At 70.3% G+C, this 55868-nt stretch carries 54 protein-coding genes and 1 pseudogene (1 of these 55 running past the window's edge); 25 read left to right on the forward strand and 30 right to left on the reverse strand.

Translation table 11 applies throughout. The features are described from left to right. The 3 genes from KAH28_RS05510 to KAH28_RS05520 form a co-directional block, all read left to right on the forward strand. On the forward strand, window positions 1-561 hold a 561-nt coding region (locus tag KAH28_RS05510), incomplete at its 5' end, for a peptidoglycan DD-metalloendopeptidase family protein (RefSeq protein WP_290574964.1). Window positions 562-627: 66 nt separating this feature from the next. Next, the gene (locus KAH28_RS05515) at window positions 628-2034 is read left to right on the forward strand and encodes a S41 family peptidase (protein ID WP_290574966.1); all 1407 of its coding nucleotides are present in this window, start codon (window positions 628-630) and stop codon (window positions 2032-2034) included. A 19-nt stretch (window positions 2035-2053) separates the two neighbouring features. Continuing rightward, a complete protein-coding gene (locus tag KAH28_RS05520) occupies window positions 2054-2860 on the forward strand; it encodes a divergent polysaccharide deacetylase family protein (protein WP_290574968.1) in 807 nt (268 codons plus the stop codon). On the opposite strand, the gene ubiB is transcribed toward KAH28_RS05520, so the two are convergent. Genes ubiB through ubiE form a run of 3 tightly spaced genes read right to left on the reverse strand, consistent with a single transcriptional unit; the run spans window position 2817 to window position 5784 of the window. Beyond that, entirely contained in the window at window positions 2817-4406 is a 1590-nt protein-coding gene (ubiB, locus tag KAH28_RS05525) for a ubiquinone biosynthesis regulatory protein kinase UbiB (RefSeq protein ID WP_290574970.1), read from the reverse strand. The two genes, KAH28_RS05520 and ubiB, sit on opposite strands and share 44 nt — an antisense overlap. Further along, window positions 4403-5029, reverse strand: a complete 627-nt coding sequence (locus KAH28_RS05530) for an SCP2 sterol-binding domain-containing protein (protein WP_290574972.1) — start codon at window positions 5027-5029, stop codon at window positions 4403-4405. The genes ubiB and KAH28_RS05530 overlap by 4 nt, the downstream gene beginning before the upstream one ends. Next, the gene (gene ubiE, locus KAH28_RS05535) at window positions 5026-5784 is read right to left on the reverse strand and encodes a bifunctional demethylmenaquinone methyltransferase/2-methoxy-6-polyprenyl-1,4-benzoquinol methylase UbiE (RefSeq protein WP_290574974.1); all 759 of its coding nucleotides are present in this window, start codon (window positions 5782-5784) and stop codon (window positions 5026-5028) included. The genes KAH28_RS05530 and ubiE overlap by 4 nt, the downstream gene beginning before the upstream one ends. A gap of 99 nt (window positions 5785-5883) precedes the next feature. On the opposite strand from ubiE, the gene KAH28_RS05540 reads away from it, so the two are divergent. The 7 genes from KAH28_RS05540 to KAH28_RS05570 all read left to right on the forward strand — a co-directional run bounded on the left by KAH28_RS05540 (window position 5884) and on the right by KAH28_RS05570 (window position 12751). Next, window positions 5884-6543, forward strand: a complete 660-nt coding sequence (locus tag KAH28_RS05540; protein WP_290574976.1) for a TetR/AcrR family transcriptional regulator — start codon at window positions 5884-5886, stop codon at window positions 6541-6543. Continuing rightward, a complete protein-coding gene (locus KAH28_RS05545) occupies window positions 6540-7055 on the forward strand; it encodes a TlpA disulfide reductase family protein (protein ID WP_290574978.1) in 516 nt (171 codons plus the stop codon). Before KAH28_RS05540 ends, KAH28_RS05545 begins: the two co-directional genes overlap by 4 nt. Continuing rightward, window positions 7052-7282 carry a DUF4266 domain-containing protein gene (locus tag KAH28_RS05550; protein WP_290574979.1) on the forward strand — a complete coding sequence of 77 codons (231 nt, stop codon included), beginning with the start codon at window positions 7052-7054 and terminating at the stop codon, window positions 7280-7282. Before KAH28_RS05545 ends, KAH28_RS05550 begins: the two co-directional genes overlap by 4 nt. Before the next feature lie 113 nt (window positions 7283-7395). Continuing rightward, complete coding sequence (locus KAH28_RS05555; RefSeq protein WP_290574981.1) at window positions 7396-8589, forward strand: DUF3570 domain-containing protein; 1194 nt, start codon at window positions 7396-7398, stop codon at window positions 8587-8589. After that, window positions 8589-9497 carry an FAD:protein FMN transferase gene (locus KAH28_RS05560; protein WP_290574983.1) on the forward strand — a complete coding sequence of 303 codons (909 nt, stop codon included), beginning with the start codon at window positions 8589-8591 and terminating at the stop codon, window positions 9495-9497. The genes KAH28_RS05555 and KAH28_RS05560 overlap by 1 nt, the downstream gene beginning before the upstream one ends. 73 nt (window positions 9498-9570) lie before the next feature. Further along, window positions 9571-12030, forward strand: coding sequence for a hypothetical protein (locus tag KAH28_RS05565; RefSeq protein WP_290574984.1), 2460 nt, complete (start codon window positions 9571-9573; stop codon window positions 12028-12030). Window positions 12031-12148: 118 nt separating this feature from the next. Then, window positions 12149-12751, forward strand: coding sequence for a DUF2239 family protein (locus KAH28_RS05570; protein ID WP_366918134.1), 603 nt, complete (start codon window positions 12149-12151; stop codon window positions 12749-12751). Here the strand turns inward: KAH28_RS05570 and KAH28_RS05575 are convergent. Continuing rightward, the gene (locus tag KAH28_RS05575) at window positions 12748-13263 is read right to left on the reverse strand and encodes an N-acetyltransferase (protein ID WP_290574987.1); all 516 of its coding nucleotides are present in this window, start codon (window positions 13261-13263) and stop codon (window positions 12748-12750) included. The genes KAH28_RS05570 and KAH28_RS05575 overlap by 4 nt on opposite strands. 124 nt (window positions 13264-13387) lie before the next feature. Then, window positions 13388-13936 carry a class IV adenylate cyclase gene (locus tag KAH28_RS05580; protein ID WP_366918132.1) on the reverse strand — a complete coding sequence of 183 codons (549 nt, stop codon included), beginning with the start codon at window positions 13934-13936 and terminating at the stop codon, window positions 13388-13390. Window positions 13937-14338: 402 nt separating this feature from the next. Here KAH28_RS05580 and KAH28_RS05585 point away from each other — a divergent pair, with 402 nt between their 5' ends. Next, window positions 14339-15448, forward strand: a complete 1110-nt coding sequence (locus KAH28_RS05585) for a cation:proton antiporter (protein ID WP_290574989.1) — start codon at window positions 14339-14341, stop codon at window positions 15446-15448. Window positions 15449-15454: 6 nt separating this feature from the next. Here KAH28_RS05585 and KAH28_RS05590 read toward each other — a convergent pair whose 3' ends face one another. From KAH28_RS05590 to KAH28_RS05620, 7 genes are read right to left on the reverse strand one after another with little or no spacing between them, the layout of a single operon-like run. Continuing rightward, a complete protein-coding gene (locus KAH28_RS05590; RefSeq protein WP_290574990.1) occupies window positions 15455-15844 on the reverse strand; it encodes a DUF971 domain-containing protein in 390 nt (129 codons plus the stop codon). 7 nt (window positions 15845-15851) lie between these two features. Further along, a complete protein-coding gene (gene hslU / locus KAH28_RS05595) occupies window positions 15852-17183 on the reverse strand; it encodes an ATP-dependent protease ATPase subunit HslU (RefSeq protein ID WP_366918135.1) in 1332 nt (443 codons plus the stop codon). 50 nt (window positions 17184-17233) lie between these two features. After that, the gene (hslV, locus tag KAH28_RS05600; protein WP_290574992.1) at window positions 17234-17785 is read right to left on the reverse strand and encodes an ATP-dependent protease subunit HslV; all 552 of its coding nucleotides are present in this window, start codon (window positions 17783-17785) and stop codon (window positions 17234-17236) included. Window positions 17786-17840: 55 nt separating this feature from the next. Beyond that, window positions 17841-18761 (reverse strand): tyrosine recombinase XerC, encoded by a 921-nt coding sequence (locus KAH28_RS05605; RefSeq protein ID WP_290574993.1) that lies wholly within the window; start codon window positions 18759-18761, stop codon window positions 17841-17843. A gap of 2 nt (window positions 18762-18763) precedes the next feature. Then, window positions 18764-19468, reverse strand: coding sequence for a DUF484 family protein (locus KAH28_RS05610; protein ID WP_290574994.1), 705 nt, complete (start codon window positions 19466-19468; stop codon window positions 18764-18766). Beyond that, on the reverse strand, window positions 19453-20322 hold the full coding sequence (gene dapF / locus KAH28_RS05615) for a diaminopimelate epimerase (protein WP_366918133.1): 870 nt from the start codon (window positions 20320-20322) through the stop codon (window positions 19453-19455). The genes KAH28_RS05610 and dapF overlap by 16 nt, the downstream gene beginning before the upstream one ends. Beyond that, window positions 20319-21230 carry a haloalkane dehalogenase gene (locus KAH28_RS05620; protein WP_290574995.1) on the reverse strand — a complete coding sequence of 304 codons (912 nt, stop codon included), beginning with the start codon at window positions 21228-21230 and terminating at the stop codon, window positions 20319-20321. Before KAH28_RS05620 ends, dapF begins: the two co-directional genes overlap by 4 nt. A gap of 96 nt (window positions 21231-21326) precedes the next feature. Here KAH28_RS05620 and KAH28_RS05625 point away from each other — a divergent pair, with 96 nt between their 5' ends. Further along, entirely contained in the window at window positions 21327-22382 is a 1056-nt protein-coding gene (locus KAH28_RS05625; RefSeq protein WP_290574996.1) for a ParM/StbA family protein, read from the forward strand. A gap of 6 nt (window positions 22383-22388) precedes the next feature. On the opposite strand, the gene KAH28_RS05630 is transcribed toward KAH28_RS05625, so the two are convergent. The 4 genes from KAH28_RS05630 to KAH28_RS05645 form a co-directional block, all read right to left on the reverse strand. After that, window positions 22389-23597: an ATP-binding protein gene (locus KAH28_RS05630; RefSeq protein ID WP_290574997.1), complete on the reverse strand. Its 1209-nt coding sequence runs from the start codon at window positions 23595-23597 to the stop codon at window positions 22389-22391. Window positions 23598-23609: 12 nt separating this feature from the next. After that, window positions 23610-24629 (reverse strand): GGDEF domain-containing response regulator, encoded by a 1020-nt coding sequence (locus KAH28_RS05635; RefSeq protein ID WP_290574998.1) that lies wholly within the window; start codon window positions 24627-24629, stop codon window positions 23610-23612. Window positions 24630-24842: 213 nt separating this feature from the next. Further along, window positions 24843-26303: an amidohydrolase family protein gene (locus tag KAH28_RS05640; RefSeq protein ID WP_290574999.1), complete on the reverse strand. Its 1461-nt coding sequence runs from the start codon at window positions 26301-26303 to the stop codon at window positions 24843-24845. 108 nt (window positions 26304-26411) lie between these two features. Then, window positions 26412-27791, reverse strand: coding sequence for a wax ester/triacylglycerol synthase family O-acyltransferase (locus KAH28_RS05645; RefSeq protein ID WP_290575000.1), 1380 nt, complete (start codon window positions 27789-27791; stop codon window positions 26412-26414). 144 nt (window positions 27792-27935) lie between these two features. On the opposite strand from KAH28_RS05645, the gene KAH28_RS05650 reads away from it, so the two are divergent. The 4 genes and pseudogenes from KAH28_RS05650 (at window position 27936) to KAH28_RS05665 (ending at window position 33126) form a co-directional block, all read left to right on the forward strand. After that, window positions 27936-29387, forward strand: coding sequence for an aldehyde dehydrogenase family protein (locus KAH28_RS05650; RefSeq protein WP_290575001.1), 1452 nt, complete (start codon window positions 27936-27938; stop codon window positions 29385-29387). A 212-nt stretch (window positions 29388-29599) separates the two neighbouring features. After that, window positions 29600-30093, forward strand: a pseudogene (locus KAH28_RS05655) (helix-turn-helix domain-containing protein). After that, a complete protein-coding gene (locus tag KAH28_RS05660) occupies window positions 30090-30905 on the forward strand; it encodes a thioesterase family protein (protein WP_290575003.1) in 816 nt (271 codons plus the stop codon). Before KAH28_RS05655 ends, KAH28_RS05660 begins: the two are co-directional and overlap by 4 nt. A 55-nt stretch (window positions 30906-30960) precedes the next feature. Further along, window positions 30961-33126, forward strand: coding sequence for a prolyl oligopeptidase family serine peptidase (locus KAH28_RS05665; protein ID WP_290575004.1), 2166 nt, complete (start codon window positions 30961-30963; stop codon window positions 33124-33126). A gap of 12 nt (window positions 33127-33138) precedes the next feature. On the opposite strand, the gene KAH28_RS05670 is transcribed toward KAH28_RS05665, so the two are convergent. From KAH28_RS05670 to KAH28_RS05685, 4 genes are all read right to left on the reverse strand, one after another. Next, complete coding sequence (locus tag KAH28_RS05670; RefSeq protein WP_290575005.1) at window positions 33139-35352, reverse strand: vWA domain-containing protein; 2214 nt, start codon at window positions 35350-35352, stop codon at window positions 33139-33141. Window positions 35353-35460: 108 nt separating this feature from the next. Further along, window positions 35461-35919 (reverse strand): N-acetyltransferase, encoded by a 459-nt coding sequence (locus tag KAH28_RS05675; protein ID WP_290575006.1) that lies wholly within the window; start codon window positions 35917-35919, stop codon window positions 35461-35463. Next, window positions 35916-37382 (reverse strand): RimK family protein, encoded by a 1467-nt coding sequence (locus KAH28_RS05680; protein ID WP_290575007.1) that lies wholly within the window; start codon window positions 37380-37382, stop codon window positions 35916-35918. The genes KAH28_RS05675 and KAH28_RS05680 overlap by 4 nt, the downstream gene beginning before the upstream one ends. After that, on the reverse strand, window positions 37379-38107 hold the full coding sequence (locus tag KAH28_RS05685; RefSeq protein WP_290575008.1) for a C39 family peptidase: 729 nt from the start codon (window positions 38105-38107) through the stop codon (window positions 37379-37381). The genes KAH28_RS05680 and KAH28_RS05685 overlap by 4 nt, the downstream gene beginning before the upstream one ends. Before the next feature lie 74 nt (window positions 38108-38181). Between KAH28_RS05685 and KAH28_RS05690 the strand changes: the two genes are divergently transcribed. Beyond that, entirely contained in the window at window positions 38182-39147 is a 966-nt protein-coding gene (locus KAH28_RS05690; RefSeq protein WP_290575009.1) for an SPOR domain-containing protein, read from the forward strand. Between the two features lie 71 nt (window positions 39148-39218). Next, window positions 39219-40013: a hypothetical protein gene (locus KAH28_RS05695; RefSeq protein ID WP_290575010.1), complete on the forward strand. Its 795-nt coding sequence runs from the start codon at window positions 39219-39221 to the stop codon at window positions 40011-40013. Window positions 40014-40017: 4 nt separating this feature from the next. On the opposite strand, the gene KAH28_RS05700 is transcribed toward KAH28_RS05695, so the two are convergent. The 3 genes from KAH28_RS05700 to KAH28_RS05710 form a co-directional block, all read right to left on the reverse strand. Beyond that, on the reverse strand, window positions 40018-40518 hold the full coding sequence (locus tag KAH28_RS05700) for a hypothetical protein (protein ID WP_290575011.1): 501 nt from the start codon (window positions 40516-40518) through the stop codon (window positions 40018-40020). Between the two features lie 66 nt (window positions 40519-40584). Then, window positions 40585-42414, reverse strand: coding sequence for a translational GTPase TypA (gene typA / locus KAH28_RS05705; RefSeq protein WP_290575012.1), 1830 nt, complete (start codon window positions 42412-42414; stop codon window positions 40585-40587). Between the two features lie 94 nt (window positions 42415-42508). Continuing rightward, window positions 42509-43360 carry a tetratricopeptide repeat protein gene (locus KAH28_RS05710; RefSeq protein WP_290575013.1) on the reverse strand — a complete coding sequence of 284 codons (852 nt, stop codon included), beginning with the start codon at window positions 43358-43360 and terminating at the stop codon, window positions 42509-42511. Between the two features lie 92 nt (window positions 43361-43452). Here KAH28_RS05710 and KAH28_RS05715 point away from each other — a divergent pair, with 92 nt between their 5' ends. Continuing rightward, window positions 43453-43953, forward strand: a complete 501-nt coding sequence (locus KAH28_RS05715) for a DUF2062 domain-containing protein (protein ID WP_290575014.1) — start codon at window positions 43453-43455, stop codon at window positions 43951-43953. Here the strand turns inward: KAH28_RS05715 and KAH28_RS05720 are convergent. Both KAH28_RS05720 and arfB read right to left on the reverse strand, forming a co-directional pair. Continuing rightward, a complete protein-coding gene (locus KAH28_RS05720; RefSeq protein ID WP_290575151.1) occupies window positions 43950-44966 on the reverse strand; it encodes a 2-dehydropantoate 2-reductase in 1017 nt (338 codons plus the stop codon). The genes KAH28_RS05715 and KAH28_RS05720 overlap by 4 nt on opposite strands. Continuing rightward, window positions 44966-45394 carry an alternative ribosome rescue aminoacyl-tRNA hydrolase ArfB gene (gene arfB / locus KAH28_RS05725; RefSeq protein WP_290575015.1) on the reverse strand — a complete coding sequence of 143 codons (429 nt, stop codon included), beginning with the start codon at window positions 45392-45394 and terminating at the stop codon, window positions 44966-44968. Before arfB ends, KAH28_RS05720 begins: the two co-directional genes overlap by 1 nt. Window positions 45395-45450: 56 nt before the next feature. On the opposite strand from arfB, the gene KAH28_RS05730 reads away from it, so the two are divergent. Genes KAH28_RS05730 through KAH28_RS05740 form a run of 3 tightly spaced genes read left to right on the forward strand, consistent with a single transcriptional unit; the run spans window position 45451 to window position 48265 of the window. Further along, window positions 45451-46662 (forward strand): hypothetical protein, encoded by a 1212-nt coding sequence (locus KAH28_RS05730; RefSeq protein WP_290575016.1) that lies wholly within the window; start codon window positions 45451-45453, stop codon window positions 46660-46662. Beyond that, window positions 46659-47801 (forward strand): HupE/UreJ family protein, encoded by a 1143-nt coding sequence (locus tag KAH28_RS05735; protein ID WP_290575017.1) that lies wholly within the window; start codon window positions 46659-46661, stop codon window positions 47799-47801. Before KAH28_RS05730 ends, KAH28_RS05735 begins: the two co-directional genes overlap by 4 nt. 8 nt (window positions 47802-47809) lie before the next feature. Further along, a complete protein-coding gene (locus KAH28_RS05740; protein WP_290575018.1) occupies window positions 47810-48265 on the forward strand; it encodes a hypothetical protein in 456 nt (151 codons plus the stop codon). A gap of 21 nt (window positions 48266-48286) precedes the next feature. Here KAH28_RS05740 and KAH28_RS05745 read toward each other — a convergent pair whose 3' ends face one another. Next, window positions 48287-48538 (reverse strand): hypothetical protein, encoded by a 252-nt coding sequence (locus KAH28_RS05745; protein ID WP_290575019.1) that lies wholly within the window; start codon window positions 48536-48538, stop codon window positions 48287-48289. A gap of 18 nt (window positions 48539-48556) precedes the next feature. Next, window positions 48557-50125 carry a DUF4331 domain-containing protein gene (locus KAH28_RS05750; RefSeq protein WP_290575020.1) on the reverse strand — a complete coding sequence of 523 codons (1569 nt, stop codon included), beginning with the start codon at window positions 50123-50125 and terminating at the stop codon, window positions 48557-48559. 309 nt (window positions 50126-50434) lie between these two features. On the opposite strand from KAH28_RS05750, the gene KAH28_RS05755 reads away from it, so the two are divergent. Then, a complete protein-coding gene (locus KAH28_RS05755) occupies window positions 50435-50647 on the forward strand; it encodes a cold-shock protein (RefSeq protein ID WP_290575021.1) in 213 nt (70 codons plus the stop codon). Window positions 50648-50888: 241 nt separating this feature from the next. Here the strand turns inward: KAH28_RS05755 and KAH28_RS05760 are convergent, their stop codons facing one another. From KAH28_RS05760 to KAH28_RS05770, 3 genes are all read right to left on the reverse strand, one after another. Further along, entirely contained in the window at window positions 50889-52217 is a 1329-nt protein-coding gene (locus KAH28_RS05760) for a hypothetical protein (protein WP_290575022.1), read from the reverse strand. Between the two features lie 47 nt (window positions 52218-52264). Next, entirely contained in the window at window positions 52265-54364 is a 2100-nt protein-coding gene (locus KAH28_RS05765; RefSeq protein ID WP_290575023.1) for a TonB-dependent receptor, read from the reverse strand. A gap of 272 nt (window positions 54365-54636) precedes the next feature. Next, the gene (locus KAH28_RS05770; protein ID WP_290575024.1) at window positions 54637-55005 is read right to left on the reverse strand and encodes a VOC family protein; all 369 of its coding nucleotides are present in this window, start codon (window positions 55003-55005) and stop codon (window positions 54637-54639) included. Window positions 55006-55154: 149 nt separating this feature from the next. Between KAH28_RS05770 and KAH28_RS05775 the strand changes: the two genes are divergently transcribed. After that, window positions 55155-55568, forward strand: coding sequence for a hypothetical protein (locus tag KAH28_RS05775; RefSeq protein ID WP_290575025.1), 414 nt, complete (start codon window positions 55155-55157; stop codon window positions 55566-55568). Window positions 55569-55611: 43 nt separating this feature from the next. Further along, window positions 55612-55868, forward strand: the start of a protein-coding gene (gene djlA / locus KAH28_RS05780; protein WP_290575026.1) for a co-chaperone DjlA. The gene runs 529 nt beyond the window's last position; the window shows 257 of its 786 coding nt (coding positions 1-257); the start codon lies at window positions 55612-55614; the stop codon falls past the right edge of the window.

Genomic DNA, 55868 nt, shown 5'->3' on the forward strand with positions numbered 1-55868 from the left:
CGCGCGCAGCGCGACCGCACCATGGCCGCCCTGCAGAAGCGCATGGCGGCGGACGCATCGGCGCTGGAAACCGCGCGGCGGGACGCGCGCGAGCTCGAGGCGCTGCTCGAGGAGCTCCGCGCCACGCTCGCCGACATCCCCGCCGATGCCGGCAGCGACGAGCCGCTCGGCGAACGGCGCGGCGCCCTGCCCTGGCCGCTGCGCGGGCCGGTGCTGGCGGCCTTCGGGCAGGAGCGCGCCAGCGGCCTGCCTTGGAAGGGCATCTGGATCGCCGCCGAGTCGGGCACGCCGGCGCGCGCGGTCGCCAACGGCCGGGTCGCCTGGGCCGGGTGGATGCATCGCTACGGCCTGGTGGTGATCCTGGAGCATGCCGGCGGCTACTACAGCCTCTACGGGCATGCCGAGCGCAGCCTGCGCCGCGTCGGCGAATGGGTGGAGGCGGGCGCCACCGTGGTCACCGCCGGCGACTCGGGCGGTCAGCCGCGCAGCGGGGTCTATCTGGAGCTGCGCAGCGGCGCCGATGCCCTCGACCCCATCGCGTGGCTGCAGCCACGCGACTAGGCCCCGGTCGGCCCACGACGCTGTGCTAGGCTGCGGTGTCGTTCCATCGTCAGCAAGCGCCTGCCCATGTCGTCCAATCCCACCCTGCGCACGTTCGCGGCCATCGCGTTCGGCACGCTGTTCGGCGTCTCCATCGCCGTCACCCACGGCGTCTTCGCCGAGCGCGAGCAGGTCGAGGACGCGGCGGTCGCCTCGGGCCTTCCGGTCGAGGATCTCCAGACCTTCGTCGAGGTCCTCACCCGCGTGCAGGACGGCTACGTCGAGGACGTCACCGATGCCGAGCTGCTCGAGAACGCCATCCGCGGGATGCTCAGCGGCCTCGATCCGCACTCGGCCTATCTCGACGCGCAGGAATTCGAGGACATCACCGCATCCACGCAGGGCCAGTTCGGCGGTCTCGGCATCGAGGTGCAGATGCAGGACGGCCTGGTGCGCGTGGTCGCGCCCATCGACGACACCCCGGCCGCACGCGCCGGCATCCAGCCCGGCGACCTGGTGGTCAAGATCGACGACACCAACGTCAAGGGCATGACGCTGACCGAGGCCGTGCGGCGCATGCGCGGCGAGCCGGGCACGATGATCGAGCTCACCATCGCCCGCGAGGGCGAGCCGCAGCCGGTGATGGTCGACATCGAGCGCGCCATCATCAAGGTATCGAGCGTGCGCTCGCGCGTCCTCACCAACGACATCGGCTACGTGCGCGTCAGCACCTTCACCAACAACACCGGCAAGAACCTGACCGACGAGATCGAGGGGCTGCGCGAGAAGCTCGGCGACAAGATGCGCGGCATCGTGCTCGACCTGCGCAACAACCCCGGCGGCGTGCTCAACGCCGCGGTGGACGTCACCGACGCCTTCCTCGAGAGCGGCAACGTGGTCTCCATCCGCGGACGCGAGGAGAACCAGAAGCGCAACTTCGACGCCGGCCCCGGCGACGTGCTGGGCGGAATGCCCATCGTCGTGCTGGTCAACGGCGGCTCCGCCTCGGCCTCGGAGATCGTGGCCGGCGCGCTCCAGGACCACAAGCGCGCCGTGGTCGTGGGCAGCAAGACCTTCGGCAAGGGCTCGGTGCAGACCATCCTGCCGCTGTCCAACGACGGTGCCGTCAAGCTGACCACCGCGCGCTACTACACCCCGGACGGCCGCAGCATCCAGGCCGAGGGCATCAACCCGGACATCGAGCTGCAGTCCTACCGCCTGGAACCGGTCGCCAAGGGCATCTCGATGCGCGAGGCCGACCTCGAGGGCCGCCTCAGCAACGGCAACGAGGGTGACGCCGACGACGATTCCGGCAATGCGGAACGGCAGAAGAAGGCCGTGCGCAAGGCCGAGGGAGAGGACGGCGAGGACGACAGCGACGACCGCGACAAGCCCAAGTCGCTCGACGAGATCGCGAAGGAGGACTTCGCCCTCTACGAGGCGGTGGTGGTCCTGCGCGGGCTGATCGTCTCCGAACGCTTCACCGCCAACTGATCGCGCGGCGTCCGGCGGCGTGCGCATCTCCGTGACCCGGGCGTTGCGCGCACCGCTGGCGCTGCTGCTGGCGGCGCTCGCGACGGCGCCGGCGGCGAACGCCGGGCCGGCACCGCGCGTGGCGCTGATCGTCGACGACCTCGGCGAGCAGCACGAGGCCGGCGAGCGCGCGCTGCGCCTGCCGCCGGCCGTGGCGCTGTCCTTTCTCCCGCAGGCGCGCCATGCCGCCGAGCAGGCCGAGCGCGCGCATGCCGCGGGTCACGAGGTCATGCTGCACATGCCCATGGAGCCCTTCGACGGGCGGCAGGCCGATGCCCGGGCACTGCCGGTGGGCAGCCCCGCGGAGACGGTGCGCAGGCGGCTGGACGCCGCGCTCGCGGCATTGCCGCGGGCAACCGGCGTGAACAACCACCAGGGCAGCCGCTACACCGCCGACGCCGCCTCCATCGACACCTTCATGCGGGCGCTGGCCGCACAGCCGCGTCCGTACTTCTTCGTCGACAGCCGCACCACCGCGGCCACGCGCGCGTATCGCAGCGCCCTCGATCACGGCATCGCCGCGGCCGAGCGTCATGTCTTCATCGACGCCCAGCGCGGGCGCAGCGCCGTGCGCGCGGGCTGGCAGCGGTGGCTGGCACACGCGCGCCGCACCGGCAACGCGGTGGCCATCGTCCACCCCTATCCGGAATCGCTGGCCCTGCTGGAGGCCGAGCTGCCGCGCCTGCGCGCGCTCGGCTTCGAGCTGGTGCCGCCGTCGGCGCTGCTGGACGAACCGCGCCGGCTCAGCGTGCGCGCCACCAGCACCACAGGCCGGCAAGCGCGCTGAGCGCCACGGTCGCGGCCTCGCCCGGCACGGCGAGTCCCTGTGCGCGCATCCAGCCGGTGGCGACGGCCACGCCGACCAGGGTGGCGCCGATGACGGTGAGGCGGGTGCGCCGCTGCCCGTCGGCCATGCGACGCTCCAGCAGGGCCAGGCGTGCAGCGGTACCGCGCGCGTCCGGCTTCTCGGCCTCGACCAGCATGCGCTCGGCCAGCCGCGGCAGGGCCTCGATCACCAGCGGCGCCTGACGGCGCAGCGCCCCGGAGAGCCGGGCCGGCGAGAGACGATCGCGCATCCAGTCCTCCATGATCGGCTTCGCCGTCTTCCAGAGGTCGAGGTCGGGATCGAGCTGGCGGCCCAGGCCCTCGACCTGCAGCAGGGTCTTCTGCAACAGCACGAGCTGTGGCTGCACCTCGTACTGGAAGCGGCGCGCGATCTGGAACAGGCGCAGCAGGAAGAAGCCGAAGGAGATGTCCTTGATGGGCTTGCCGAAGATCGGCTCGCACACCGTGCGGATGGCGGACTCGAAGTCCTCCACGCGCGTGTCGGCCGGGATCCAGCCGCTGTTCACGTGCAGCTCGGCGACGCGCCGGTAGTCCTGGTTGAAGAAGGCCAGGAAATTCTCGGCGAGATAGCGCTGATCGTCCGGCGTCAGGCTGCCGACGATGCCGAAGTCGACCGCCAGATAGCCCGGCGCGGCCGGGTCGGTGCTGTCGACGATGATGTTGCCGGGGTGCATGTCGGCGTGGAAGAAGTTGTCGCGGAAGACCTGCTTGAAGAAGATCTCCACGCCGCGCTCGGAGAGCACCTTGAAGTCCACGCCGGCGGCGCGCAGCGCGTCGAGGTCGCGGATCGAGGTCCCGAACACGCGCTCCTGGGTGAGCACTTCGGGCCGCGTGGCCTCCCACACCACCATCGGGTGGTAGATCAACTCGGACCCCAGCCAGTTGCGGCGCAGCTGCGCGCAGTTGGCACCCTCGCGCATGAGATCGAGCTCGTCGAAGAGGACGCGCTCGAACTCCGCCACCACCGCCACCGGACGCAGCCGCTCGCCTTCCGGGTGCAGACGCTGGACCCAGCGCGCGATGAGATACATCAGTCCGACATCGCGCGCGATGGCCTCGCGCATGCCGGGCCGCAGCACCTTCACCACCACCGCCATGCCCGCGGAGCCGTCCGCCTCGCGCAGGCGGGCGCCGTGGACCTGGGCGATGGAGGCGGACGCGATGGGCGCGTCCTCGAACTCGGCGTAGACCGCATCGATGGACCGGCCCAGCGCGCGCTCGATGGCATCCCGAGCGACCGCGCCGTCGATCGGCGGCACGCGGTCCTGCAGGCGCGCCAGCTCGGTGGCGATCGCGGGCGGCAGCAGATCCGGGCGCGTCGACAGCGCCTGCCCGAACTTCACGAAGACCGGCCCCAGTTCCTCGAGGGCCAGACGCAGGCGCTCGCCCTTGCCGGCGGCGTCGTCGACCAGATCGCCGCGCAGCAGCTCGCGCAGCCGGTAGCGACGCGCGATGCGCAGGATGCGCCCCAGCCGCGCGATGCTCATGCGCCGCTCCGCTCGCTACGCCGCCGCTCCAGTCGGTCGACGCGCGCGTGCGCGCGCGCCGCGCGGTCGCGCAGGCGATCCACTTCGTCGATGAAGTCGTCGACGGACTGCCGGTCGGCCAGATCGCCCGACTCGTACTGCAGATAGTCCGCCGTCTGCCGGCTGACGCTGTCGAAGGTCTGGCGCGCCCAGGCGAACAGGTCGACCGCGGCACTGGCCACGCGCTGCGCGGCGATGTCACCGAGCCACGGCTCGAGCACTTCGGCGAGATCGAAACCCACCGCCATGAGGATGGCCTGGAAGCGCTGCAGCAGCTCCGGATCGCCCTCGACCCGCAGCCCGCGGGGCAGCGCGCTGCCGCGGGAGAGCTGTTCCCGGAAGAGGCGGGCGAAGACCGAAGGCGCCCCGCTGACCACGGCATCGGGCGGGGTTTCGGGCGTCGGCGCGACGCGCACGCGGGTGCCGATGAAGTCGAACACCAGCCACCAGCCCGGCGGCTCGAAGGCGAAGGCCAGCGAGCGGTCCTGCAGCTCGCGCAGTCCGTCCAGGGCACCCGCGTCGAGCGACAGGTAGCGATTGAGCGCGACCTCCACGGCCGCGCACAGCGGCGCCGGCGTGCTCACAGCCGGTAGCCGCGATGCAGCGCCACCACGCCGCCGGTGAGATTGTAGACCTGCACCCGCGCGAAGCCGGCGCCTTCCATCATGCCCTTGAGCGTGTCCTGGTCGGGGTGCCGCCGGATCGACTCGGCGAGATAGCGATAGGCGGCCTCGTCGCGAGCGACGAAGCGGCCCAGCAACGGCAGCACGCTGAACGAATAGGTGTCGTAGGCGCGCGAGAACGCCGGGTTCACGGGCTTCGAGAACTCCAGCACGAGCAGCCGACCGCCCGGCTTGAGGCAGCGGTACATGGACGCGAGCGCGGCGTCCTTGTCGGTGACGTTCCGCAGTCCGAAGGCCATGGTGATGCAGTCGACGCTGCCCGGCGCCAGCGGCAGGCACTCGGCATTGGCCTGCAGGTAGTCGATGCCCGACACCACGCCGTCATCCTCGAGCCGGCGCCGCCCTTCCACCAGCATGGCGGCATTGATGTCGCCCAGCAGCACCCGGCCGTCGTCGCCGACCCGCGCCGCGAAGGCGCGCGCCAGGTCGCCGGTGCCGCCGGCCAGATCGAGCACGGTCTCGCCCGGACGGACGTCGGCGAGGTCGATGGCGAAGCGCTTCCACACGCGATGGACGCCCATCGACATGAGGTCGTTCATGACGTCGTAGTTGCGCGCCACCGACGTGAACACCGCGCCGACGCGCCGTGCCTTCTCGCCGGTGGGGACTTCCTGGTACCCGAAGTGGGTGGTGCCGCCGGGCTCGCGTTCGCTCATGGTCCCAGTGTATCCGAGGGCAGCGCGCCCTCGCGCCGGCGTCCGGCACGGGGCATGATGGCGTCCTGGCCGGCCCGCAACGCGGCCCGTTCTTGACACTTGTCGCTTTTCGCGACCCTGCGCTACCATGCCGTGATGGAAGGCAACGTCGATCCGCGCCTGCTGGCCCGGCAACCCCAGCAGGCACGCTCCCGCCGCCGCTTCGAGCGCATCCTCGACGGTGCGCGCGAACTGCTGCTGGAAAGCGGGCTGAGCGCCTTCTCGATTCCGGCGCTGGCGGAGCGGCTGGGCTTCATCCGCGCCACCATCTACCAGTACTTCCCGACCCCGTACGCCATCCTCAACGAGCTCATGCAGCGCGAGCTCGGCGAGCTGGAGGCGCTGCTGGAGGCACAGGCACCGCAGACGCGCAAGCTGGACTGGGAAGAGGCACTGGTGCACATCGTCAATCTCGCCAGCGAGTTCCACAACACGCACCCCATAGGCCGCATGCTGATCCTCGGCGGGCCGGTCAGCGACGAGGGGCATCTGGCGCAGAGCCTGACCATCCGGCATCTCGGGTCGCTGACCCGGAGCCTGCTCGAGGCGCGGGGCTTCAATCTGCCCGCCGAACCGGACGTGCCGGTACTGGCGGTCGACATCGGCACCACCTGCTTCCGGGTGTCCTTCCATCTGCACGGCACGATCACCGAGGCGTACCGCCAGGAAGCCGTACGCGCGATGGCAGCGTATCTGCGTCTCTACGAGCCGGCGTCATGAGGCTCCCAGGCCGAGCCGCCGCCTTCCTGCTCGCCGCCGCGGCGGTCCAGGGCTGGCCGTTGACGGCCGCGGCCGTCGAGGTCGGCGAGCCCGCCCCGCCGATCACGGGGCCGCGCGCCGACGGCAGCAGCTTTGAGCTGTCGGAACTGAGCGGCGACATCGTCTACGTCGACTTCTGGGCATCCTGGTGCGCGCCCTGTCGCGCGGCCATGCCGCGGCTGGACGAGCTGCACGCCTCGCTCGGTGCCCGCGGCTTCTCGGTGGTCGGCGTCAATGTCGACCGCAAGCGCCGGAGCGCAGAGCGCATGCTCGAACAGGTGCCGGTCGACTTTCCCGTGGTCTTCGACCCCGAAGGCCAGTGGGCCGAGCGCTACGCCCTGCCCGGCATGCCCAGCGGCTACCTGATCGACGGCGACGGCGTCGTGCGCTACCGGCACACCGGCTACCGCGAGGGCGACCTGCCCAAGCTCGCGAACGAGATAGAAAAACTCTTGGAGGAGAACCAGCCATGAAGACCGTCATCCGGCTCGTCGCCGGCCTTGCCACCGTCGGAGCGCTCAGCGGCTGCGCCCTGACCATGGAGGAAGTCCAGCCCTGGCAGATGGACAACCTCGCACGCTCGGAGATGGCGCTGCAGATCGATCCGCAGATGGCGGCCTATCGCAGCCACATCGCCTTCAGCAAGGAAGCCGCCACCGGCGGTGCCTCGGTGAGCGGCGGCGGCTGCGGCTGCAACTGACGCGCCACCGCTTCACCACACGATATCCGCAACAGCGGAAGCAGACCGCGACAACCAGGGGGGACACACCAGATGATCACGACGACGCCTGCGCCCGTCGGGAGCGCGCCGCGATGAGCGCGCATTTCCGCAAACCGTCACTCGGCGCGCTGACCACCGCCGCGCTCGCGCTGCCCGGACTCGGGGCCGCGCCCGCCGCGGCCCAGACCGGCGACGACTGGCAGACCGACTACCTCTACAGCTTCTACAAGGAAGGCGACATAGGCGGCGGCAAGACGTCGAGCGGCAGCAGCGTCGAGCGCTACGAGATCCAGACGCACAGCCTGCGGGCGGTCAAGCCCATCGGCGAGCGCAGCGTCGGTGTCGACTTCCTCTACGAGACGCTGAGCGGCGCTTCACCGTGGTACGTGCAGCCGGATACCGATGGTCGGCCCGAGCAGGTGATGAGCAGGCCGACGATCAACGAGGAGCGCTTCGACCTGCAGCTGTCCGGCAGCACTCCGCTGAACGCCCAGCTCGCGCTCAACATGTCGGCGGGCGTCTCGGACGAGGACGACTACCAGGCGCGCTACGGCACCGCCGAGCTCAGCTACGAGCTGGCGGGACTGCCGATGACCGTGACCGGCAGCCTGAGCTATTCCGACGACGAGCTGGACCCGACTCAGGGCACCTACGACACGGACCCCGCCGCCGACAGCAAATCGACGCTGCGCGGCACCGCCAGCGCCAGCTACGTCCTCAACCGCAACACGCTGGTACAGGCGGCCGCCGGCTTCCTGCGGCACTCGGGCTATCTGAGCGATCCGTACAAGCGCTTCTTCGTGCGCGGCGGCTCGCTGCCGTTCGACGCACGCCCGGACGGACGGCGCGGCTTCCACCTGATCGGCAAGCTCCGCCATTTCGTCGAACGCTTCAATGGTGCGGCGCACGTCGACTACCGCTACTACCAGGACGACTGGGAGATCCACTCCCACACCCTGGAACTGACCTGGCACCAGAGCCTGGCGCAGACGTGGCGCATCTCTCCGGGTCTGCGCTGGTACAGCCAGAGCCAGGCCTTCTTCTACGCGCCCTTCTTCGACCAGGTCCGCGAGGACGGCTTCGGTTCCTCCGACTACCGGCTTTCGCCCTACGGCGCCATCAGCGCGCGCCTGGACGTGACCAAGTCGTGGAACCAGCTCGCGGCCGGTTTCGGTGTCGAGTACTACGAAGCCGACGGCAGCTACGCCACCGGCTCGGTCGATGTCGAATCGCCCGGGCTGGTCGACTACACCGTGTTCACCGCGAGACTGGCCTACAGCTTCTGATGGAGCTGTTCCGGCAGCGCTTCACGGCGATGGCCAGCCCCTGCGAGCTGCGCTGCTACGCCGACGAAGCGACCGCCGCGCAGGGAGCGCTCGATGCGGCGGAGGCGGAAGTCCGCCGCATCGAGACCAAGTACTCGCGCTACCGCGAGGACAGCATCGTCTCGCGCATCAACGCCGCCGCCGGAAGCGGGAATGCGATCGCGGTCGACGACGAGACCGCGGCGCTGCTCGACTACTCGGCCACCGTGTTCGAGCAGAGCGACGGCCGCTTCGACATCACCTCGGGCGTGCTGCGGCGGGCGTGGGACTTCCGCAGGCAGCGCGTGCCGGCACAGAGCGAGGTCGACGCGCTGCTGCCGCTGATCGGCTGGCAGCGGGTCGAGTGGGCGTCGCCGCACATCCATCTTTCGCGCGCCGGCATGCAGCTCGATTTCGGCGGCTTCGGCAAGGAGTACGCGGTGGATCGGGCGGTGGCCGTGCTCGAGGCGCACGGCATCGCCCACGGCATGGTCGACCTCGGCGGCGATGTGCGGGTGGTGGGGCCGCACCCGGACGGCAGCGCCTGGCGGGTCGGCGTCAGCCATCCGCAGCAGCCCGATACCGCCATCGCGCGGGTCGATCTGCGCACCGGCGCCATCGCCACCAGCGGCGACTATCACCGCGCCTTCATCGTCGACGGCCGGCGCTACTCCCACCTGCTCGACGCACGCACCGGCTGGCCGGTGGCGGACACCTTCGCCAGCGCCAGCGCGCTGGCGCCGCGCTGCCTGATCGCGGGCAGCGCCAGCACCATCGCCATGCTGCACGGACCCGACGCCGCCGAATGGCTGCGGGCGCTGGGACTGCCCTGGCTGACCGTGCGCCACGATCTCTCGCTGGCCGGCAACGCCGTCGCGCAGGCGGCCTGAGCGCGCCTGGACACAATCCGACAGAAGTTGAATACTTCTGCGTATTACAAGGCTGGTCGAGAGGAGCACAGCCATGACAAGCAGACGAAGCGGCCTGTTGATGGTCGCCGGATGGACGCTCGCCGCGTGCAGCGGGAACTACAGCGGCTCGACGCCGGGCGGCGACGGGGATGGGGGCAACGGCGGCGGGGGGCCGCAGCCGCGCACCATGGAGGCCTTCTTCGAGCAGCGCGTGCAGACCGCCATCGCGATCTGTGCCAGCTGCCACGCCCCGGGCAACGTCGCCGATGTCGAGGACGGCCGGGACCTGATGTTCATGGATGGCCCGAGCCTCGCCGACCTGCAGGCAAGCTGGGAACGCCTGGGTGGCAACAACCCGACGTCGCGCATCCTGCTCATGGCCTCTGGTCAGGAGACCCCGCACAGCGGCGGCGCGCACTGGGCCGAGGACGGCGCCGCCTATCGCAACGTCGAGACGCTGCTGGGCTGCTTCGAGAACCCGGACGGATGTCCGGAGCGCATCGCCGGCGGAGGCGATGACGAGCCCGGCGAGGCGCTGCCGCTGCTCGGCAGCAAGCACGCCCGCCACGTCTGGGCGACCTTCTGCGCCGACCAGCCCGACGACGCACCGCTGCCCACCGATCCGCGCACGCGCATCGTTCCGGGCGCGAACCCCGACCGCGCGGTGTTCTACAACGCCGAGTGGGAGAACTGCCGGGCCGGCCTTCCGGAGGACAAGCAGGCCCCCGAGACCTGCGGCGAGTACCGCGCGCTGCGCGACAAGGGTCTCGACTTCCTCAAGAACGAGCTGCCGGTGGCGGCGATGTCGGCCCAGGAATTCAACAACACCTGGGAGGTGTGGGGCCTCGATGAGCGTCCCGCGAACTTCGAGGCGCTGTATCGGCTGCGCTACGGGCTCAACCGGGCGCCCTTCGACAATCCCTACCCGCTGCCCGGCGAGGACCCCAACGCCAGCGACGGCGGCAGCGGTCAGCTTCCGCTGGGGCTGCGCCAGCTCCGCGACGACAGCGGGAACTGGACCGGGCAGATCGGCACCGCGGCGTGCTTCCAGTGCCACGGCGGCGGCCTGGCCGCGGACGGCGGCAGCGCCCTGGGCCTGAGCAATCTGGGCGTCGGCAACAGCAACTACGACGTGCTGCAGGATGCACAGGACCGCTCTCTGTGGGCCGGCACGCCGCTGTCCGGGCAGCTGCCCAATGTGCTCGACGTCAACAGCCTGTTCAACATCGGCATCAAGCAGCGCGGACAGAACAATGCCGTGGGCGCCTTCGAGATACTGATCACGGTCCTCGACCTCGACTCGCTGGGGCTGAACCCCAACCCGCTGAAGACAGTCGTCGGCCAGAGCGGCGTCGCCGACATCGCGCATCCACTGTCGCACACCCAGGACACGCCGCCCTGGTGGAACATGGGGTCGCGCCCGCGCAAGTTCTTCGATGCCGGTGTATCGAACGACAGCACGCGGATCATCATGGCCGCGGGCCCGGGGGAGTTCAACGAGCTCATCAGCGCCGACGGCAAGTACTACCGCGACCGCATCGCCGAGTACGACCAGGCACTTTCGGCCTTCTTCCTGTCGCTGGAGTCGCCCGCCTACCCGGGCGGAATCGACACGGCCCTCGCCGAGCAGGGCGCCGTGCTGTTCCACGGTCTCGACCTCTGGTCGCGCGACGGCAACGCGGAGCATCCCGAGCCGCTGGGCGGGAACGGCTCGTGTGCCTCCTGCCACGGTGCCTACTCGCCCCGCTACGTGCACGACGACCGCTATCTGGAGGATCCGGCGCTGGAAGGTGTCGCCGGGCATATCTCGCCGCTCGAGGTCATCGGCACCGACCGCGCGCGATCGGACATGCTGACGCCCACGCTGCGCGAACGCTGGGACACCACCTTCTGGGCCTTCCCGGAGGGCAGCGAGAACTACATCCCGCCCGAGGATAAGCCCGCCGCCCTCGAGCTGGCCGACGACATGTACCCACTCGCACAGCGTCCGTCGGGCGCGTGCGGCTGGGAGAAGGATGTCATCGGCTATCAGGCCCCGCCGCTCTATGGGGTCTGGGCCACCGCGCCCTACTTCCACAACGGCTCGGTGCCAACCATCGAGCAGGTGCTGGATTCGGAGCAGCGCCCCGCCATCTGGCAGCGCCGCCTGCGCGACGAGGGCCCGGTCAAGGGCTTCGACCTGCGCATGGAGACCGCCTACGACCGGCAGCGCCTGGGCTGGGAGCACGACGAGCTGGGCTGCGCCGACATCCCGGGCAACTATCTCTACAACTGCAATCCGCTGTTCCGGGAAGGCGCCTCGCTGGTCCAGCTCACCGAGAACCTGCTCAACAACGCCATCGGGCTCTCCGGTCTCGTGCCGCTGTCGGACCTGCTGGCGGTGGGCGCCTTCGACAAGCGCCTGGTCTACGACACCCGCATCCTGGGCAACGGCAACGGCGGGCACAGCTTCACGGACGTGCTCACCGAACCGGAGCGCCGCGCCATCATCGAGTATCTGAAAACGCTCTGAGCGCACCGCGACCACACCGCCGACGGCGCAAGCCGCGCCCGTCGGGCGGATGGCCGCGCCAGCAGCAATTTACCCGGATGATATTGCGCTTCTGTTTTATCCGGGTTTAATATGCGGCATGCCCTCGATAACCTCTGACACCGCCTGGACCGCATTCCGCGGCGAATCCGCACTGGCGAGCGGCGCGCCCGCCGAGGTTGCGCTCGCCGTGCATCGCATCCTGCGCGAACAGCCGGACGCGCCCGTGCTCACCTTCGATGACCGAACCGGCCAAAGCGTCGACTTCGACCGCCGCGGCTCCGAGGCCGAGATCGCGGCCCGCCTGCAGCCGGTTACCGATCCGGCTCCGGCACAGACCGCCCCACGGCGCGCCGGCCGCCCACGGCTGGGGGTGGTCGCCAAGGAAGTCACCCTGCTGCCCCGCCACTGGGAGTGGCTGGAGCAACAGCCGGGCAGCGCCTCCGCGACGCTGCGGCGCCTGGTCGACGAGGCCCGCAAGGCCAACCGCGGGCGAGAGAGTGCCGAGCAGGCACGAGCGGCGGCAGACCGCTTCATGCAGGCCGCGCTCGGCGACCGGCCCGGCTACGAAGCGGCGGCGCGCGCGCTGTATCGCGGCAACGAGGCGGACTTCGCGACCCTGACGGCGGACTGGCCGGCCGATCTGCGCGATCACGCTCACCGCCTGGCAGCGCCCGCCTTTGCGACCGCCTCGTCGCGCTAGCCGGGGCCGCCGACGCTGAACGCGGCGTGATAGGTAACGGTGCCGGCCGCGTGCCGGCCCTCCAGTGCCAGGCACTGGAAGTACTCGGGCGGCACGCCCTCCAGCACACAATCCGGCCGGCACTCGAAGCCGAAACGGCCGTAGTAGCCGGGCTCGCCGAGCACCACGCATCCGGCCGCGCCGCGGTCGCGGAGGGCCGCCAGCCCCGCTTCGACCAGCGCCGCGCCGATGCCCGCGTTCCGGTGCGCCGGCAGCACGGACACCGGACCGAGCCCGTACCAGTGCGCGGAACCGTCCGACACGGTCACCGGCGAGAACGCGACATGGCCGACCACGTCGCCATCCACCTCGGCGACCAGTGACACGCTGAGCGCACCGGCACGGCGCAGTGCGATCACGATGTGCTGTTCGGTGCCGTCGCTGTGCGGCGCAGTGCGGAAGGCCGTCTCGATCACCGCGGTGATGGCGTCGGCGTCGTGCGCCTGCTCGGGGCGAATGCGGTATGCGGTCAACGGTTCCCCTTCGTGCGATCGGAACGAACGGCCATCACGAACGCGTGGCGATGACGCACGGCATGCCGGGCAGTGCCGGCCCCGGTACACGGGCGTCACGCGGCCCCATCACGCTCGGCATCCGTCACCGGCTCCGGGCAAGTGTCGCATCGTCGCCGAATTCCGCATTCTCGAGCAGGTCCGCATAGGCTCCGCTGACCAGATCCGTCTGCGCGATGCCCAGTGACGCCATCAGTTGTTCCGCGATCACGGTGCCCTCGGCTTCGCTCTGCGACGTGCGCAGGACGACTTCGAGCTCGACGAAATCGCCGAGCGCCTCCACCTCGTCCAGATGCACGCGCGTCTGATCGACGATGAAGACGGTTCGCCGTTTCCTCACCGTTACCCGCACGCCGAGCGTGACGGCCAGCGCCTTCCTCAGCGCGTCCGGATCGGCGATCGCGATGCGCGTGTACGTGGAGCACTTCGGACCGACCGTGTCGGCGCGCTCGTACTGGATCAGCTCGGCCGTGCCGTCGCCCAGCTCGCGCAGCTTCAAGCGTCCGTGGGGCACATGAAAGAAGGTGTCCCGTTGCAGGAGGCACTCGGGCGGCGCATCGGCCAGCCCCGAGACGATGCGCCGCTGCGCGGCGAGGTCCCGGGAACGCGCCTTGATCTCCATGTTCCTGGCCACGCGGTCAACCGGCCATCAGCCATCGGCCTGCTCGACTGGCAGCGTCGAGCGGTCCGGGCCGGACAAGCAGCGCGCCTTCACCGCGGTCATGCGACCGAAGGCCGCAACGACAATTCCCTTGACGCATCACCGTCCACTCCTTCGCGCTCGATCAGCCATTGCCGGACAAGCGTAGCGGGGAAAAGCGCGACGCGATCATTCGCTCACCCCGGCCGAGCCGGGAACATTCTGCACCGCGCGAGCACGCCGAGGTCAATGCAGCTCCGTGATTCGCCGGCCCGGATTTCACTAGAATGGCGGAATCCCCTTTTCCATTTCTTACGACGGCTCGCGCTGCATCGTGCGTGCCGTCGTGTGGTGCGTCGTGCGCCGGCGCGCCATTCGGCGCCGGAGTTGCTGCGCATGACGCTGGACCCCTCGATCGCGATCGCGATCTGCCTGTTGCTGGCAACGGGCCTCGCGCTGGAGCTGCGCATTCCCAGTGCCATCGTCGAGGTACTGGCGGGCGTCGTGCTGGTGATGCTGCTGCCGGACATCTCGGAGGTGGGCTGGCTGGAGTTCCTGTCCCACCTCGGCATGCTGGCGCTGATGTTCGTGGCCGGCTTCGAGCTGGAGCTCGACAAGCTGCGGCGGACCTGGAGCGCCTGCCTGACCATCGGCGGCGCCTCCTTCCTGGCGCCGATGGCGGGCGTGTTCGTGTTCGCGATACTGGGGCTGGGCCTGGGGGTCAGCGGTTCGCTGCTGGTGGCCGTCGCGCTGTCCACGACCTCGCTGGCGCTGGTGTATCACGCGCTCAAGGAACACGCCGACCTCGCCGACCCGCAGAGCCAGATCATGCTCGCGGCGGCATCGGTGGTCGATGTGCTGAGCATGGTCTCGCTGGCGCTGCTGCTCGGGGACGTCGGCTGGGGCACGGCGGCACTGGGACTTGCCGTGGTGCTGTCGGCGGTGAGCCTGCCGCGCATCGGCAGCCGTCTGTTCCGGCGCTACCACGGCGCCGTCGCCGAAGCCGAGCTGCGCTTCCTGCTGGTGGTGCTGGTCGCCATCGGCTTCATGGGCGAAAGCGTGCGCGGCATGCATCCGGCGATCATCGCGTTCACCATCGGCATCGCGATGTCCGGCGTGGTCTACGAGACCACCGCGGTCAAGCACAAGCTGGAGGGGCTGGTGTTCGGCTTCTTCGCGCCGCTGTTCTTCATCCACGCCGGCACGCAGGTGCAACTCAGCACCATCGACGCCACCCACCTCGGCCATGCCGCCATCCTGCTGACGCTGGCGGTGGGCCTCAAGTACATCGCCACCCGCGCGGCGGCGCGATGGGTGACGGGCCAGAACGGTCACCGCATCGGCGTGCTGTTCAACTACCGCATGACCTTCGGCATCATCGGCGCCGAGTTCGGCCTGCAGTCGGGCGTCATCTCGCAGGGCCTGTTCGACGTGCTCATGCTGGTCATCCTGGCGAGCGCGGCGCTGCCCGGCCTGCTGCTGCGCAGGAAGGCCGGGACCGCCTGACCGTCGTCACCCCTTTGCCGGATAGTGCAGCGACTTCAGGCTGACGACGTCGGACTCGCGCGTCATGCCCATCTCCTGCAGCGCATCGATGTACTGCTGCCAGAGCGTGTCGCGCTCGCGCCCGTAGTGATCGAGGATCTCCCACGAGTAGAGCCCGGTGTCGTGCCCGTCGTCGAAGACCAGCTTGACCGCATAGCGGCCGACCGGCTCGATGCGCTCGAGACCGACCTCGCGCTTGCCGGGAATCACCTTCGGGTTGCCGTGCCCCTGCACTTCGGCGGAGGGGCTGTGCACGCGCAGGAACTCCCAGGAGAGATGGTCCTCGCGGCCATCGGGCCACTCGACCCGCAGCTCCCGGGATCCCTTGCGATTGACGATGCGTTGCGGTGCCTGCATGACGTCTCTACAGAACGTAGCGGGAGAGATCCTCGTCGGCGGCGACATCGGCGAGCCGTCCGTCGACATAGGCGGCATCGATCTCGAGCCGTCCCTGCTGGTGATCCGGGGCATCGAACGCCACCTGCTCCATGAGGCGCTCGAGCACGGTGTGCAGTCGGCGCGCGCCGATGTTCTCGGTGGATTCGTTGACGCGCCAGGCGGTCTCGGCCAGGCGCTGGATGCCGTCCTCGGTGAAGATCACCTCGACCCCCTCGGTGCCCAGCAGCGCGCGGTACTGCTCGGTGAGCGCATGCCGTGGCTCGGAGAGGATACGCTTGAAGTCCTCCACCTTGAGCGCCTCCAGCTCGACGCGGATGGGGAGGCGCCCCTGCAGCTCCGGAATGAGATCCGAGGGCTTGGCGACGTGGAAGGCGCCGCTGGCGATGAACAGGATGTGGTCGGTGCGCACCGAACCGTACTTGGTGGAGACGGTGGAGCCCTCGACCAGCGGCAGCAGGTCGCGCTGCACGCCCTCGCGCGAGACGTCGCCGCCACCAGCGTACTCGCCGCGCTTGCAGACCTTGTCGATCTCGTCGAGGAATACGATGCCGTTCTCCTCGGCGTTCTTCAGGGCCTCGGTCTTGATGGCCTCCTCGTCGACCAGACGCGCAGCCTCCTCGTCGACCAGCTGCTTCCAGGCGCGGCCGATGGTGACCTTGCGCGACTGCTGGTTCTTGGCCTGCATGTTCTGGAACATGGACTGGAGCTGCTGCGTCATCTCCTCCATGCCGGGCGGGCCCATGATCTCCATGCGCGGATTGCTGCCCTGCAGGCTGAGCTCGACCTCCTTGTCGTTGAGCTTGCCTTCGCGCAGCTGCTTGCGGAAGACCTGGCGCGCGGCATTACCCTCGCTCGCCGACTGCGTGCTGCCGGACTCGCCGTACTGCCTGGCCGGCGGCACCAGCGCGTCGAGGATCCGCTCCTCGGCGGCATTCTCGGCCTGCGCGCGCACCGCCTCCATGGCGGCCTCGCGCGCGCGCTTCACCGACGCATCGACAAGATCGCGGATGATCGACTCGACATCCTTGCCGACATAACCCACTTCGGTGAACTTGGTGGCCTCCACCTTGATGAAGGGTGCCTTCGCCAGCTTCGCGAGCCGACGCGCGATCTCGGTCTTGCCGACACCGGTGGGGCCGATCATGAGGATGTTCTTCGGCGTGATCTCGGCGCGGATCTCCTCGTCGAGCTGCTGGCGCCGCCAGCGGTTGCGCAGCGCGATGGCCACCGCGCGCTTGGCGTCGGCCTGGCCGACGATGTGGCGGTCCAGCTCGGCCACGATCTCGCGCGGCGTCATCATGGAACTGGCCGTCTTGTCCTCGATCTCCATGCGGGCTCCCGGGTCGATCAGGCCGTCAGCTCGGCGGGGAGCCGTTCGACGGTGATGGAGTGATTGGTATAGATGCAGATGTCGGCGGCGATGTGCATGGCCTTGTCGACGATCTCGCTGGCCGCCATCTCGGTGTTGTCGTAGAGCGCGCGCGCCGCGGCCTGCGCGAAGGGCCCGCCGGAGCCGATCGCCATGACGCCGCCCTCGGGATCCATGACATCGCCGTTGCCGGTGATCATCAGTGAGGCCTTGGCGTCGGCCACCAGCAGCATGGCTTCCAGCCGGCGCAGCATGCGGTCGGTGCGCCAGTCCTTGGCAAGCTCCACTGCCGAGCGCAGGAGATTGCCGCCGTGCTGCTCGAGCTTGCCCTCGAAGCGCTCGAAGAGGGTGAACGCATCGGCCGTGCCACCGGCGAAGCCGGCCAGCACCTCGCCGTTGTAGAGCCGGCGCACCTTGCGCGCATTGCCCTTGACGGTGGTATTGCCCATGCTCACCTGACCGTCGCCGCCGATGGCGACCTCGTCGTCGCGGCGGACACAGAGGATGGTGGTGCCGTCGAATTGCTGCATGCGCTGCGCCTTGATTCGGGTCCGACCCGTCAATCTTGGGGCGCCGCGCGCGGAATCAAGCGCCGTCTTCGGGTCCGCCCGGCCGGCGCCGGGCGCGTGGATGCGCCCCGCGATAGACGCGCGCCAGATGGTCGAAATCGAGCTGGGTGTAGATCTGCGTGCTCGACAGGCTGGCATGGCCGAGCAGCTCCTGCACCGCGCGCAGGTCGCCTGACCCCTCCAGCATGTGCGTGGCGAAGGCATGGCGCAGCCGGTGCGGATGCACCGGGACGCCCAGCCCCGCCTGCCGGGCGCGCAGCGCCATGCGCTGCTGGATGGCGCGGCGCGAAAGACGCGTACCGCGCGACGACACGAACAGCGCCGGACAGTCCGTCCGCGCCAGTCGACCGCGCAGCCGCACCCACGCCGCCAGCGCGCGCTGTGCCTCCCGCCCCACCGGCACGACGCGCGTCTTGGCCCCCTTGCCGAGCACGCGCAGCTCGTCGCGTGCCCGGAGATCGTCGAGATCCAGCGCCGCCAGCTCGGACAGGCGCAGGCCGCTGGAATAGAACAGCTCCACCAGGGCGCGGTCGCGGCAGGCCAGCGGACCGTCGTCCTCCGGCGCGACCTCGGCCAGCGTCCCGGCCTGCTCGCGCGTCAGCGTGCGCGGCAGGCGCCTCTCGCCGCGCGGCGCGCGCAGCCCCTGCGCCGGATTGGCGTCAGCGACGCCCTCGTCCATGAGCCAGGCGTAGAAGCCGCGGATGCTGGACAGGAAGCGCGCCATGCTGGAGGCCTTGTAGCCGGCGCGCATGCCGGTGGCCACGTAGCGCCGCAGCAGATGCACATCGACCGCCTCGGTGGCGGTGGCGCCATGGTCGGCGGCGAAGCGGCGGAAGGCATCGAGATCGCGCCGTGCCGCCGCGACACTGTGCGGCGAACTGCGGCGGAGGTGCTGCAGCGCGTGCAGGTAGCCGTCGACCGCGGCCGCGAGCTCCACGGTCAGCCCAGGCGCGCGCGCAGGCTGCTGGCGAGAAGCTCGGCGAGCATCTCCAGGAAGAGCTTGCCCTGGTCGGCCTGGAACCGCTCCGCATCGTCGGCGCCCAGCACCAGCAGGCCGAGCGTCTCGCGCTTGTCGATGGGCACCACCGCGGCCGAGGCCGGAAGGCTGGCGGCGCGCGGGAAGATCAGCCGCGCGCGCTCGGCGTCGAGCGGGCCGGTCTCGATGAGCCGCGTCCGGAAGCTGTTGTCGAAGGCGCGCGCAACGCTGCCCTTGGCATCGATGCGCGTCAGGCCGTCGATGTCGGTGCGGCGCAGCTTGCTGGCGAGCACGCCGAGAAAAATCGCGTCGATGGCGAACTCCTCGCGCAGCATGCGGCGCAGGCTGTCGACCATGCCGGCGAGGGTCGGCGCGCGCAGCAGCAGCTGCGCCACCTTCATGACCTTGCGCGCGCGCACCTCGTTGTCCTGCGCGGTGTCGGTGAGCTGACTCAGGCGCGCTTCCAGGCGGGCGTTCTTGGCGCGCAGCCATTCGACCTGTCGCTCGATGAGCGAGGTGGCGTGTCCGCTCTCGTGCTGGAGGTCGGCCTCCTCCAGCACGTCCGGATGGCGGTCGAAGAACTCGGGATGCGCGATCAGCCACGCGCGCACCGCGTTCTCGTCGAGCTCCGGAGGCTTGTCGCCGGAACGGGCTACGGATTCGGCCATTGCAGACACCCGTCGTAGACATGGGTCGCCGGTCCGGTCATGCGGATCGGCACATCCGGTGAGGATAGCGAACCGCTCCAGGCGATGCGCAGCTCGCCGCCGCGCAGCGCCAGCCGCACGTCATCGTCGACCACGCCACGGAGCATGCCCGCCACCGCCGCGGCGCAGGCGCCGCTGCCGCACGCCAGCGTTTCGCCGGCGCCGCGCTCGTAGACGCGCAATCGGGCGTGGCCGCGGTCGAGCACCTGCAGGAAGCCCACATTCACCGACGCCGGAAACAGCGGCATGGCCTGCAGCGCGGCACCCAGCGCGGCGACCGGTGCGGCGTCGACATCGTCGACCAGCGTCACCGCGTGCGGATTGCCGAGCTGCACGAGGCCGAAGCAATGCACGCCGAAGCCCGGCACGTCGATGTCGTAGGTCGCCGCCGGGACCGCGTCCAGCGTGCTGGGCAGCGCGGCCGGCCGCAGCTCCGGTGCCGCGAGCTCGACGGTGAACACGGTATCGGCCTCGCGGCGCAGCATCATGCGCGTGTCGCTGGTCCGCACCCGGAGCTGCGGCCGGTCGGACAGACCGCGGCGGGCGATGAACAGCGCCAGGCAGCGCGCACCGTTGCCGCACTGACCGGAAGGACTGCCGTCGGCATTGTAGATGCGGTAGTCGAAGTCGACGCCGCTCTCGCCGGGCGGATCGACCACCAGCACCTGATCCGCGCCGACGCCGAGATGCCGGTCGCACAGCCATTGCAGCTGGGCCGCCGTGGGCGTGAACGGCGCCGCGGTGGCGTCCACCACCACGAAGTCGTTGCCCAGCCCGTGCATCTTCGCGAAGCGCAGCTCGCCGCCGGCGCTCATCGCGGCAGCCCTGCGTCGCTCGCATCGCCCGCGATCAGCGCGATGATGCGCCGCGCCAGCTCGGGCCCCTGATCCTCCTGGATGAAGTGCCCGCCGGGAAGCCGATCGTGCGCCTGCCCGGCGGCGCCGGGAATGTGCGTCTGCAGCGCGCGATCGGCCCGGCCGAGGATGGGATCGCCGGCACCGAAGACCGTCAGGAACGGCTTGTGGAAGTTGCCCAGCGCCGCCCAGGCTGCGCGGTTGGCCGGCGCGGCCGGATCATCCGGCGTGATGGGCACCAGCGCCGGGAATGCGCGCGCGCCGGCCTTGTAGCGCGCATTCGGATAGGGCGCGTCGTAGGCCCGGCGCTCGGCCGGCGTCAGCTTGCGTGCCGAGCCCACGTCGACGATGCGGCCGATGGGGAACACCGGCGCATGGCGCGCGAAGCTGCGCCACAGATGGAAGGCCATCGGCACGCCACGGTCGCCGGTGGGCAGCATGCCGTTGCCCACGACGATGCGCGCGAAGCGCTCCGGATGCTCGCCGGCAATGCGCAGCCCGAGCAGCGACCCCCAGTCCTGGCAGAAGAGCGTGATGTCGCGCAGCGCCTGCGCCTCCATCCATGCCCACAGCCAGTCGACGTGCCGCTGATAGCTGTAATCGGCGATCCGCCGCGGCTTGTCCGAGCGCCCGAAACCGATGAGATCGGGAGCGATCGCGCGCAGCCCGGCATCGGCCAGCAGCGGCATCATGTGCCGGTAGAGATAGCTCCAGGTGGGCTCGCCGTGCAGCAGCAGGACCACCGCGCCGTCGGCGGGTCCGGCCTCGACATGCGCCATGCGCAGACCATCGACCTCGGTGTAGACCGGCTCCCAGGGGAAGTCGGGCAGATCGGCAAAGCGCTCGTCGGGCGTTCGCAACGCGTCCATGACAGCTCCGGGGACCGGCTCGGGCGCCCCGCGGCGCGTTGCCGGGGGCTGAAGCCACATGATAGAAGGCACCATCCAATCGCAAGGGGCGCGCGCATGCAAGTGCTGGGACTCGACATCGGCTTCGGTTTCACCAAGGTGACCGATGGTCGGAGTCATCAGATCTTCAAGTCCGTCGTCGGCGAGGCGGCGGAGGCGGCCTTCACCAACACCATCAGCCCGGACGGCGAACCCGGCGCCCATCGTCAGATCGCCATCGGGGACGAGTCCTACTTCGTGGGTGAAACCGCCGAAGCCGGATCGCGTGGCCGCGGCTTCACGCTCGACCAGCAGCAGCTGCTGTCGCGCTACGCGCGTGTGCTCGCCGCCACCGCGATCGCGCCGCTGGTGCCCTCAGGCGAACCGCTGCGGGTGGTGACCGGACTGCCCATCAGTTTCCTGCGGCGCCATCGCGACGGCCTGGCCGCGCTGCTGCAGCAGCGCCAGCAGGTGACCATCACGCGCGCCGACGGCAGTACCGAGGACAAGCAGATCCACATCGAGAAGGTGCGCGTGATCCCGCAGCCCTTCGGCGCCCTGTTCCATCACATGCTCAATCCGCAGGGCAAGATCGGGGCGCAGCGCTTCATCAAGGAGAAGATCGGCGTCATCGACATCGGCTTCCGCACGGCCGACTACGCCATCTCCGACCGCACGCGCTACTCGGAGCGCGGCTCGCAGTCGTCCGATGCGGGCATCTCGCTCGCATACACCGCCATCGCCAATGCGCTCACCGAACAGGCGGGCGTGCAGGTCGAGCTGTACCGGCTCTACGAGGCGGTCGAGCGCGGCAGCATCAAGATCAAGGGCAAGCGCTACGACCTCACCAAGCTCACCGAGCGCGCGTTCCGCGCCCTAGCGACGCGCATCTCCAACGAGATCAACCGGCTCTGGGCGGACGACTGGGATCTCGATGCCGTGGTGATCGCGGGCGGTGGCGGCGCCACCCTGCTGCCCTACCTGCAGCCCCTGATCGAGCACGAGCTGCTGCCGGTGGCGGCGGACGAAGACACGCGCCTGCTCAACGTCTACGGCTACCAGAAGTACGCCCGCCACCTCTGGCCCGACACCGCAGGAGCGACTCCGCCGGCAGCGGCCAAGAGCACGGGCTGAGCCCGTTCAGCAGCTCGCCGGCTCGCAGCCGGCGGGCCGGTCGTCGGCGACGCCGTCGGCCGGGGGACGGAGCTCGGGAAGGTGGATCCGCACCTCGCATCCACCGTCCGCGGATGCATCGATGGTGATCCGGCCGCCGTGCTGCTCGGCGATGCGCCGGCACACGGACAGGCCGATGCCGCTGCCCGGATACTCGCTTTCGCCGTGCAGGCGCCGGAAGATGCCGAACACCGCCTCGCGGTGCTCGCTGGGGATGCCGATGCCGTTGTCGGCCACGACGATTTCCCAGCCCTCGTCGGTGCGCCGCGCAGCGATGCGCACCACCGGCGTGCGGCCCTCGGGGCAGAACTTGATGGCGTTGGCGATGAGGTTCTGGAACAGCAGCACGGTGTGGCTCGGGCGCACGCGCATGCTCGGCATCTGCCCGACCTCGACGCGTGCATCGCGCTCCCGGACCGCGCTGTGCAGGTTGCGCAGGGCCTCGTCGACGCAGTTCGCCAGTGGCACCAGCAGCCGCGGCTCGCTGTCCTGTTCGAGGCGCGCCATGGTGAGCAGGTCGTCGACCATCCGGCTCATGCGGCGCGCCGAGTCGGAGATGAAGGACAGGTACTCCCGCGCGTCGCCGGTGAGCGCATCGCGGTGCTGCTTCTCCAGCAGCTCGGAGAACGAGCGCACCGCGCGCAGCGGCGCCTTGAGATCGTGCGCGGCGACGTGCGCATACTCCTCGAGATCCCGGTTGGACTGCTTCAGCCGGTCGACGGTGCGCGCCAGCTCCGCGGCGGTGCGCCGGTGCGCATCGGACTCGGCAACCAGCTTGCGGTTCATGGCCTCGAGTTCTTCGGGACTGCGGAAGGCGAGCAGCCGTGGCGCCCAGCGCACGAGCAGCACCACCGTCGTCACCGAGATGATGGCGGCGAGCAGCTTGAACATGCCTTCGAGGTAGTAGATCGGATACCACATCGTCACCGCGCCGAAGATGTGGGTCACGCCGCAGGCCGTGATGAAGCAGGCGAAGTAGATCAGCACGCCGCGCAGCACCTGCTCCATGTGCGGACGCCTGCGCGCGAAGAACAGCAGGATCGCGGGAATGGCCAGGTAGGCCGCCGCCAGCAGCCCGTCGGACAACACGTGCAGCGCGATCAGGTCGGGCCGCAGGAACAGGCAGGTGCTATGGGGCAGGAAGGGCGTGGCGAACAGGGCCAGCAACCAGTCCATGGCGCGCTCGCACTAGAGACGCGCGCCGCGATGCGGCCGGGGCGCATGCCCGTGACGCCCTGCGGTGACCAGCGTCGCGGCACCCGTTTCATCGTGCCGCATGGCGCCGGTCTCGGCCATGCGCGGCCGGCCGTCGCTATCGGCCTTGGCGCGGTACATCGCAGCGTCGGCCTTGCGCAGCAGCTCGGTGAGCGAGCTGCCGTGCGCCGGCCAGCAGGCATAGCCCGCACTCACCCGCAGCGGCTCCGGCAGCACCCGCTCCGCGGCGGCCTCCACGCCGGTCATCATGCGCGCGACCACGGCCTCGACCGCGCGCGCGTCCCCGATGGGCGCAAGCAGCGCGACGAATTCGTCGCCGCCGTAGCGCGCGATCATGTCGCCCAGTCGGCAACTGCGACGCAGAGCCTCGGCGACGGCCTGGAGCGCGCTGTCCCCGGTGGCGTGGCCATGGGTGTCGTTCAGCCGCTTGAAATTGTCGAGATCGAACCATGCGATGGCGAGGCTGTGTCCGTCACGCTCGGCGCGGGCATGCGCCATGTCGAAGCATTCCGTCAGCAGTTCGCGGTTGGGCAGCCCGGTGAGCGCGTCGTGCAGGGCATGCTGGCGGGCGCGCTCGGCGTCCTCCCGCAGGCGGTTGAGGCACGCCTGGCGCCCGATCGCGCGCCGGATGTCGCGGATCAGGCCACCGGCGAGGAGTTCGTCCTTGACCACGTAGTCCTGCACGCTGGCGCTCATCGCGCTCAGCACGAAGGCCTCGTCGCGCATGCTGGTGACGATGACGATGGCGGTGTGCGGCGCGTTCTCGCGCATGGCACGCACGCAGTCGATGCAGCTGCCGTCGGGCAGATGCAGATCCAGCAGGATGGCATCGAATCCGCCTTCCTCCAGGGACGCACGCGCCCCGGCGAGGGTATCGGCATGCGTCAGGTCGATGACGACATCGGCCGCGTCCTGCTCCAGCGCCGCGCGCGTGAGGCGCGCATCGGCCGGATTGTCCTCTACCAGCAGCAGACGCAGGCGGTCGGCGCTCACGAAGCGCCTCCGTGGACACGATGGTCTGCGGCGCGCGGATGCGCGCGGTGGATCGACGCGAGGGGGACAAGGCGGTGAGGCACGCGTGCTCCTCAACCTGGAGGCTGGCAATCAAAATGCCGCACCTGCCGGCAAGCGTTCCACCGGAGGCGGATCGGGGGCGATCCCGGGCGGATGAACGGCGGTTCGCTTTCGCCTGCGGTCCCTGCCGCTTCAACCGGGACGGCCGCCGGTCTCGCCGATCAGCCGGAAGAAGTCGCGCCGCGTCTTCGGCCCGTGGGTCTGGTAGCCCGGATTGGGCCGCTGCGCATAGGTGTCACGGATGCGACCGATGCGGTCGGCATGGCGCTGGCGCGTGAGCGCGTCGACGTCCAGCCCGTACACCTCGGCGCCGTTCAGCCCGAGGATGCGCGCGCGGGCATGGTCGGAAAGCGCCGGGTAGCCGTAGCGCTCGCGGAAGGCATCCGAGATCCGGAGGCTCCTGAAGGCCTGGATCTGATCCTGCGGACTTCCGAACCAGATGGCGTCGGTGCCCCAGCAGATGCGCTCCTCGCCGAAGTACTTGAGGAGCTTGCCGATGACGTGCGCGGCGGCATCCGGCTTCGACATGTGCTCGCGCCAGACCCCGCCGAGCTCGGCGTAGAGATTTCCCTGGTTGGGCGTGAAACCGGCCTCCTGATGGGCGCGGATCAGGCGATCCACGCCGCGCGGATTGTCCGGATCGTAGGGCCCCTCTGTGACGCCGGGCTCGAAGCCGGAGTGATAGCAGAGGAAGGTCATGTCCGGATAGCGCGCGGCAACACGCGCGATGTCGGCGGGATCAGAGTACTCGTACTGCAGGCCGGGCAGCGGCAACCCGCGGTGCGCGGCGACAATCTTCACGCCCAGCTCGCGGGCCCGCTCGAGGAAGGTGATGCCCACCGGATCGTCCATGTGGAAGCCGACGCCGTCGGGTCCCCACTGCGGATAGAGCTTCCACGCCGAGACGCCGTGCACGTCCACCATCTCCTGCATGCGCTCGAGCTCGCCAGCCTCGTTGGGCATGACGCCACCGTGCAGCAGGCAGCGCTCGCGTCCCTGCGCCTCATTGATGATGGCGCGCGCCTCCGCGGCGTAATCGATGGGCGTGGGATTGCTGCCCTGGGAGCCCCAGAGCGCCGACACCACCGCCACATCGGTATCGCTGTCGAGGTAGACATCCTTGAGCAATCGCCGCGCCGAATAGCACTCGTAGCCCTCGTCGCATACCGAGCCCTGGCCGAACACCTCGAACAGATTGCGCTGCCACAGCTTGCCGTCACGACCCTTCGCCCAGCGCGCCGCAGGGTCCACGCAATGGGTCTGCACATCGAAGATGAACTCGCGCTTGGCGAGCTCGGCCGTCGCCAGCTCCGGTTCGAAGGGCGCGTCGGCGGACAGCGCGTACCGGCTTCCGGTGGCACCCAGGGCGGCATGGGCCTCGTTGAACGCAAGCAGCGTCGCGGCCGCACCGCCCAGACTGGTCAGGAACTGCCGCCGGCCCTGGCCGCGGCGCTGCGCAGCGGCGGCGACACGCTCGTGCGCCAGCGCGTTGGCCGCGCGCTGGGCGTGTCCCAGCGGCTGCGGCAGGTACTCGCCGTTGCTGGTCGAATCAACCTTGATCGGAAGGCGACGACCATCGGGATCGAAGTCCATGGCTGGCACTCCGCGTACATGAGCGCCCACGGTACCGCGCCGGGGCCGCGCCGGAAACGGCGGCGGCCGACCGCGCGGGCGTGCGCCACGCCCGACGGTGCCGATGCCTCAGCGCACGCGATAGAGTGCCTTGAGCTCGTCGAGCGCCTCGCTGGTGTAGACCGACAGCCGCTGCATGCTGGGCAGCGTGTCGCGACAGCCGGTATAGCCGAAGTTGAGGGTTCCGGCGTAGCTCACGCAGGTGATGTTGAGCGCCTGTCCGTGCATCAGCAGCGATACCGGGTACATCGCCTCCAGGCGCGCCCCGCCCAGGTACAGCGTTTCCTTGGGGCCGGGCACGTTGGAGATGGCGACGTTGAACATCGGCGCCGTTCGACCGCCCAGCTGCAGCATGAGCTGCGCGATGTACGGCCCCATGAGCAGCATGGTGTACTGGTCCAGCGCCTCCTTGGGCAGCGCCTGCAGATGCTCCTTGGCGCGCGCGGTCGAGCGCTGGATGGCCTCGACGCGCTTGCGCGTGTCGGCGACGTCGGTGGCGAGACCGGCGAGGATGAAGCTGATGGCGGTGCCGACCGCGACATCATCGCCGGGGCGCACCGACACCGGAATGCCCGCGACCAGCGACTGCCGCGGCAGCAGGTTCGACTCCTTGAGATAGCGCCGCAGCGCGGTCGAGCACAGTGCCAGCACGACATCGTTGATGGTGCCTTCGCTGGCCTCTGCGAGCCGCTTGAGCAGATCCATCGAATACTGCTGCGTGGCGAAACGCCGCTGCCCCGAGATGCGGTTGTTGAGCACCGAGTGCGGCGCGTCGTAGGGCCGCATCAGCGCATCGCCATCGTGACCGCCGGCCCGGTACGACTCGAACAGCGCCCGCGCGGCGCTCGGCACGCTGCCCGCAACATCGCGGAACGACGGGCGCGCCAGGGTCTTGCGCGCCGCATTCGATGCGGTTCCGGTGTCCTGCTGCCAGTCCGCCCCGACGCTCCACGGCGCGCGGAAAGGCGTCGACGGGTCGCTGCTCATGGCGCGCTGCACCATGCGCATCCCGCCGACACCGTCGACCAGGGCGTGATGCATCTTGGTGTAGATCGCGAAGCGGCCACCCTCGAGCCCCTCGATGAGATGGCATTCCCACAGCGGCCGCGTCACGTCCATGGGATGGCTGTGCAGTCGCGACACCAGGACACCCAGCTCGCGCTCGCCCCCGGGGGCGGGAAGCGCCGAGTGCCGGAAGTGGTAGTCGATGTCGAGATCGTCGTCGCGCTCCCACGCGGGGAGCACGCCGCGGAGCGGCGACGCCTTGAGCTTCAGGTTCCAGGGTGGCGCGAAGCTCTGGGCCTCCCGCGCTTGCGCGGCCATGCGCCCGAGGAAATCATCCGGCGCGTTCTCGGGAAGCGAGAAGATCTGCAGCCCTGCCACGTGCATCGGCGTGCTCGGACTGTCGACATACAGCCAGGCCGCATCCATCGGTTTGAGACGCTTCATCGCTCCTCCCCTGTGATTCGTGTGCGCTATGCCCCGAGCCTAGTGTAGGACCGCACGGGCCGTCATTTCACTGTCCTTCCGCCGGCGCGCATCGGGTGGCATACTGATTGAACGACTGTTAAGTGACGCGCCCAGGAGACTCCGATGAACAAGGCAGCGCGAGATTTCGAAACCCTTCCCGTGGCGTCGGCCGATCACGACGAGATCCGCCGCGTCTTCGCCGCCCAGCGCGAGACCATGCTGGCATGGCGCGAATCGACCGCGAACGAGCGTCTCGCTCGCATCCAGCGCCTGGTCGATGCGGTCCGCGCCCATACCGACGAGATCCTCGAGGCCGGGCACAAGGACTTCCGCAAGCCGCCCGAGGAGGTGCACCTCACCGAGCTGCTGACCGTCTACATGGAGGCGAAGGACGCCAAGCGCCATCTCAAGCGCTGGATGAAGCCCCAGAAGGTCGCCCCGACGCGGATGATGGTCGGCACCAAGAGCTACGTGCAGTACGAGCCCAAGGGCCGCGCCCTGATCATCTCGCCGTGGAACTATCCGCTGAATCTCAGCTTCGGGCCGCTGATCTCGGCACTGGCCGCCGGATGTCCGGCAATCATCAAGCCCTCCGAGATGACGCCGCACATGAGCGCGGTCATGGCCAGGATCGTACGCGAGACCTTCGACCCGTCGGAAGTCGCGCTGTTCGAGGGTGAGGTCGACGTCAGCCAGACCCTGCTCGACCTGCCCTTCGACCACATCTTCTTCACCGGCAGCCCCGCCGTCGGCAAGGTCGTCATGGGCGCGGCGGCGAAGCACCTCACCAGCGTCACGCTGGAGCTCGGCGGCAAGTCGCCGACCATCATCGACGCATCCGCGGACCTCGAGCTGGCGGCCAGGACCATCGCCTGGGGCAAGTACACCAACAACGGCCAGACCTGCATTGCGCCGGATCACATCTACGTGCATAACAGCGTGCGCGAGCGATTCGTCCAGGCCATGGTGGACACGCTCAAGCAGGCCTACGGCGACTCCGCGGAGGCCCTGAAGGCATCCCCCTTCCTGGCGCGCATCGTCAACGCCAACCACACCGCGCGCATTTCCGGGCTGCTCGACGACGCCAAGACGCGCGGCGCGCGCGTGCTGTACGGCGACGACGTCGACAACGACGAACGCTACGTGTCCCCGACCCTGCTCACCGATCTTCCCGACGATGCCCGCATCATGGAGGAGGAGATCTTCGGCCCGCTGCTGCCCATCATCGGGTTCGACGATATCGATCAGGTCATCGGCAGGATCAACGATGCGCCCAAGCCGCTGGCGCTCTACATCTGGAGCAAGGACGAAGCCAGCATCAGCCGCATCATGAAGCGCACCAGTTCGGGCGGCGCCTGCATCAACCACAACGTGGTGCACTTCCTGCACGGCCGGCTGCCCTTCGGCGGCGTCAACAACTCGGGCATCGGCAACGCCCACGGCCACTACGGCTTCAAGGCGTTCTCGCACGAGCGCGCCGTGGTGCGGGCGCGCATCATGCTGGCGCGGATGTTCTTCCCGCCCTACACCAGGCTCACCAACGCCATCATCAAGATCCTGCCGCGCACGATCTGATGGCCGCGACCGCGGGCGACACCTGAAGGGTGTCGTCCGCGGCCCGCTCCCGGCGCGCAGCAGCAGGCCGCACCGCCTCCCCCCCCGTGGTATTCGTGCAACGCACGACTCGCGACGGCGCGCGTCGAGCCGACCGGCCCCGCATCACCCCATAAAGTTTCATTTTGAAACTTTATGGGCTACAGTGACGCTCCCCACGGTGGAGCCCGCCCATGCGCTGGACCGAACTGGACGAAGAGCCGTGCTCGGTGCGCGCACGCTATCGGTCATCGGCGATCGCTGGACGCTGCTGGTGCTGCGCAACGCCTTTCTCGGCACGCGGCGCTTCGAGGACTTCCGTTCCGGGCTGCGGATCTCGCGGCCGCGACTGTCCGACCGCCTGCAGAAGCTGGTCGCCGCCGGCGTGCTCGACCGGGTCGCCTACCAGGCACAGCCACCGCGCCACGAGTACCGGCTGACCGAGAAGGGCCGCGACCTCTACCCGGTGCTGATGACCATGCTGCGTTGGGGCGACCGCTGGATGGATGACGGCGGGGGGCCACCGCTGCGCCATCGACACACCGACTGCGGCCGGCATTTCCATGCCGCGATTCACTGTTCCGAATGCGGCGAGCCGCTGGACCCGCGCGCGATTCGCACCGAGTTCCGCCCCGACGCCGTGCCGCCGCCCGCCCACCAACCGCGCCAGACGGGAACCACGACGTGACGACGACCACCTTCGACCAACTGCTCGACGGCATGCAGCCGCAGGCCGGCGATGGCTGCTACGGCGCCACCCTCACCGAGGACTGGCTGCAGGGGCGCGCCGCCTTCGGCGGTCTGATGGCGGCGATGGCCGTGCGGGCCATGCGCGCCGAGCTAGGCCCCGAGCGCCCACTGCGCGCGCTGCTGACCGCCTTCGTCGGCCCCGCGGGCGAAGGCGGACTGGACATCACCGCCGGCGCGCTGCGCAGCGGCAAGTCGGTGACCTGGGCCGAGGCCCGCATCGCACAGAGCGCACGGGTCTGCACTACCCTCTCGGGCTGCTTCGGGGACTCCCGCGCGTCCGCGATCCGGGTACCGCCGCCCTCCATGCCGGCGACGCCGGGCGTCGAGGACAGCCGGAGCTTTCCGTCCCTGCCCGGCATCACGCCCGCCTTCACGCAGCACTTCGACATGCGCTGGGCGATCGGCGACATGCCGATGAGCGGCTCCGCCCAATCGGAGATGGGCGTCTGGGTGCGCTTCCGCGAGCCCGGCGATTTCGGCGAGGCGCACATCGTCGCGCTCATGGATCTGCTGCCGCCGGCGGTGCTGCAGATGCAGCGCGCGATGAAGCCGATCAGCACCCTGACCTGGCATCTCGACCTGCTCGACACGCTGGATGCCGACGATGCCCGCGATGGCGGCGGCTGGTGGTACTTCCACGTGCATGCGCAGGCCGCGGCCAACGGCTACTCGCAACAGAATGCGACGCTCTTCACGCCCGCCGGACGCGCCCTGGCGATGAGCCAGCAGTCGATCGCAGTGTTCGCCTGAGCACCGCAGCCGGGTCGCACTGGACCGGGCCCGGTTCCGCGGCCAGACTTCGGCGATGACGCCGACATTCTTCCGCCCCGCACGCGGCCTTCCCGCCGCGGCCCTCGTCGCTGCGCTCGCCGCCGCCGCGCATGCGCAGCCGCCCGACACCCGCCGTGTCGACCACGTCGACACGCTGCACGGCGTCGAGATCGCCGACCCCTACCGCTGGCTCGAGGACACCGACACGTCGGAGATCAGAGACTGGGTCGCGCGCCAGAACGCGCACGCACGCGCGCACCTCGACGCGCTGCCCGGCCGCGACGCCCTCCGCGAGCGCCTGACCGCGCTCTGGGACTACGAGCGCCAGGGCCTTCCCGCGCTCAGCGCCAGCGGCGCGATGGCCTTCGAGCGCAACAGCGGCCTGCAGGAGCAACCGGTGATCCTGTTCCGCGCCGCGCCGGATGCCGCCCCCAAGGTACTGCTCGACCCCAACGCCATGAAGGCCGACGAGCCGATCTCGGTCAGCGACTTCGCGCTGTCGCCGGACGGGCGGATCCTGGCCTACGCGCTGTCGCGTTCGGGCTCGGACTGGAACCGTATCCGCTTCCGCCGCACCGATACCGGCACGGACCTCGACGAGACCATCGCGCGCGTCAAGTTCTCCGGCATCGCGTGGACCGCCGACAGCAGCGGCATCTTCTATTCGCGCTATCCCGATGCCCCGGCCGAGGCGCACGACGATTTCGACCCGCTCGCCGGTCAGACGCTGCGCTTCCATCGGCTGGGCACACCCCCGGCCGACGACCCGGTCGTGCGCGCGGCCGAGGACCATCCGCGGCGCGGCTTCGGCGCCGGGACCTCGGAGGACGGCCGCTGGCTCTATCTCTACGACTGGGAAGGCACGCGCTACAACCAGCTGCACGTGCAGCGACTGGACGATGCGGATACCGACGCCGCTGGCGCCGGCGAGCCCATTGCGATCGCCACCGGCTTCGACGCCGACTACAGCGTCGTCGGCAGCCGCGGCGACACCATCTTCGTGCGCACCAACCGCGATGCCCCGCGCGGACGCATCGTCGCGGTGGACGCCGACCGGCCGCAGCCGGATCACTGGCGCACGGTGGTCCCGGAAAGCGGCGACGTGCTGCGCGACGCCCGCATCGTGAACGGGCGGATCGTGGTGCACGCCCTGCGCGACGCGGCATCGGTGCTGCGCGTGTTCGACCTCGACGGCACGGCGCTGCGCGACATCGCGCTGCCCGAGCTGGGCACGGTCACCGGCATCCGCGGCCGCGCCGACGGCGGCGCGCTGTACTACGGCTTCACCAGCGCCTCGCGCCCCACCGCGCAGTACCGCATCGACCTCGCCGACCCCGACAGCGAGCCGGCATCGTTGCATGCGCCGAAGATCGCCTTCGATCCGGCCGCCTACGTCACGCGCCGCGGCTTCGCGACCTCGCGCGACGGCACGCGCATTCCGGTGCTGGTCACGCACCGCGCGGACCTGGAGCGCGACGGCAGCAACCCCACCGTGCTCTACGGCTACGGCGGCTTCGACATCCCGCTGACACCGGGCTTCCGGGTATCGGCCGCGGCCTGGATGCAGTCCGGCGGCGTCTGGGCGGTGGCCAACGCGCGCGGCGGCGGCGAGTACGGCAGCCAGTGGCACGACGCCGGCATCCGCGACAATAAGCCCAACACCTTCGAGGACATGATCGCGGTCGCCGGCTGGCTTACCCACAACGGCTACACCGCACCGGAGCACCTCGCGCTCCACGGCGCGTCGAACGGCGGCATGATGGTGGGCGCGGTCATCAACCGGCGGCCGGACCTGTTCGCGGCCGCGGTGCCGGCGGTGGGCGTCATGGACATGCTGCGCTTCCACCGCTTCACCATCGGCTGGGCCTGGACCTCCGACTACGGTGACCCGGAGGATGCCAAGGACTTCAAGACCCTGCGCGGCTACTCGCCGTACCACAACATCGCGCCCGGCACCGAGTACCCGGCGACGCTGGTGACCACCGCCGACCACGACGACCGCGTGGCGCCGGCGCACAGCTACAAGTACACCGCCCGCCTGCAGCGCGCACAGGGCGGCGAAGCCCCGATCCTGCTGCGCGTGCAGACCCAGTCCGGCCACGGTGCCGGCAAGGGCACCTCCACGCGCATCCTGGAGTGGACCGACATCCTCGCCTTCCTGGCCACGCACACCGGCCTGATCCCGGCCGCGAGCGAATAGCGGCGCGCCCACTCAGGGCGCGCCGGGGCGCACTGACAACGGCTGACGGGCGAGGATGCGGTAGCCCTGCTTCTGCACGTAGCGCAGCTCATAGTCGCCGGCCGCGTCGGGCAGCGCAATCTCGAGCGGACTGCCCGCCGACACGCGCGTGCGCTCCATCGGGAAACGCCCGCGCGCATCGGCTTCGTCGACGGCGATGTAGTCACCGGAGTAGGCCGGCCCCTCCCACTGCACGGTCAGCGATCCGCCGGCCACGCCGCTCGCGGGCGCGTCCAGGCTTGCACTCACCGGATCGACGGTGATCGGCTGCCGCGCCACGATGCGGTGGTCCTGCTTCATGACATAGCGCAGCTCGTAGTCGCCCGGCTCCGGCGGCATGCGCAGCGCCACGGGACTGCCCTCGGAGGCCCTTTCGCTGTTGATCGGGAAGCGTCCGCCCTCGCCGGGTGCGTCCACGGTGATGGTGTCGCCGCCGTATGCGGGACCGCGCCACTCGACGTCGACCTCGGCACCGGCCGGCGCGCGTGCCGGGCCGCTCACGCTGGCGGTGACATCGGTCACCGCGATGGTCTGCCGCGCCAGCACCTTGTAGCCCTGCTTCTGCACGTAGCGCAGCTCGTAGGTGCCCGGCTCCGGCGGCATCTGCAGCGTCGCCGGGCTGCCCTCCGACACCCTTGCACCGTTGATCGGGAAGCGCCCGCCCTCGTCGGGGGCATCCACGGTGATGGTGTCGCCGTCGTACTCGGGACCGCTCCATGCCACCTCGATGGTGGCGCCGGCCGCGGCGGTCTCCGGACCGCGCACGCTGACCGGCACCTTCTCGATCTCGATGGTCTGGCGTGCGAGCACCTCGTAGCCCTGCTTCTGCACGTAGCGCAGCTCGTAGGTGCCGGGCTCGGGCGGCATGGCGAGCGCGACGGGGCTGCCTTCGGACACCCCGGCGCTGTTGATCGGGAAGCGCCCGCCTTCATCGGGCGCATCCACGGTGATGGTGTCGCCGTTGTACGCGGGACCGCGCCACTGCACGCTGACGGTCGAGCCAGCCGCGGCGGTCCCGGGGCCGGCCACGCTGGCCGGCACGGCGGTGACCGTGACCGGCTGGCGGGCCAGCACGCGATAGCCCTGCTTCTGCACGTAGCGGATCTCGTAGTCGCCGGGCTTCGGCGGCATGAGCAGCTGCACCGGGCTTCCCTCGGACGCCTTTTCGCTGTTGATCGGGAAGCGGCCACCCTCGTCCGGCGCGTCCACCGTGATGGTGTCGCCCGCATCGGCGGGCCCGGTCCAGCTCACCGCGACGCGGGCGCCCGCCGCTGCGCTTTCCGGGGCGGAAAGGGTGGCGTCAGGCAGCAGCGCGGGCAGAGCCACCCGGAACCGCTGCTCCGCCTCGCCGGTGACGCGGATATCGCGCTCGGCAGTGGCGCCATCCGCCGCACGGCGCACCGTGACCCGGTACGCACCCGGCAGGACGGTGGCATCGAGCGCCGCGGTCTCGCGGTTCTCGGCGGGCGTCTCGCCACTGCCGGTGTCGCGCAGATCCCACGCGAGCCCCTCCTCGATGACCGCGCCATCCTCGCCATTGGTGGCGACGATGCGCAACGCGACCGGCTCCGGGGGCGCGCTGACCGTCTTCAGCGCGCCGGCCAGCTCCTCGGCGCTAGCGGCGGTGACGAAGCGGCCGCCGCCGGCCTCGGCCATGCACTGCAGCTGACTCGGGTCGCTGTCGCCGAGGTCGAAGCCGACCACGTGCAGCCGGAAATCGACGCCGCTCTCCCGCGCCGCCTTGACCGCCTCGCAGGGATCGCCGCCGCAGGATTCCAGCCCGTCGGACACCAGCACCACGCTGGCCGCATCCTCGATCTGGCGGAGCTGCGCGATGGCCTGTTCCACCGCGGCGGTGATCGGCGTCTTGCCCTTGGGGTTGAGGCCCTGGATACGCGCAATCATGGCGTCGCGGTCGAGCGGCCCGAGCCCCACCAGCGATTCGATGTCGCTGCAGTCACCCTTGCGACGGTGGCCGTAGGCGATCAGTCCGGCCCGGGCGTCGGCGGGCAGATCCCCGACCAGTTCGGTCATGACGTCGCGCGCCACGACGATCTTGGGAGTGTCGTCCACCCGGCCCCACATGCTGCCCGAGGCGTCGAGGATGAACAGCAGATTCTGCCCGGCCGCCACGGTCGCCGGCACGACCGTCAGCAGCAGGAGCATCGGAGAGAGAATGCGTCGCATAGCCATTCCTTGCCGCAATGCGCAGCGCAGGAATGACTGCCACGCACGCACGGTTCGTTGAGCGTCGCGGGCAGCCTAGCCGCGCGCGCTCGCCGCGCGCGTACCGAACTAAGGGGACGCGATGCGCTTCTCGAGCCGATAGCCGTCCGCGCCATCCTCGTAGTAGCCGGTGAGCCGCTGCACGCGCGCATAGCCCTGACGCGCGTAGAGAGCCAGCGCCGGAAGGTTGTCGACCCGCACTTCCAGGCGCACGCGATCGCAGCCACGCGCGGCGGCGGCGCGCTCCGCGTCGACGATCAGCGTCTGCGCGAGACCGCGGCCGCGCGCCACCGGATCCACCGCCAGGCTGTAGATGCGCGCGGCACGCGCGCCGCGCCTGAAGAGCAGCACCAGCGCGCCCCGCACCGCACCGGCATCGTCGGCGATCACGCGCACGCGCGCCGACGGACTGCACAGCAGGCGCCGGATGGCCCGCGGCGACAGCCGGTCGCCGGGGAAGGCGGCCTCCAGCAGCAGCAGCGCGTCGGTATCGCGCGCCGCAGCGTCGCGTGGCGTGGCGGTGGTCACCGCGCGCCGGCGCGCCGCGCGTCCAGCTGCTGCCGGATGTGTCCGATCACGCGCGCATACAACGCAGGACCCAGCACCTGATCCTCGACGCCGGCGTCGAGATTGGGATTGTCGTTGACCTCGATGACCTTCACCCGATTGCCCGCCTGCTTGAGGTCGACGCCGTAGAGCCCGTCGCCGATGGCACGGGCCGCGGCCACCGCCGCGCGTACCACTGCGCGCGGCGCATCCGCGATGGCGACGGTCTCGTGCGCGCCCTCGTCGACGCCGCCGGCGCCGTCGCGCTTGACGATCTGCCAGTGCGCCTTGGCCATGAAGTAGCGGCAGGCGTAGAAGGCCTCGCCATCGATGACGCCGATGCGCCAGTCGTAGTCGGTGGGCTCGAAGCCCTGCGCCACGATCAGATCCGAGCGCTCCAGCATGGCCAGTGCCGCCCGCTTCAGCTCGGCCGCATCACCGACCTTGATGACCCCCATCGAGAAGGCCGAGTCCGGCTGCTTGAGCACACAGGGCAGCCCGAGTCGCGCCTCGACCTCGCCGATGTTGCGCGCGTGCACCAGCATGGTCTCCGGCGTGCGGATGCGGTGCCGCGCCATCAGCTCGGCCAGGAACACCTTGTTGGCGCAGCGCAGGATGGACTCGGGATGGTCGATGACCACGAGCCCCTCGCGCGCTGCCCGGCGGGCGAAGCGGTAGGTGTGGTGGTTGACCGCGGTGGTCTCGCGGATGAACAGCGCGTCGAACTCGGCAACGTGCCCGTAGTCGCTGCGGTCGATGATCTCGACCGCGAAGCCGGCTTCCTCGCCGGCGCGCTCGAAGTGGCGCAGCGCGCGGGCATTGGAAGGCGGCTGCGGCTCGTCCGGGTTCACCAGGATGGCCAGATCGAAGGGCTGCGCGCGCTTGCCGCGCCGCCGCGGTGCGCGGCGCCGGAAGTAGTCGGCGGCCACTTCGGCAAGAAAGTCGTGGTGGCCGGAGGGCAGTTCGCCCAGCGCCAGCGGCCGCACGGCCTCGACGCGCCACTCGCGCGCGCGCCGAACCAGACGCGCCTCCAGCAGCGGCGCCGGAAAGGCGTTGAACAGCGCGCGTGCCAGACGGGCATGGCGCTGCACCGGACAACGCCCGAAATAGGCGTGCAGGGTGTAGCGGTCGGACTCCAGGCGGTCGAGCGACGCCGGCAGCAGCGATTCGACCTCTTCGCTGAGCACGCGAGGACCGTCGCGCAGCTTGAGATCCTGGATGGTGGTGACATCGGGCAGCGGCCGCTGACCGCGCGCCGCTGCCAGCAGCGATACGTAGTAGCCCGAGCTCTGGTACGCGAACGAGCGGCACAGGTTGTAGATGCGTGTGCGCGGCGGCTCGCCGCCGGGATCGGCGGTGAGGTACTCCCAGGCCGTCATCACGCGCACGTCGGCGTGCGCCACCGGCCAGTCGGCGCGCCGGTCCACCACCACGATGCCGCTCATGCCGCAGCCCGGCCGCGCGCCGGCGGCTCGATCACGAGCAGATTGCAGTCGAAGGACACCACGCCCAGCAGCACCGCCGAAATCAGCCGCTCGATCTTCACCGGATAGACGCGTGCTTCGCCGTCGAAGGGATTGCCGGCCCAGGGATCGGCCACCCACACCTCCCGCGTGGCGCGATCGTAGCCGGAGAGGACGACGAAATGCCCACCGGGCTCGCCGTGCAGATCGTCGAATTCGTTGTCGGGGCGCTCGCGCGGGGTGCGATAGAGCCAGGTCGACGACAGGCCGGTGAGGATGGGCACCCCGCGGGTCAGATACCGGCGCAGCAGGGCGCCGGTGAGATCGGCCATGCGCAGCTCGCCGCCGGCGCGCAGCACGTCGATGTAACCCTGCGTGGCCACCGCCAGCTTGGGATGCGTGTCGCGCTTGATCGGTAGCTGCGCCTCGAGCCTGGCGATCAGCGCGTCGCGCGACAGCGCGAACCAGCTCGGATCGAAGACCGAGAGATTGTGCAGGTAGATGCGTGCGCGGTAGCCACGCCCCAGCGCGTGCTGCGCCAGGAAGGCGTCGAGCGTGCCGCCGTCGCGCAGTTCACGGGTCTCCTCGATGACGCGTTCCAGCCCGATGTCGTCGCCGTGGAAGCGGTAGACGGCGTGCAGGCAGGTCGGCCCGCAGGTGGTGTCGGTCGGCTGGGCCGGAATGGGCAGGTCGAGGCGCGTCTGCATCGCAGTGATGGTGGCTTCGGGACGCGCATTGTGCGGCTTGCAGCGGCACCGCGCATCGCCGAATATCGCCAGCCATGACGGAACGATGCGGGCTCCGACGAACGGCAGCTGCTGCGCTGCTGGCGGCACTGCTGAACCCGGCGGGAGCGCTTGCCGAGTGGCGCGCCGAACGCGTCACCGGCGAAGTGGCCGTTCGGCACGGCGACACCTCGACGACGGCACTGGCCGATGGTGCGCCGGTCGCGAGCGGGAGCATGCTGCGGCTGCACGAAGGCGGCGCGCTGACCCTGTGGCGCGACGGCGCCCGCCTGCGCACACGCGCACCGGCAGAGCTGCGCATCCACGCCGACGGCCCCGGCACCGTGCCGCGCCTGCAACTGCTCGACGGCGCGGTGCGCGCCGAGGTACCGAGCGGCCTGGATCTGCGCGTCAATGCCGGCGCGCTGCGCCTGCAGATGCGCGATGGCGAAGCCTGGTTCAGCACCGGCGCCACCCACGACCGGGTCTGCGCGCTGCGCGGCGCCGTGGCCGTGCAGGTGCCCGACAAGCAGCAGACGCTCTACCTGCGCGAGACCGGCGCCTGCCTGGCGCGCGGCCCGGACGGCGCTCTGCTGCACGAGCGCCCCGGCCGCAACGAGCTCAACGCCCGACTGGCGCGGGCCGACAGCGGCAGCCGCCCCCTGCCGGTGACCTACCGGCCGCCCCCGTTGCCGGCCAGCGATGCCGCCACCGGGCAAACGCAACCGGTTCCGGTGCCGGATGCCGGGCCGGCCGCCGGGCCTGCACAGCCCGCCAACGCCGAGAACGGCTGGTACATCGTGGTCGGCGCCTTCAGCGAACGCGTGCGCGCCGAAGCCCTGCTGCGCGACGACCCGGTCATCGGTTCGGCACGCGGCGCCGTGCTGCCGATCGCGGGCAGCGGGCTGGTGCGCGCAGCGGTCGGCCCCTTCGGGTCGCGCGCCGAAGCCGAGCGGCAGCGTGCCGCGCTCGCGGCGCGCCATCCCGGGGCCTGGTTGCTGGAACCCGGCTCTACCCCATAAAAGCGGGACGCGTGCGCGGCTGCGCTGTGATAAAAGCCGCGTGTCCTTTCCGTCCTGTCGAGGTAGCCGCCATGTTCCGCACCCTGATGCTCTCTTCCGCCATGCTCGCCGGCGCGCTCGCCGCGGCACCCGCGCTCGCCGGCGGATCCGCCACGATTGCCTCCGAGGGCAACTCGATGACCATGGAATACCGGGGCGACATGGTGCGCATGGGCGCACCCGGTGAAGCCGACGGCTACACGATCATCCGCGACGAGCGCATGTACACCGTCACCGGCGGCACCGTCATCGACGCCACCAGCATGATGAAGGCCTTCGCCTCGGCCGCGACCCCGCAGCCCAGCGAGACCGTCGCCCGCTTCCACGGCCTCGAGTCCACCGGGCGCTCCGAGACCGTCGCCGGCATCAGCGGCGAGGTCTACATGCTCGATTTCACCGACAGCGACGGCCGTCGCCAGCAGAAGGAGGTCGTGCTGTCGAGCGACGCCCGCGTGCGCGATCTGCAGAGTGCCTTCATGAACATGACGCGCACCATGGCCAAGGCCACGGACATCGACATGCAGGGCGCCGACGACTACGCCGATGCGCTCGGCAACCGCGGCGTGCTGCGCATGGGCAACGAGATGCGCGTCACCGAGATCAGCGGCTCCGCCCCGAGTGCCGCGCGCTTCGAGCTGCCCTCGGAGCCGCAGCGCATGGACGGTGACGGCGGGCTGGGCGCGGCCATCAGCGGCTTCTTCGGCGACAAGGCCGACCGCCAGGCGGACCGCGCCAGCGACCGCACCGAGCAGGAGGTCGATCAGCAGACCGACAAGGCCGTGGACAACGCGCTCGACAAGGCCTTCGACAAGCTGTTCGGCAACTGATCCGTCAGTCCGGGTCCGACGCGGTGGCCCGCCGCGTCGCGATCCAGCCGATGCGGTGACGCGCCGGCTGGTAGACCTCCTGCCAGCCGTCGCGGGCGTGCATCAGGATCAGCATGGTGTCGGCGCCGAGCTGGTCGACGACGTCACCATCCGGGCCGTCGCGCAGCGCCACCGGCGCCGGCACGCGATAGCGCGGCAGGTGCGCACCCACCGCAGCGGCCATGTCCGGCGCCGCACGCACGACCTCGGTGTCCAGCGCCACCAGGGCGCGCAGCGCCCCGGCCAGCGCCTGCGCATCCTCGATGCCCGCCAGCGCCGCTTCCGCCGGTCCCGCCGCCTCGTGCGTGGGATCGAGGCCGCCGCGTGCCTCGGCGGGCGCCTCGGCCTTGTCGGCACTGCGTCCGAAGGGAATGAAGATGGTGCCGCGCTCGGGCGGACGCAGCGGCTCCGCGACGGCCGTCAGGGGCGTCAGCAGAGCCAGGCAGAGAACGGGAATCGTGCGCACGGTCGGTCCGGAACGGGCTGATCCGGCACCATCGCAGAGCGCCGCCGCGCCGGCAAGCGCTGCCGATCAGGCGCGCTGGGCGCGCTTGCGCTCGTGCTCCTTCAGCCAGCGCTTGCGGATGCGGATCGCCTTGGGCGTGATCTCGACCAGCTCGTCGTCGTTGATGAACTCGAGCGCCTGCTCCAGGCTCATGCGCACCGGCGGCACCAGCAGCACGTTCTCGTCCGAGCCCGACGCGCGCACATTGGTGAGCTTCTTGCCCTTGAGGACGTTGACCACCAGATCGTTGTCGCGCGAGTGGATGCCCACCACCTGTCCCTCGTAGACCATGTCGCCGGGGTCCAGCATCATGCGGCCGCGGTCCTGCAGGTTGAAGATGGCGTAGGACAGCGCCTTGCCCTGCTCGTTGGCGATGAGCACGCCGTTGTGGCGGTTGCCCACGCCGATCGCGGCACGCGGCGCGAAGCGATCGAAGTTGTGCGCGAGCAGGCCGGTGCCGGAGGTCAGCGACAGGAACTCGGTCTGGAAGCCGATCAGCCCGCGCGAGGGAATGTCGTACTCGAGCCGCACGCGACCGGTCTCGTCGCTGTGCATGTTGGTCATCTGCCCGCCGCGCTCGTTGAGGTTCTGGATGACCGCACCCTGGTACTGGTCGTCGACATCGGCCGTCAGCGTTTCCCACGGCTCGTGGACTTCGCCGTCGATCTCGCGGGTGATGACCTGCGGCCGTGATACCGACAGCTCGTAGCCCTCGCGGCGCATGTTCTCGAGCAGCACCGACAGGTGCAGGAGGCCGCGGCCGGATACCTGGAACTGGTCGCCGGAGGTCATCGGCTCGACGCGCAGCGCGACGTTGGTCTTGAGCTCGCGGGTCAGGCGGTCGCCGATCTGGCGGCTGGTGACGAACTTGCCCTCGGTCCCCGCGAAGGGCGACTTGTTGACCTCGAAGGTCATGCTCATGGTGGGCTCGTCCACCTGCAGCAGCGGCAGCGCCTCGGGGGCGGCCGGATCGCACAGGGTCTCCGAGATGCCCAGCTCCTCGACGCCGGTCACCGCGACGATGTCACCGGCCTGGGCGCTGTCCACCTCGCGCCGCTCCAGTCCGAGGAAGCCCAGCACCTGCAGCACGCGCGCCGTGCGCCGACCGCCGTCGCGGGCAATGACGGTGATCGGGGTGTTGGTGGCAACGCGCCCGCGCTTGATGCGCCCGGTGCCGATGACACCGACATAGGACGACCAGTCGAGCGAGATGACCTGCATCTGGAACGGGCCGTCGGGGTCGACCTCGGGGGCGGCGACGCGGTCGACGATGGTCTGGAACAGCGGCGCCATGTCGCCGTCGCGCACATCCTCGTCCAGCCCGGCGTAGCCCTGCAGCGCGGAGGCGTAGATGACCGGAAAGTCGAGCTGCTCGTCGCTGGCACCGAGCGAGTCGAAGAGGTCGAAGACCTGGTTGATGACCCACTGCGGGCGCGCGCCCGGCCGGTCGATCTTGTTGATCACCACGATCGGCTTCAGGCCCAGCGCGAAGGCCTTGGCGGTGACGAAGCGGGTCTGCGGCATGGGACCGTCGACCGCATCCACCAGCAGCAGCACCGAATCGACCATCGAGAGCACGCGCTCGACCTCGCCGCCGAAGTCGGCGTGACCGGGCGTATCGACGATGTTGATGCGGAATTCGGTGCCGTCGCGTGGATCGCGCCAGTTGATCGCCGTGTTCTTGGAGAGGATGGTGATGCCGCGCTCGCGCTCCAGCGCGTTCGAGTCCATGATGCGCTCGCCGTACTCGGTGCGCGCCTCCAGCGTGTCGGACTGACGCAGCAGCTTGTCGACGAGGGTGGTCTTGCCGTGGTCGACGTGGGCGATGATGGCGATGTTGCGGAGCGAGGCGGTCATGGTGCGGGTGGTGCGATGCACAAAAGGCGGCGCATGTTACGCCCAAGCGCCGCGCCGCGCGAGCGGTTCCGCGCCGCGCCCCGCCACGCGGCGGCTATTCGGCGCCGTCCCCGCCCGCTTCGGCGTCTTCCGCGCGCATCGCGGCGCGCGCGACGGCATCCTCGCGCAGCCGGTCGTTGTCCTGCAGGTTGGACTGCGCCATGCGCGTGACCGGGTGCTCGGGGCCGAGCGCCTCGAGCAGCACGCTCTCGGCCTGCGCGAGCACCTTCTCGGCGCCGTCGAAATCCTGCTGCGCCTGCATGGCGGTGCCGAGGTTGTTGAGGGCGATGCCGACATTGGCGTGCTCCCCGCCGAGGGCGGCGCGATAGGCCTCCATCGAGCGCCGGTACCAGTCGACCGCCGTGTCGAGGTCGCCCTTGGCCTCGTGCGCCTCGGCGATGTCGCCGTAGAGCGCCGCCATGTCCTCGCCGGAGCCCTCGCCCGCCTGCTTCAGCAGGCCCGCGGCGCGCTCCATGCGCGTCAGCGCCAGCTCGCCGTTGCCGCGCTGCGCCTCCATCAGGCCGTAGTCGGCCAGCGTGCGCGCCAGCGCCCGCGGCTCGGCATCCGCGCGCGGCTCCTGCAGCTTGAGCGCGCGCTCGTAGAACTGGGTGGCGTCGTCGTACTCCCCGCGCATGTGGAAGAGCCATGCGGTATTGGCGACCGCACGCGCGAACACCGGGCTGCCCTCGTCGTAGTCGGCGGCATCCTGCAGCGCCGACAGGCAGACCGGGTTGGCTTCGTCGAACTGGGCCTGCGACGTGAGCCGGCGGCACTCGGCGTTGGCCGAGACCAGCGCCTCGGGCGCGGCATCCCGCGCGGGAACGGGCGGGGTCGCGTCCTCGTCGCTGCTGCCGCCGCAGGCGACGATCACGACCGAGGCCGCCAGCACGAATCCGGTTGCGCGCATGAGGAGATCCTTGCGTTGGGGAGTCCGCACCTTGGCGCGTCGCTGTGCAGGGCGCAACCCGCGTTCAGGTCCGCAGTCGTAGACTGCGCGCCATGATGCTGCGCCTGCGCCAGCACTTCCGCTACCTGCGCGCGGCCGGGCACGCCTGGCTGCAGGGGCACCCGCGCACGCGGCTCGCGCTGGAAGCCACCGGCTGCCTGCGCAAGGGCCCGGAGGCGGTTGCGCGCGGCATCTTCATCGGCCTCTTCGTCGGACTGACGCCGACCGTCGGCGGACAGACCCTGCTGATGATCCTGGGCTGCGTCCTGCTGCGCGGCAACTTCCCGTCCGCCTTCGCGGTGTCGTGGGTGAGCAACCCGCTGACGATGGCACCGCTCTACTGGGGATTCCACGGCCTGGGCGAAGCCATGTTCGCCAGCCTGCCCTTCTTCAACAGCGATGCCTGGTATCTGCGCGGCATCGGTCAGGAGATCCTCTTCGCCGGCGCGGGCAGCCTGCTGATCGCGCTGCCGGTCGCGCTGGCCGGCTACGCCACCTCGCTGCGCATCTCGGCGCTGATCCGGGCCCGGCGCGCGCGCCCGCGCACCGGCTAGCGCGCGGCGCGCAGCTCGGCGAGCAGGGCCGGCCCGTCCCAGTCGCGCCGCCCGCCCGCCTCCGCCTCGCGGATCAGCGCGATCAGGCGCGCATTGACCGGCGCCGTGCGCCCGAGGCGCTCGGCCAGGCGCACGACCTCGCCGTTGATCCAGTCGATCTCGGTGCGGCGGCCGCGCTCCAGGTCCTCCCACATCGACGAGCGCGCCAGCGGGTCGATGGCCAGCATGCGGTTGCCGAGCACGCGGAACACCGCGTCCGGCACGCTCAGCGCGGCCGGCAGCCAGCGCGCGGGCAGCGCCGTGAGCTTCGCGGGCGCGATGGCGGCGGCGTCGAGCAGCGCGAGCGTCTCGCGCTGCGCGGTCGCCACGCAGCGCCGGTAGGCGCGCTGCGACAGCTCGGCCTTCAGCGGCTGCCCGGACAGCGCGTTGACGGCGTTGTTGAGATTGAGCAGCAGCTTGCCCCACAGCACGGCCGGCATGTCGGCATGCTGCTGCAGGGGCAGGCCGGCGGCCGCGAAGACCTCGACGAAGGGTGCTAGCGCGGCGCTCTCCGCCACCTCGAGCTCGCCATCCGAGCCGTGGTGGAAGTGACCGTCACCGCCGTCGACGACATTGAACGGCACCATGCCGGCGAGCACCGTGCAGTGCGGCAGCCGCTCGGCGAGCAGCTCGGCGTTGCGCAACCCGTTCTGGAAGCTGATCACGATGGTGCCGGTGCGCAGCACCGGCGCGAGCGCATCGGCCATCTCGCCGGTCGCCGCGGACTTCACCGTGACCAGGACCAGATCGGCGCTCGCCGCAGCATCGGGCGCGGTGGCGAAGGGCACCGCCTCCGGCGTCAGGCGGGCATCGAAGCCGTGCAGGTCGGAGAGCCGAAGCCCGTTCCGGGCGATGACGGCGCCGATGCGCTCGCGGCCGATCAGCGTCACCCCCGCCCCGGCGTGTGCCAGCCGGCCGCCGATGTAGCAGCCGACGCTGCCGGCGCCGGCCACCGCGATGGTCGGTGACGGCATCACTCGCCCGCACCCGGCCGCGCGCGCAGGGCCTTGCGCCGGCCGCGCTGGCGCTTGTCGTCCAGCCGCCGGCGCTTCGACGCCGCCGGCGGCCGGGTCGCGTGGCGCTTGCGCGGCGCACGCGCGCCGCGGGCGAGCAGCGCGCGCAGCTCGCCGAAGGCCTGCCGCCGGTTGAGAAGCTGGCTGCGGTGCGCCTGCGCCTTGATCACCACCATACCGTCCGCACCGACGCGGTGATCGGCCAGCGCCAGCAGCCGGTTGCGCCATGGCGCCGGCAGTCCGGCCGCGCCCAGATCCAGGCGCACGTGCACCGCGGTGGCAGTCTTGTTGACGTGCTGACCGCCGGCGCCCTGCGCGCGCACGGCGTGCCAGCGCGCCTGCGACAGCGCCTCGGTGATAATCGCTTCTTCGCTATCGTTGACGCCCATCGCGGGCTCCCGGCACCGAACGCATGAAGATTATCCGGCCAGACGAAGAGGCGCATGTGCAGACGGTTGCGCCTGGGGGCGGCACGCGCCTGGCATGCGCCCTGCTCGCCGCCTGCCTCGCCGCACCGGGCGCGGCGGCACCCTACGTACCGGAGTCGGACGACGCCGTGCTGCTGGAGGTGGCGCCCTCGGACGACGCCGCCATCGCGCGCCTGCGCCAGCTCCGCGAGGCCACGCGGCACGCGCCCGACAACGTGCGGCTGGTATCCCAGTTCGCGCGCGCCGCGATCGAGCACGCGCGCGCCACCGCCGACCCGCGCTGGCTGGGCTATGCCGAGAGCGCGCTGGGCGCGTGGAACGGGCGCGACACGGTTCCCGCGGAGATCCGCATGCTGCGCGCCACCATCGCGCAGAACCGGCATCGCTTCGACAGCGCGCTCGCCGAGCTCGACGCGGTCATCGCCACCGATCCGGACCACCTGCAGGCACGCGTGACGCGCGCCGTCATCCACACCGTCAAGGCGCGCTACGACGCCGCCATCGCCGACTGCGAAGCGGCCGCCGACGACAACGCCCTGCTGCTGGCGACCTGCACCGGCGCGGCACGCAGCCTCCGCGGCGACGCCGAGGCCGCGCTCGCCGCCCTCGATCGACGGCTCGCCGATGGCGCCGGCGACCCGGGGCTGCGCCTGTGGGCACTGAGCGTCGCCGCCGAGATCGCCGCCCGGCTCGGTCACGAGGACGCCGGAGCGCGCTACCGCCGCGCTCTGGCGGCGCCCGGCGCCGAAACCGACCAGCCGCTGCGCGTGGCCTTCGCCGACTTCCTGCTCGACGCCGGGCGGCCACAGGAGGCGATGCGCGTGCTGGCCCCCTTCGCGCAGGCCGAGGACGCCCGCCTGCGCCTGCTCCGCGCGCGCAAGCAGCTGATGGCGGCGGGCGAGCGCGACGACCGCGATGCATGGGCCCGCGAGCGCCGCGCGCTGGAGGCGCGCTTCGATGCCGTGCGCGCCCGCGGCGGTGAGGATCACTACCGCGAGCGCGCCTACGCAGCACTGTTCCTCGACGAGGCACCCGGCCGCGCGGTCTGGCTGGCGGCGCAGAACTGGCGCGAGCTGAAGGAGCCGCTCGACGCGCGCCTGCTGCTCGCCAGCGCCGGCGCGGCCGGGGACGCGGCCGCCGCGGCGCCGGTGCTCGACTGGATGCAGCGCTTCGACGTGCAGGACGTGCGCCTGCGTGCGCTCGCCGCCGCGCTGAAGGACCCGTCATGATGGCCGCACGCACGGTATCGGGCCTGCTCCTGTGCGTGGCGCTGCTAGCAGCGTCGTGGACCGCGGCCGCGCACGCGCCCAGCGACAGCTTCCTGCGCCTCGACGCCGATGACGCCACCGTCACCGGCCGTTGGGACATCGCGCTGCGCGACCTGCACGAACTGCTCACGCTGGACGCCGACGGCAACGGCGCCATCACCTGGGGCGAGGTGCGCAGCAGCCGCGACCGCATTGCCGCCACCGCGCTCGGCGCGCTGCGCGTCACCAGCGGTGCCGGCGACTGCCCGCTGGAGAGCGGCGCGCTGCGCATCGTCGAGCACAGCGACGGCCCCTACGCAGCGCTGGCACTGCGCGCCGAGTGCGACGAAGCACCGGAGACGCTGACGCTCGACTACGACCTGCTGTTCGATCTCGACGCCGCGCATCGCGGGCTGCTGCGCCTGGACTTCGGCGGCGCCCGCAGCGCCGTGTTCAGCCCCTCGGAGCCGTCCGTCAGCTACGAGCGCGACCGGGTGGCGCCGGGCGCGATGTTCCTGCGCTATCTGCGTCAGGGTGCCTGGCACATCTGGGCCGGGCTGGATCATCTGCTGTTCCTGCTCTGTCTCCTGCTGCCCGCAGTGCTGCAGCGTCACGGCGACGGCTGGCGCGCGGCACCGGACGGGCGCACCGCCTTCGTCGACGTGCTGCGGGTGGTCACCGCCTTCACACTGGCGCACGCGCTGTCGCTGTCGGCGGCCGCGCTGGACTGGCTGCAGCTGCCGTCGCGCTGGGTCGAGGCCGGCGTCGCGGCCACCATCGTGTTCGCCGCCGCCAACAATCTGGTGCCGATGGTGCAGCGGCGGCTGTGGATGCTGGCCTTCGGCTTCGGGCTCGTGCACGGCGCCGGCTATGCCGGCGTGCTGGCCGGGCTCGGCCTGCCGACCGGAACACTGGCACTGGCCTTGCTTGGGTTCAACGTCGGCGTGGAGGGCGGCCAGATCCTGATCGCGGCGCTGTTCATGCCGCTGGCGTGGCTGGCGCGCTACACGCAATGGTATCGCCACGGCGTGGTGGTGCCGGGCTCGGTGCTGGCCGTGCTGGTCGGCCTGTGGTGGTTGCTGCAGCGACTGTTCAACGTCCGCCTGGAGGGCTTGTGGTGAAGCGCGTGATGAAGGCCGCAACGACCGCCCTGTCGCTGCTGGTGGCAGCGCCATCGGCGTTCGCGCACGGTGCCGGCTACGAGGCCGTCGACAACGCCCCCGTCGAGGTGCTGCGCTTCGCCTACACCGCCGGCCAGGCCATGGACGGCGCCGCCGTGCGGGTACTGGAGCCGGGGACCGAGCGCCTCTACCAGGTGGGGCGCACCGACCGCGACGGGCGCTTCGCCTTCGTGCCCGACCAGCCGGGCGAATGGATCGTCGAGGCCGATGACGGCCAGGGGCACAAGCTGCGCGCCACGGTGGGGGTCGGCGTCGCGACGGCGACCGATCAGCCGGACACCGTTTCGGTGCCGCCGGGGCTGCTGCTGGGGGCATTGATCGCCAGCCTGCTGCTCAATGCCGGCCTGCTCTCCGCGCTTCTCGCGCGCAAAAAAAGAGCTCCGCGCTCGCGCGCGGAGCCATAAAGACCGCTACCGACTGCAGACCTAGCCGGTAACGGTATCGAGATCGATGGGGGTCCGGTCGATCTCGAATTCGAGGTCGTTGATGTCGACGGGCGCGCTGGTCTCGTCGGTGTTGTTGTTGAACTGATCGATTACGAGCCCGCGCAGCTGAACCGGTGCTGGATCGGGATCCGGATCGGGCTCCGGGGCCGGGGCGACGCCGCGCGGACCGGTGCCGTCGCAGGCCGCCAGCAGGAACAGCAGCGCGCCGAGCGGAAGGAAGGAACGAATCATGGGCACGGCTGCGTCCTCCTACCGGCGCGATGCGGTCTGTGGCGCCCCGGGGGTCGGGTGCGCGAGGTACGGGAAGCCGCCCAGGAAGTCGTCGATGGACTCGGTGACCTGGTCGGTGAGCGGCGCCGTGCCGACCGGCGCGTCCGACGGCCCGCAGTCGCGGGCGGCGATCAGCGGCGCGAAGGCCGGGGAGGTCTCCTCGGTCACCGTGCACAGCACGCCCATCGCCGCACGCAGCGCGACGTCGGTGACGTCGTCGACCGGCCGGCGGCCATTCGGGAAGCCTGCGAGGTCGAGCGCGAGCACGCCGAGCGGACTCTGCTCACCGGGCGGCGTCGGCGCGATGGCGGTGTTGAGGCGCAGCATCTCCGACGCCGCCACACCCTCGGGCCGGTTGAGGCCGGGGATGCCGGTGAGGAAGGCAAGCACCAGGTCCTGACGCGGGATGTTGCTCGGCGCGATGCTGGCGTCGGCGCCGACGGCGTCACGGAACAGGATATCGATCAGCGCCGGCAGCGTCGGATTGGTCACGAAGGTCGCGAACTGGGCATCGTCCCTCGGGTGGCTGGCGTTGAAGCGGTCCTTGTGGTCGATGCCGATGACCACTTCGTTGACCAGCGGGCTGCCGAGGCGCGACACCTGTGACCACGCGCCGCCCTCCAGCGCCGGACCGACGGTGTCGGGCAGGTCGGTGTTGGGCCCTTCGGGCGCCGGGTTGAGCATGCGCATCTGGCGCTTGCTGGCGGTCGTCCATCCACCGATGACGCTCTCCTCGCCGTCGGTCAGACAGCTCACCGGCACCTCCAGCGCCAGCGAGGTCACGTTCTTGTCCGCGACGATGCTGTTCTTGGCGTCGCGTTCACCCAGCGGATCGAGGTTGATCAGATCGAAGACCTCGCCGAGATTGATGGCGAAGCCTTCGGCACGCTGTCCGACGAAGACGCGGCCGTTGCCGCAGCCCGGAATGCCCACGTCATAGACGTGGTTGCCGGCGTACGCCGGATAGTCGGCGATGGTCTTGCTGCCGATGTTGTCCACCGGCTTGCGCAGGGTGGTCTCGCCGGCCAGCGGTCCGGACATGACGGTGAGCGGTTCACCACTGCCCGAGCGGCGCGCGCCGCGCACCAGGTCGACGGTGTAGGACTCCACACGGTTCTGGCTGGCGTCGTCCTCGATGCCGGGTCCGATCGGACCGGCCTGGATCAACGGAATGCCCACCGATGCCTGCGCGTCGCCGGCACCGATGTCGAGCGCCACGCCGCGGAAGGTCTGCTCGAAGCGGAACTGGAAGGTGAGATCCTCGACCGCATCGCCGTCGTTGTCGATGTGGATCTCGTAGAGCGCTTCCGGATCCAGCGCGAAGTAGTTGGGGCCGCCGTAGGCGTCCTGCAGCGGGTTGTAGTTGGCGATGAGCGTGACAAAGCCCTCGCGACCGCTCTCGTAGCTGCGGAACATGTAGAAGTCGGTTCCGTCGACGCGCGGCATGCCCGCGATGAAGGGGGCCTCGCGATGGCTGGACGCGCTCGCGTGCTGACTCGTTGCCGCCAGCGCCGTCGCGACGCCGAACAGCAGGACTCTCGTGAACATGATCTCTCCCGGTGGACGCGTGTCTTTACGGTCCTTACGCGCCCTGCCCGGGTTCGGATGCAGCGGACCGGACATCGATGCGGGACCGCCGACCCGGAGCGGTTTGCGCGCGGGGTTGCGCACTCAGTGCCCAGTTGGCGTATATTGCGCAGCGCAGTTGCTTCAAGAAGAGTGTTATCAGCGTGAAGCGTCCGCATCATCGATCGAAAGGGTCGAGAACCGGTCGCCGTGACATTGATGCGTTCCTTGATGGATTGCACACCGGGGCCGCCGGCCCCTTACTTCACCCTTCCCATTGAGGAATGCTTCATGAGCGATGTTTCGACCGGAACCGTCAAGTGGTTCAACGATGCCAAGGGCTTCGGCTTCATCACCCCGACCGAGGGTGGCGAGGACCTGTTCGCCCATTTCAAGGAAATCCAGGGCAGCGGCTTCCGCAGCCTGACCGAGGGCCAGCGCGTTGAGTATGTTGCGCAGCGCGGCCCGAAGGGCATGCAGGCCACGCAGATCCGCCCTGTCTAAGGGCTGATCCGCAACGCCGGATTGACGGGGCCGCGACCTTCGGGTCGCGGCCTTTTTCGTTTGTGGCCCCTGCAGGGGCAACCACCAGCCGCACGCGCAGCACCCTGCACGGAGTGCTAGAACGAAATCGCCGGCGGCGCCGCGTGCGGCACCGCCGACCCGCCCCGGCCTGGAGCCGGGTGCGTTGCAGAACGCCACGCAGCGACGGCGGTTGCCGATGCTGCCACGGCACGACCGCCTGCTAGTGGTCGTGCTCGCCTTCGTGGTCGTGCTCGTCCTCGTGGTCGTGGTCGTGGTCGCCTTCGACGACGCCGGTCCACGCCAGGTTCGCCGGCACGATATCGAGCTGGATGGCCTCGTCGGACTCGGCGAGCGTCTCGAGATCGATCACCCGCACCGACTGGTTGGCGGGGTCGGTAATGAAGGCGTGGTGCTCGGCCCCGCTGAACGCGAGCGCCGGGGCCGGCGCGCCCTCTTCGATCGGATCGATCAGGGCGATGGTGGCGAGGCGCTCCCAGTCCATCGCATCCAGCACGTGCAGCGTGCCGGCGTTGTCGAGAATGAGCAGGTGCTCACCATGAGGGTCGAAGCCGTACAGGACCGCGGTCACCGGCTCGCCCGCGCCGTCCACGGCACCGTCGCGCCAATCGACCTGGCTGGCACTCGCGGTTTCGGGCTCGATCTCGTACAGGTTGTAGCTCGGATAGGCGAAACCGGCGAAGTGCGGCACGTCGTGGCTGCCCATCACGAGCGCGATGCGCTCGCCGACCGCGGCCTTGGACTCGTGGAAGTGATCGTCGTGCAGCTCGGCGAGCAGCACGCCGTCCTCGCAGCCGAACGCCGACCAGGCCTCGTTGGAAGCGCCGCCGTGCAGACCGGGGCATGACGTGGCCAGCGCGCCTTCACCGTGGAAGTGGTCGTTGTGCAGTGCGTACACGGAGATTCCGTCGGCCGGACCGCCGGCGGCGGGGCTGTGACTGCTGAGCACGAGACCGCCCAGCGGCTCGGCGATGCCGTGATGCGCGGTATCGAGCGATTGGCTGGCCAGCACACCGCCATTGCCCGGGCTGGCGTCAGTGAGCAGCTCGAAGCGCGAGAGGATGCCGGCATCGGCATTGCCGTCATAGAACAGTGCCGCCTGATCGCCATTGACGCGGTAGTGCGTCGGCCGCACGCCGCTGAGCACATAGCCGAGCATGCTGGGCTCGATCACGTCGACGTGATCGTCGTGCGGGAACACGCCGCTATCGAGCAGCTCGACCTGATCGTTGTCGCGCTGCATCACCAGCGCGTAGCGCCCCCCCGGACTGGCATGTACCGCACTGGCCGGATAGGTGAGAGCGAAGTCCGCGACGGTCGCGGCCTCGTCCAGATCGTGCACATAGACACGCGAGTTGGTCCCGTCCGCGGTCGTGAACACGAGTCGGCCGCTGGTCGACTCGGCGTGATCGTGGTCGTGATCGTCGCCGGGCAGCGCGGTGCTGCCGGTATCGTTGTCGCAGGCGGCGAGCAGCATGCTGGCTGCCAGAGCAGCAGCGGTCATCAGCTCGCGGGATTGCAGGATGGACATCTCGGGGCTCCGTTGTCGGGAAGGGGAATGGCGAGGCACGCGCGCGGTCAGAACTGCACGCGGACGCCGGCCACGACGTTGCGGCCGGGCTCGGGAACCGTCCGCGCCAGGAAGGAGGTGTGATTCCAGACCTCCTCGCCCAGCAGATTGCTGCCGCGCAGGAAGACGCTGTACCGCCGCGCCGGATCGAGGTGATAGGTCAGCGATGCGTTCAGCATGGTGTGGCCGGGGGTTTCGCTCTCGAAGGCGGCGAAGTTGCGCTGGTCGCGGATCCGGTAGACCTCGGCGCTCGCATCGAAGGCGCGCCAGCGCGCATCCGCCCGCACGCCCAGCCGGTCGGCCGGAATGCGCGGGAGATCCTCGTCGCTTCCGGTCAGGCGGCCGCGCACGAGATCACCGAACAGGGTCGTGGACAGCAGCGCGTTCCAGCGATAGCTGAGTTCGAACTCGCCGCCCAGGAAGGCGGCGTCATCCTGTGTGTAGCGGATGAGCCGGAACTCCTCGAGCTGGTCGAGCGTGCGCGCGTACACGTAGTCGTCGATGCGGTTGTAGAAGGCACCGGCATCGAAGGTGAGGTCACCGCGCGTCTTGCGGAAGTTGATGCCGACGTTGTGCGAGGTCTCGGGGTCGACGCCGCCCTTGGCACCACCGCAGGTGAAGGCACCGCCGATCAGGCCGCACTCGTAGGTGTTGGTCGCCAGATGCACGCCGCGTGCGTAGACCTCCTGCGCATTGGGAAGGCGCTGCGCGCGCGACAGGGTCAGCGCCAGCTGATAGGCCGGCCGTACCTGCCAGATCAGGCCGGCGGACGCCGAACTGGCGAAATCGTCGAATGCGGGCCGGTCACGCGGATCATCGCTGGTATCGAGTTCCTGCCGCTCGATACGGGCCCCGATCTCGGCGCGCCAGCGCTCGCTGATGCGATAGCGCTCGACCGCGAACAGGCCGACGATGCGGGTGTCGGTCCTGGGCATGAAGGCTTCCAGGCCCAGGGTGTTGAACTGGGCGTCGGAGTACTGCGCACCGAACACGCCGCGCCAGCCGGCCAGCGGCGCGTGCTCGAGCTCGACGCGCGCCTCGTAGCCCTTGTGCCGGAAGGTCGTGCCGACCACTCCGGCCTCGTTCTCGGTGTGCTGATAGTCGCCGCGACTCCAGCGCACGCGCACGCGCTCGATCCCGGGCAGCGGATCCCGGTACTCGCCGCGGACATCGATACGCTGATCGTCCAGGTCGACGTACGGCGCCGCGTGCCCCCCGTGGTCGTGGTCGTGGTCATGACCCGACTCGCCGCAATCCAGCGTGGTGCCGTCGGCCATGCAGCCCTCGAAGACGTGGCTGTGGCCCGGCAGGCCGTACTCGTCGGTGCGGTCGGTGATCGCGATGCCGATGTAGCCGCGCTCGTCGATCCACGATGCTCCCAGCGTGCCGGTGCGACTCTCGGCGAAGGTGCCCTCGATGGTCGGGACGGTGAAGCCGTTGACTTCGTAGTCCTCGGCGTCGCGGAGCGAGCCTTCCAGCCGCAGCGCCAGCCGCTCGCCGGCGCGCGCCGTCACCCCGAGCGCGCCGGCGCGTTCGTCCGCGACGGTGTTGCCGCGCAGCACCGCGACGCCGTCGACGCCGTCGACGCCGTCCTCGGGCATGCTGGCCGGGATCTTGTCATCCAGGATATTGACCACGCCGCCGATGGCACCGCCGCCGTAAAGCAGCGTGGAGGGCCCGCGCAGCACCTCGATGCGGTGTGCGAGCAGCGGGTCGGTGGTGACCGCGTGATCGGGCGACACCGCGGATGCATCGAACAGCGTGGCGCCGTCCGACAGCACGCTCACCCGCGGCGCTGCCTGCCCACGGATGACGGGGCGGCTCGAGCCGCCGCCGAAGGTGTCCGCATGTACACCGGGCAGCCCTTCCAGCGTCGTGCCCAGCGTGGCGTCGCTTCGCTCGAACAGCTCCTGCCCCTCGAGCAGATCGAAGGATGCCGGCGTGTAGGCGCTGTCGCTGCCCAGCGGCAGCGCGTAGATGGTGATGGCGTCAAGCTCCGGTGCTGCATCGTCGCTGGCGGCGGCGCCGTCGCCGGCAGCTGCTGCGGGCAGCGGAGCGCCCGCCGTGGCAACCGCTACGGCCAGAGCGAGGAGGGCGGGACGGAACACCGTCCGCGCCGGGGGCAGGTCGGGACGCTGTGACGCGTGCGCGCCGCGCTTCGGGCGCCGCGCGGAAGCCGGGGGGAGATTGCGAGTCATGCCGGATCGAAGTGCCTGGGCGTGAGGTGCAGTATGTTATAACTTAACGTTCACGCGAACAACCCAAGCGAGCGGGAGCGGCGGCGATTACCGCCCCGCTTCGGGTCAGGGCTTCGATCGCCGCTGCTGCGACAGGCGCAGCGGGCCGCGCAGTGCCGGCCCGCGCATGCCCGCCCCGCGCTTCACCCCAGGTGGAAGAAGTTGAGCTTGTGGCCGTCGAGGTCGCGGAAATAGCCGCCGTAGAACCCCTGCATGCGCTCGCCGGGAGCGCCGTCGTCGGTCGCGCCCAGCGCCAACGCCTTGGCGTACAGGGTATCGACGCGCTCGCGAGAGCCGGCGGCCAAGGCCACCATCGAACCGTTGCCGACGCTGGCCGGCTGCCCGTCGTAGGGCGTGAACACGCCGAACATGGGCGCGCCGGCAGCGGTCGCCCACACGATCAAGCGCTCGCTCTCCATCGCGCGCGCGGCGCCGAGCTCGGCGAGCAGTGCATCGTAGAAGGCGCCCGCTCGCGCGAGGTCGTCGCTGCCCAGGGTCACGTAACCGATCATGCTGTCTCCTCCTGACTTGTGAACGCAGGTACGCCGCCGCTTGACGCGGCCGGACGTCGGGCGAACGATAAGCCATCCCGCAAGCAGGCCGAGTCGATGTCACGACACCAGCACGCAATGCCCGGACGCGCCCGCCGCGGTGCCGTGCAGTGAACGCTCCGCTGCGCGCCTTCGTGGCCGGCTTCGCGGCCACCCTGCTCTTCCATCAGGCGGTCATCGCCGTCTTCCACGCGCTCGGCATGGTGCCGAATCCGCCCTTCAGCCTGACGCCCACCGAGCCGCTGGGGGTGCCGTCGGTGCTGTCACTGGCGTTCTGGGGCGGGCTCTGGGGTGTGCCGATCTGGCTGCTGATCCGCGGCACGAACGGGGTGGGCTACTGGGTCCGCGGCATCGCGGCGGGCGCGGTCGGGCCGAGCGCGGTGGCGCTGTTCGTCGTGTTCCCGCTCAAGGGCATGGCCTTCGCCGCCGGCTGGGATCCGCGCATCTTCGTCGGCGCGCTGATCGTCAACGCTGCCTGGGGGCTGGGCGTGTGCCTGTTCATGCGCTGGCCGAGGTTGTCCTGACACGCTTCGGGCCGCATTCAGGCCCTGCCGCTAGAATGGCGTCATGATCTTCGGGCTCATCGTCGGCGGCCTCATCGGGCTGCTCATCGGCGGCGGCCGCGGGCTGCTCATCGGCGGGCTGATCGGGTACTTCGCTGCCCGGCCCCTGCTGCGCTGGCTGATCCGTACCCGCTTCGGCAAGCTGCAGGAACGTTTCCTGGAGTCGGTATTCGCGGTCATGGGCGCGGTCTGCAAGGCCGACGGCCAGGTCACGGAGGACGAGATCCAGGTGGCGGAAGCGCTGTTCACGCGCTTCCGGCT

It is taken from the genome of Algiphilus sp., from assembly GCF_023145115.1.
GTDB lineage: Bacteria > Pseudomonadota > Gammaproteobacteria > Nevskiales > Nevskiaceae > Algiphilus.

Bases quoted from the DNA above. Each gene is read 5' to 3' on its own strand.
- KAH28_RS05515 (WP_290574966.1), top strand. From the start codon at position 628: ATGTCGTCCAATCCCACCCTGCGCACGTTCGCGGCCATCGCGTTCGGC.
- ubiB (WP_290574970.1), bottom strand. From the start codon at position 4,406: ATGAGCATCGCGCGGCTGGGGCGCATCCTGCGCATCGCGCGTCGCTAC.
- ubiE (WP_290574974.1), bottom strand. From the start codon at position 5,784: ATGAGCGAACGCGAGCCCGGCGGCACCACCCACTTCGGGTACCAGGAA.
- KAH28_RS05545 (WP_290574978.1), top strand. From the start codon at position 6,540: ATGAGGCTCCCAGGCCGAGCCGCCGCCTTCCTGCTCGCCGCCGCGGCG.
- KAH28_RS05550 (WP_290574979.1), top strand. From the start codon at position 7,052: ATGAAGACCGTCATCCGGCTCGTCGCCGGCCTTGCCACCGTCGGAGCG.
- KAH28_RS05555 (WP_290574981.1), top strand. From the start codon at position 7,396: ATGAGCGCGCATTTCCGCAAACCGTCACTCGGCGCGCTGACCACCGCC.
- KAH28_RS05560 (WP_290574983.1), top strand. From the start codon at position 8,589: ATGGAGCTGTTCCGGCAGCGCTTCACGGCGATGGCCAGCCCCTGCGAG.
- KAH28_RS05565 (WP_290574984.1), top strand. From the start codon at position 9,571: ATGACAAGCAGACGAAGCGGCCTGTTGATGGTCGCCGGATGGACGCTC.
- KAH28_RS05570 (WP_366918134.1), top strand. From the start codon at position 12,149: ATGCCCTCGATAACCTCTGACACCGCCTGGACCGCATTCCGCGGCGAA.
- KAH28_RS05585 (WP_290574989.1), top strand. From the start codon at position 14,339: ATGACGCTGGACCCCTCGATCGCGATCGCGATCTGCCTGTTGCTGGCA.
- KAH28_RS05590 (WP_290574990.1), bottom strand. From the start codon at position 15,844: ATGCAGGCACCGCAACGCATCGTCAATCGCAAGGGATCCCGGGAGCTG.
- hslU (WP_366918135.1), bottom strand. From the start codon at position 17,183: ATGACGCCGCGCGAGATCGTGGCCGAGCTGGACCGCCACATCGTCGGC.
- hslV (WP_290574992.1), bottom strand. From the start codon at position 17,785: ATGCAGCAATTCGACGGCACCACCATCCTCTGTGTCCGCCGCGACGAC.
- KAH28_RS05610 (WP_290574994.1), bottom strand. From the start codon at position 19,468: ATGGCCGAATCCGTAGCCCGTTCCGGCGACAAGCCTCCGGAGCTCGAC.
- dapF (WP_366918133.1), bottom strand. From the start codon at position 20,322: ATGAGCGCCGGCGGCGAGCTGCGCTTCGCGAAGATGCACGGGCTGGGC.
- KAH28_RS05620 (WP_290574995.1), bottom strand. From the start codon at position 21,230: ATGGACGCGTTGCGAACGCCCGACGAGCGCTTTGCCGATCTGCCCGAC.
- KAH28_RS05625 (WP_290574996.1), top strand. From the start codon at position 21,327: ATGCAAGTGCTGGGACTCGACATCGGCTTCGGTTTCACCAAGGTGACC.
- KAH28_RS05630 (WP_290574997.1), bottom strand. From the start codon at position 23,597: ATGGACTGGTTGCTGGCCCTGTTCGCCACGCCCTTCCTGCCCCATAGC.
- KAH28_RS05640 (WP_290574999.1), bottom strand. From the start codon at position 26,303: ATGGACTTCGATCCCGATGGTCGTCGCCTTCCGATCAAGGTTGATTCG.
- KAH28_RS05645 (WP_290575000.1), bottom strand. From the start codon at position 27,791: ATGAAGCGTCTCAAACCGATGGATGCGGCCTGGCTGTATGTCGACAGT.
- KAH28_RS05650 (WP_290575001.1), top strand. From the start codon at position 27,936: ATGAACAAGGCAGCGCGAGATTTCGAAACCCTTCCCGTGGCGTCGGCC.
- KAH28_RS05665 (WP_290575004.1), top strand. From the start codon at position 30,961: ATGACGCCGACATTCTTCCGCCCCGCACGCGGCCTTCCCGCCGCGGCC.
- KAH28_RS05670 (WP_290575005.1), bottom strand. From the start codon at position 35,352: ATGCGACGCATTCTCTCTCCGATGCTCCTGCTGCTGACGGTCGTGCCG.
- KAH28_RS05680 (WP_290575007.1), bottom strand. From the start codon at position 37,382: ATGAGCGGCATCGTGGTGGTGGACCGGCGCGCCGACTGGCCGGTGGCG.
- KAH28_RS05685 (WP_290575008.1), bottom strand. From the start codon at position 38,107: ATGCAGACGCGCCTCGACCTGCCCATTCCGGCCCAGCCGACCGACACC.
- KAH28_RS05690 (WP_290575009.1), top strand. From the start codon at position 38,182: ATGACGGAACGATGCGGGCTCCGACGAACGGCAGCTGCTGCGCTGCTG.
- KAH28_RS05695 (WP_290575010.1), top strand. From the start codon at position 39,219: ATGTTCCGCACCCTGATGCTCTCTTCCGCCATGCTCGCCGGCGCGCTC.
- typA (WP_290575012.1), bottom strand. From the start codon at position 42,414: ATGACCGCCTCGCTCCGCAACATCGCCATCATCGCCCACGTCGACCAC.
- KAH28_RS05710 (WP_290575013.1), bottom strand. From the start codon at position 43,360: ATGCGCGCAACCGGATTCGTGCTGGCGGCCTCGGTCGTGATCGTCGCC.
- KAH28_RS05715 (WP_290575014.1), top strand. From the start codon at position 43,453: ATGATGCTGCGCCTGCGCCAGCACTTCCGCTACCTGCGCGCGGCCGGG.
- KAH28_RS05720 (WP_290575151.1), bottom strand. From the start codon at position 44,966: ATGCCGTCACCGACCATCGCGGTGGCCGGCGCCGGCAGCGTCGGCTGC.
- arfB (WP_290575015.1), bottom strand. From the start codon at position 45,394: ATGGGCGTCAACGATAGCGAAGAAGCGATTATCACCGAGGCGCTGTCG.
- KAH28_RS05735 (WP_290575017.1), top strand. From the start codon at position 46,659: ATGATGGCCGCACGCACGGTATCGGGCCTGCTCCTGTGCGTGGCGCTG.
- KAH28_RS05740 (WP_290575018.1), top strand. From the start codon at position 47,810: ATGAAGGCCGCAACGACCGCCCTGTCGCTGCTGGTGGCAGCGCCATCG.
- KAH28_RS05745 (WP_290575019.1), bottom strand. From the start codon at position 48,538: ATGATTCGTTCCTTCCTTCCGCTCGGCGCGCTGCTGTTCCTGCTGGCG.
- KAH28_RS05750 (WP_290575020.1), bottom strand. From the start codon at position 50,125: ATGTTCACGAGAGTCCTGCTGTTCGGCGTCGCGACGGCGCTGGCGGCA.
- KAH28_RS05755 (WP_290575021.1), top strand. From the start codon at position 50,435: ATGAGCGATGTTTCGACCGGAACCGTCAAGTGGTTCAACGATGCCAAG.
- KAH28_RS05760 (WP_290575022.1), bottom strand. From the start codon at position 52,217: ATGTCCATCCTGCAATCCCGCGAGCTGATGACCGCTGCTGCTCTGGCA.
- KAH28_RS05770 (WP_290575024.1), bottom strand. From the start codon at position 55,005: ATGATCGGTTACGTGACCCTGGGCAGCGACGACCTCGCGCGAGCGGGC.